Genomic DNA, 53,835 nt, shown 5'->3' on the forward strand with positions numbered 1-53,835 from the left:
TCCTTTGGGCCGAAACCGGGTTCCCGGCACAGACCGGGCGCCCGGCCGCGCTTTGGCGGGGCTGGGCCGACCACGTCCACGACAGCTCGTGCCGGTCGGGCCATTTCGCGATGGAAGAGGCACCGCAGGCGGTACTTGACGCGTTCGTCCCATTCTTTTCCCACCCGGCATGACGGCCCCCGCCCGGGGCCGCCCGTTAACCATGGCACGCGAAAGTTGAGCCCCAAAAATCCGCATTGATTCAGGATGTTGACTGACAGTGGGGGCGACGATCGGGCGCCGCTGGGCCGCGCGCCCCGGAAATCCCCGCCGATCCGTTTACCAGTTAACCGCCCCGCCTTATTCCCGCCGCTTTACCAAGACTATTCTCGCACCCGGGTGGCGTCGTCCGTCGGACGGTGAGTGAGAAATTGCGAAGGATCGGACGATGATTACTTTTGCAAGTCTTCTGGGCCTCATGATGGTCGGCTCCAGCGTGGACTTCGGCGATGCGATGGATCGCTTGACCGGCTCGAACGACGACGACACGCCCGAGGACGACGGCGACGCGTTCAACGAGGAGGTCCGCGCGTTCGGATTCGGGCTTGAACAGCTTCTTGACGGGGCCGTCCCCACCGACGCCTTCTCGGAATTCGGCGACGAAATGCAAAGCTATTACGAGGATGAAGCCGCCCTCGACGCATTGGCCGACGGAGCCTTGGGCGAAACCGCGGACCCGGTGGGCGCCACGCTCGACGACTGGCTGGCGATGACCGATGGCGCACCGACCCTGATCGACGAATACGATGAAACCGAGGACGCGCTTTTCGTGGTCTACGACGCCCAGGCCCACCCCGACCCGGTGCTGTCGGTCGGCCCCTCCGACACCGGCGAGGACGACGCGATGCTGCTGCTCGACGGAATGCCGCTGGCCGTGGTCAGCGGCGGCGCCGGCCTCGACCTCGACATGGTCAGCCTGGTTCCCGAGGCGCAATTCCCGATGGCGCTGGCCGCGGGGGCCTGACGGATCGGCCCGCGGGCTTGGCGGGGCGCAGGCGCTTGTCTAGTCTGGCGCCAATCCGCCCCAGACACCGCGAGCCCCGATGCCGGACCACCCCGCCTCCGACACCACGACCGCCAACCGCAACGCCACCGACAGGGCCGAACCCGATCTCGCCCGCGAGATCGCCGCGCTGCGCCGCGAGGTCACACAGCTGAACGCTCAGCGCTTTTTCCAGATCAACGGCTCTGTCTGGCGGGTAGTGGGCGTTCAGTTCCTGCGCGGCCTCGCGATGGGTTTCGGCACCGTGGTCGGCGCCACGGCTCTGGTCTCGATCATTGCCTTTTCCCTCAGCCAGATCGACTTCATCCCCGTGATCGGCGACTGGGCCGCCGAGATCGCGCGCGAGATCCAGGAAAACACCACGCCCTGAGGCGCGGGCCTTTACAACGCGGCGGCGAATCCCCTATACGCGCCCATCCGTTCCGCCCGCGGAACGGTGTTTCTCCACGGGCCCTGCTGGACGACATCCCGGCTTGTGCCATCAACCCCTTGCAAAAGGAGACCCCGATGTCGATCACTGCCGAAGAAAAGACCAAGCTGATCAAGGAATACGGCGCCAAGGACGGCGACACCGGTTCGCCCGAGGTGCAGGTCGCGATCCTGACCAGCCGCATCTCGACCCTGACCGAGCACTTCAAGACCCACAAGAAGGACAACCATTCCCGCCGTGGGCTGCTGAAACTCGTCGCCCAGCGCCGCAAGCTGCTGGACTATCTCAAGGGCAAGGACGAGGCCCGTTACCAGGACCTGATCAAGCGCCTCGGCATCCGCCGCTAAGCGCAGACCGGACCTGGACCGATCGGAAACCGCGCCCCGCCGGGCGCGGTTTTGCTTTGCGCCAAGGTCTCAGGCCGCAACCTTCAACGCCTTGAACGTGCCGTCCAGCGCGAAGGCGGCCGACAGGACCGGCGCACCCGCCTCGGCGCCGTCGATCCCGAAGTCGAGCGTCACGGTCGCGTCCTCGTCTGTCCAGACCGCCTGAAGCGCCAGCGAGGCCCAAAGCGCATCCGCGGTGACCGCCGAGGCACCCGCCATGTGCGGGAACAGCTTGCCGTAAAGTTCGGGCTCGGCATCAAGCCGGTCCATCAACGCGCGCCGCACCGTGTCGAGATGTTTGGGCAGCGCATCGAGAAAGGCCGCCGCGGCCGCCATCGCCTCGCGGTCGCCCACCGTGGCCAGCATGTCGAGCCCCGCCGGGCGCAACAGCCCCGGCCCCACCGGCAGCGTCGCCTGCCCATCTTCAAGCCGGATCGTTCCGAACGTTCTGGTTTCCATCGGGATATCTCCTCGGGTTTCTGGAAAGCATCCAATGCTGCACCGCAGCTACACCAAAAGATGTAACGAATGGCTAACCATGACCCCAGTTATTTGCCCGCATACCCGGATTGCGGAAATCGTGGGGCTGATCCGATGCGCCCTGCCGTTCCGGGCCGTTAACGACTTCCTCCTTTCCAAACGGCCGGTTTTTCCTTATGTGGCGTCCATCTGAGACGTTGCGCCCGGACCCCGGCGCTCGGGAATGGATGGAAGGGGTCGGCGGCAATGGGGCCGCCAATTCAACGGGAGACCCGCAGGGGCGGGAGTGCTCCCTTACAGGATAGACGTATGTTCAACGTAACGACGAAAAGCATGCAGTGGGGGGAAGAGACCCTCACTCTCGAAACGGGCAAGGTCGCCCGTCAGGCCGACGGCTCGGTCATCGCCACCCTGGGCGAGACCTCCGTGATGGCCAACGTGACCTTCGCGAAGGAACCCAAGCCCGGCCAGGACTTTTTCCCGCTGACGGTCCATTACCAGGAAAAATACTACGCGGCCGGCAAGGTGCCCGGCGGCTTCTTCAAGCGCGAGGCGCGCCCGACCGAAAAGGAAACGCTGACCGCCCGCCTGATCGACCGGCCGATCCGGCCGCTCTTCGCCCCGGGCTTCAAGCACGAAGTGCTGGTGATGTGCACGGTGCTGTCGCACGACCTGGTCAACGACCCCGACATCGTGGCGATGATCGCCGCCTCGGCCGCGCTGACGATTTCCGGCGTGCCCTTCATGGGGCCGATCGCGGGCTGCCGCGTGGGCTATGTCGACGGCGAGTATATCCTCAACCCCGATGTCGAGGATATGCAGGACCTGCGCAACAAGCCCGATCAGCGGCTGGACCTCGTGGTTGCGGGCACCCGCGACGCGGTGATGATGGTCGAGTCCGAGGCCTATGAACTGACCGAGGCCGAGATGCTGGGCGCGGTCACCTTCGCGCATGAGCAGATCAAGCCGGTGATCGACCTGATCATCGCGCTGGCAGAGGAATCGGCCAAGGAACCCTTCGACTTCCAGCCGCCGGATTACTCCGCGCTTTACGAGGTGGTGAAGGGCCTGGGCGAGGACAAGATGCGCGCCGCCTACGCGATCACCGACAAGCAGGAGCGCACCGCCGCCGTGGCCGCCGCCAAGGAGGCGATCAAGGCGTCCCTGTCCGAGGACCAGCTCGCCGACCCGAACCTCGGTTCGGCCATCAAGAAGCTGGAATCGGTGGTTCTGCGCGGCGACGTGGTCAAGAACGGCAAGCGGATCGACGGTCGCGCGCTGGACAAGGTGCGCCCGATCGAATGCGAAGTGGGCCTGCTGCCCCGGACCCATGGTTCGGCGCTGTTCACGCGCGGCGAAACGCAGGGCCTTGTGGTGACCACGCTGGGCACCGGCGATGACGAACAGATCATCGACGCGCTGCACGGCAATTTCCGCTCCAACTTCCTGCTGCACTACAACTTCCCGCCCTACTCGGTCGGCGAAGCGGGCCGCGTCGGCCCTCCGGGCCGGCGTGAAATCGGCCATGGGAAACTGGCCTGGCGCGCGCTGCAGGCGGTTCTGCCGGCACCGACCGACTTCCCCTACACGATCCGCGTGGTCTCCGAGATCACGGAATCGAACGGCTCGTCCTCGATGGCCTCGGTCTGTGGCGGGTCGCTGTCGATGATGGACGCGGGCGTGCCGCTCAAGGCGCCGGTTGCGGGTGTGGCCATGGGCCTGGTGCTGGAAGAGGACGGATCCTATGCCGTTCTGACCGACATCCTGGGCGACGAGGATCACCTCGGCGACATGGACTTCAAGGTCGCGGGCACCGAGAACGGCATCACCTCGCTGCAGATGGACATCAAGGTCGCGGGCATCACGCCCGAGATCATGGAAAAGGCGCTGGCCCAGGCGAAAGAAGGCCGGCTGCACATCCTCGGCGAGATGTCCAAGGCGCTGACCTCGGCCGGTGAGTTCTCGATCCACGCGCCGCGCATCGAGACGATGCAGATCCCCACCGACAAGATCCGCGAAGTGATCGGATCGGGCGGCAAGGTGATCCGCGAGATCGTCGAGGTCTCGGGCGCCAAGGTCGACATCAACGACGACGGCGTGATCAAGATCGCCTCGGCCAATGCCGACGCCATCCAGAAGGCCTACGACATGATCTATTCGATCGTGGCCGAACCCGAGGAAGGCAAGGTCTACAAGGGCACCGTGGTCAAGATCGTCGATTTCGGCGCCTTCGTGAACTTCTTCGGCAAGCGCGACGGGCTGGTCCATGTCAGCCAGATCGAGAACCGCCGCCTGAACCACCCCTCGGACGTGCTGAAAGAGGGTCAAGAGGTCTGGGTCAAGCTTCTGGGCTTTGACGACCGCGGCAAGGTTCGCCTGTCGATGAAGGTCGTCGACCAGGAGACCGGCGAAGAGGTCAAGAAAGAAGAGGAAGTGGAAGAGTAAGCCTTCCCCTTGTTTCCGAATGGAAAAGGCCCCGGAGTTCCGGGGCCTTTTTTGCTGTTCGGAGGATCAGGCCGCGGGCGACTTGACCTTGCGCAGATAGGAGAAGATTTCCTCGACCTCGCCGAACCTGGCCTTCGCGTCCTCGGTGCTGACATCGAGGCGCACGATCACGTCCTCGCCCGGGCGCCAGTCGGCCGGCGTGGCGACGGGGGCCTTGGCGTTGTTCTGGATCGCATCCAGCGCGCGCAGGATCTCGTCGAAATTCCGGCCCACCGTCATCGGATAGATCAGCATCAGTTCGATCTTCTTGTCGGGATTGATGATGAACGTCGTGCGCACCGTCGCGGTGTCGGCACGGGCCTCGCCATCGGTGCCATAGGCTTCGGCGGGCAGCATGTCATAAAGCCTGGCGATCTCCAGCTTGTCATCGGCGATGATCGGGAAGGTCATGTCGGTGCCTGCATAGGTCTCGACATCGGCCTTCCATTTCAGGTGCTCTTCAACCGGGTCGACCGAGATGCCGATCACCTTGGCATTGCGCTTGGCGAACTGGTCGGCCAGCCGCGCGGCGGCTGCGAATTCGGTGGTGCAGACCGGCGTGAAATCCGCCGGGTGCGAGAACAGAACCGCATAGCTGTCGCCGATCCACTCGTGGAAATCGATCTTGCCTTCGGTGGTGTCGGCGGTGAAGTTCGGGGCGATGTCGTTGATGCGCAGGGTCAAGGGAGCGATCCTCTTGGTGGCTGTTTGAAGGATGTTGTTTAGATACATTCTAAATACATCTTTGCCAGCCCAAAATGCGCGCGCGCGACAAAAACCGGCATCAAAATGCCGAGGGAGGACCGAATGATCGAAAGAACGGCATTCTACATTGGCGGTGCATGGGTTTCGCCCAAGGACGCAACACGGGTCGAGGTGATCGACCCCTCGACCGAGGAACCCTTCGCGGTGATCTCGCTGGGCGGACAGGCCGACACCGATGCGGCCGTCGCCGCCGCCCGCGCGGCCCAACCCGGCTGGGCCGCGACGTCCAAGGCAGAACGGATGGACCTGCTGACCCGCATTCTGCAACTCTACAAAGCCCGCGCCGAGGACCTGGCCAAGGCCATGAGCCGCGAGATGGGCGCGCCCATCGACCTGGCCCGCACCGCGCAGGTCGGCGCGGGCGCCTGGCACATCAAGGGCTTCCTCCACGCGCTGGAAATGTTCGAGTTCGACCGCCCGCTGGGCAGCCACGCCCCCGACGATCGCATCCTGATGGACCCGGTGGGCGTCGTGGCGATGATCACGCCGTGGAACTGGCCGATGAACCAGATCACGCTCAAGGTGATCCCGGCGCTGGCCACCGGCTGCACGATGGTGCTGAAACCTTCGGAAATCGCGCCCCTTTCCGCGATGGTCTTCGCCGAGATCCTGCACGAGGCAGGCGTGCCGCCGGGCGTCTTCAACCTCGTGAACGGTGACGGGCCGGGCGTGGGCACGCAGCTGTCGGGTCACCCGGATATCGACATGGTGTCGTTCACCGGGTCCACCCGCGCCGGCATCGCGATTTCCAAGACGGCGGCGGATACACTGAAACGGGTCCACCTGGAGCTGGGTGGCAAGGGCGCGAACCTGGTCTTCGCCGATGCCGACGACAAGGCGGTCAAGCGCGGCGTTCTGCATTGCTTCCAGAACACCGGCCAATCCTGTAACGCGCCCACCCGGATGCTGGTGGAACGCTCGGTCTACGACGCGGCCGTGGAAACCGCCCGCGCCGTCGCCGAGAAGATGGAAGTCGGCCCTTCCGACAAGGAGGGCCGCCATATCGGCCCCGTGGTCAGCGCGGCGCAGTTCGACAAGGTTCAGGCGCTGATCCAGACGGGCATCGACGAGGGCGCGCGGCTGATCGCCGGCGGCCCGGGCCGCCCCGAGGGTTTCAACCGCGGGTATTTCGTCCGGCCCACGGTCTTTGCCGACGTGAAGAACGACATGACCATCGCGCGCGAGGAAATCTTCGGCCCGGTCCTGTCGATCATCCCCTTCGACACCGAGGACGAGGCCGTCGCGATCGCCAACGACACCGAGTACGGCCTGACCAATTACGTCCAGTCCGCCGACGGGGCGCGGCGCAACCGGCTGGCCCGGCGCCTGCGCTCGGGCATTGTCGAGATGAACGGCGCCTCGCGCGCAGCCGGCAGCCCCTTCGGCGGGGTCAAACGCTCGGGCAACGGACGCGAAGGCGGCATCTGGGGGCTGGAAGAGTTCTGCGAGGTCAAGGCCGTCAGCGGCTGGCACGCCGAGGAACCCTGCCAGCACCACGGCCACGGCGCCTGCGACTGCTGCTGAACGATTGCGTCCGCCACTTCTTCTTGGTCCAAATACCCGACCGCCGCAGGCGGATCCGGCCCGCAGGGCCGGACCCCGTCAAAACGGGCAGGGTACGCGGAACGCCATGCCGCGCCCGCCGTCCGGGTGGCGCAGGCGCAATTCCTCGGCATGCAGCATCAGCCGCGGCGCATCGCGTGCCGGCCCCTCCGCATAGAAGGGGTCGCCGAGAATCGGGTGGCCGATCTCTTTCATGTGCACCCGCAATTGGTGGCTGCGCCCGGTCTTGGGGAACAGCCGCACACGGGTCGTGTCGCCCTCGTGGCGCAGCACGCGCCAGTCGGTGATCGCCGGTTTGCCATTGGCGTGGTCCACCATCTGGCGCGGACGGTTCGGCCAGTCGACGATCAGCGGCAGGTCGACCGTGCCGGTCTTTGGCTCGAGCCGGCCCCAAAGCCGCGCGACATAGGTCTTCCTGGTTTGCCGCTTCTCGAATTGGAGGCCCAGATGACGCTGTGCCTGCGGGGTCAGCGCGAACACCATCACCCCCGACGTGTCCCGGTCCAGCCGATGCACCAGCAGCGCCTCGGGGAATGCGGCCTGCACCCGCGCCAGCAGGCAGTCGGCCAGATGCGCGCCCTTGCCGGGTACCGACAAAAGGCCCGGCGGCTTGTTCGCCACCAGAAGTTCGTGGTCCTGGTGCACGATCTCCAGCGGCGTGTCGGGGGGCGCGTAGGTTTCGCTCATGGCGTTGGCCGGTAGCGGGTTCGCGCCCGGTGCGCAAGGTCAGCTCAGCGCCGACAGTCCCAGCAGCACACCGTAAAGGACGAAGCACAGCGCCAGCCCCTGCCGGAGCCGCCGGTTCAGGATCGCGCCCATCGCCCGCCCGCCAAGCCAGGCCCCAAGCGCGGTATAGCCGGCATAGGACAGCGTGGTCAGGGTCAAGGCGGTGGGCACGATCACCCACATCTGCCGGCCGATGGACACGCCCGGCTCGACGAATTGCGAAAAGGCGGCAAGGTAGCCGGCGAGGCTCTTGGCATTCACCGTGGCGATCAGGAAGGCGCGGCCATACAGTCCCCCCATCCCCGTCCCCGGCGCCACCGCGACCGCCGCGTTCCGCCAGCCCCGCACGCCCAGCCAGACCAGCACCGCCGCCCCCGCGAGCTTGGCCCAGGCAAAGAGCATGGGACTTGCCGCGATCAACGCCGTGATCCCCGCCGCCGAAAGTGCCAGGAACAGCGTCGCCTGCGTCAGGATGCCCAGCACGCCCCAGAATGCGCGTGGCAGCCCGTGCGTCATGCCATTGGCGATGCAGTTGACCGCATTGGGGCCCGGCGTGGTGACGAACAACGCCCAGAAGGTGGCGAAAACGGCCCAGCCGTGCAGGCTCATCGCGCGAAGGTCTGCGCCAGCAGTGCCGCCAATCCCTCGGCATCGGCCGCGTCGAACGCGTCCGGCAGGTCGCTGTCGATGTCCAGCACGCCCAGCAGCGCGCCGGTGCCGTTCCACACCGGCAGCACGATTTCCGACCGCGTGCTGGACGAACAAGCGATATGCCCCGGAAAGGCCTCGACATCGGGCACGATCTGCACCTCGCCGCTGCGCGCCGCCGCCCCGCAGACGCCGCGCGCGAACGGGATCGTCAGGCAGCCATGCCCGCCCTGGTACGGCCCGATCTTCAAAAGGCCCGGTTCAGTGACGCGGTAGAACCCGGTCCAGTCGAAACGGTCGTCCGCGTGGTGCAACTCGCAGGCCATGGTCGCCATAAGGGCGACCGTATCCGTTTCGCCCTCGGTCAGCGCGGCCAGGGACTTCGCCATCGCGCCATAGTCGATCCGTTTCATGGCCGCTCGATCGCGATCGCGGTACCCTCGCCCCCGCCGATGCAGATTGCCGCGACGCCGCGTTTCAACCCCCGCTTTTCCAAGGCGTTCAGCAAGGTCACGATGATCCGCGCACCCGACGCGCCGATCGGGTGGCCCAGCGCGCAGGCCCCGCCGTTCACGTTCACCTTGTCCCGCGGCAGCCCCATTTCACGCATGAACGCCATGGGCACCACGGCAAAGGCCTCATTGACCTCCCACAGGTCGACATCATCCTTGTCCCAGCCGATCCGCGCCAACAGCTTCTGCGCTGCCGGAACCGGGGCGGTGGTGAACCAGCCCGGCGCCTGGGCGTGGCTGGCATGGGCCAGGATACGGGCGCGCAGGGGCAGGCCGCGGGGTTCGGCCACGCTGCGGGTGGCCAACACCAACGCCGCCGCCCCGTCCGAGATCGACGAGGCATTGGCGGGCGTCACCGTGCCGTCCTTGCGGAAGGCGGGCTTCAGCTGCGGGATCTTCTCGGGGCGCGCATTGCCGGGCTGCTCGTCCTCGGCCACGACCGTCTCGCCCTTGCGCGAGGGGACGGTCACGGCAACGATCTCGCCGTCAAAGGCACCCGATTTCTGCGCCACCAGCGCGTTCGACAGCGAGCCCAGCGCATACGCGTCCTGCGCCTCGCGGGTGAACTGGAACGCCTCGGCGCAGTCCTCGGCAAAGGTGCCCATCAGACGACCCTTGTCATAGGCGTCCTCCAGCCCGTCAAGGAACATGTGGTCGATCACCTGGCCATGGCCGATGCGCGCACCGCCGCGCATCGCCGGCAACAGGTAGGGGGCATTCGTCATGCTCTCCATGCCGCCGGCACAGATCACCTGCGCGCCGCCCAGCGCCAGCTGGTCATGCGCCATCATCACCGTCTTCATGCCCGAGCCGCACATCTTGTTCAGCGTGGTCGCGGGCACCTCCTCGCCCAGCCCCGCCTTGAACCCCGCCTGCCGCGCGGGCGCCTGGCCCTGGCCCGCGGGCAGCACGCAGCCCATCAACAACTCGTCCACCGTCTCCACGCCCGCGCCGTCCAGCGCGGCGCGAATCGCCGCTCCGCCCAACGTCGGCGCATCAACGCCGGCGAATACCCCCTGGAACCCGCCCATCGGCGTGCGGGCCGCGCCGCAGATCACAACCTCTTCCATGCCATCCTCCCGGAATTGCCCGCCAACACTTACCGAATGGTAACGATTGGCGTCTAGCCTCCATCCCGGATCACAGGAGAGAGGCCGTATGGAACTCAAGACCGAAGAGCGCGACGACGCAATCCACGTGATCGTCGCCGAACCGCGCATCGACTCCGCCGTGGCGATCCGGTTCAAGGACCGGATGCGCGAGGTGGCCGGCGACGGCCCGGCCCGCGTCGTCCTGGACCTCGGGTCCGTGGATTTCCTCGACAGCAGCGGCCTGGGCGCCGTGGTCGCGGTGATGAAACTTCTGGGCCCGGACCGGACCCTGGAATTGTGCAACCTGACCCCGAACGTGGAAAAGGTATTCCGGCTGACGCGGATGGACCGGGTGTTCACCATCCATCCCGACGCCGAGGCGGCCTTTGCGGATAAACGGTCGATCGCATGAAGCTCTCGAACCCCTGCAGGGGCGGGATCGACCCGCCCGATGACGCGGCCTGCGAGGGCGTGACCGTGACCGCGGGCGGAATCGATCCTATCGTGGTCGAGGCCACCCCCTTGGGGGTGCGCAACGCGCTGGCCGAAATGCGGCGCAAGTTCGCGCCCGCCGCGGCCGGCCCCGACACGCTGGGAATGGCCGAAACCGTCTTGGCCGAGGTTCTGAACAACGTGGTCGAACACGCCTATCGGCGCGGTGGCGACGGGCCGATCGAACTTCGCCTCGAACGCGGCGGAAACCGTCTTCTGGTCGACGTGCGCGACTATGGCGCCCCGATGCCGGACGGGACCATGCCCGGTGGAAGCCTGCCGGTCAGTAACGGCCTGGACGACGATCCGCCCGAGGGTGGCTTTGGCTGGTTCCTGATTCGCGCCCTTGCCCGCGATCTTTCCTACGCGCGGAACAACGGCCAGAATCGCCTTACCTTCTTCGTACCCCTCGGCGAGGCCTGAGTCAGCGCGCCGGGCCGCCGCCCACGCCCCGAAACGGTCACAAAGGGCCCCAAATCAGGCCGCATTGCCCGGCTATGGGAAAAGAGTAGCTGGTAAAAGCTTCCCTCGGCGCCGCGCTTTCAGCCCCCACCCAGCATGCGGCGCCGAGGTTCTTTTGCCGCCCCCTCTTCGAAACCGAAAAACGCGTTGGCTTCCCCCGTCGCCCGGCCTAGTTTCCCGACGACTGACCAGGAGGAAAGAATGCGCGATTTCCAGCTGCCGGGCCGCTCGGCCGTGTTCGCGACCAACGGGTTGTGCGCCACGTCGCACCCGCTGGCCGCCAAGGTCGCGGTGCAGACGCTCGAGGCCGGCGGTAACGCCGTCGACGCCGCCATCGCCGGGGCGGTCCTGCTGGGCATCTGCGAACCGCACATGACCGGGATCGGCGGCGACTGTTTCGTGCTGCTGAAACCCGCGGGCGAAGAGCGGATCATCGCGCTGAACGGGTCGGGCCGGGCGCCCGCCGGGCTGAACGCCGCGGCGCTGCGCGATCGCGGGCTGTCGGCCATGCCCATCAACACCGCAGATGCGGTCACCGTGCCCGGCGCGATCGACGCCTTCTGCCGGCTGTCGGCGGATTGGGGCCGGTCGGGCCTTGCGGCCAGCCTCGCCCCCGCGATCCACTATGCCGAAGAGGGCGTGCCGGTCGGCCCCCGCAGCGCCTGGGACTGGGGATGTACCCAGGGCAACCTGCAGGGCGACGCACGCCGTTTCTACCTGCTGGACGGCAAGCCGCCACGCCCGGGCCAGGTGTTCCGTGCGCCGGGCCAGGCCGAGGTGCTGCGCCGCGTCGCGCGCGAGGGCCGTGCGGGCTATTACGAGGGCGAGGTGGCCGAGGACATGGTGACCTCGCTGCGCGCGCTTGGCGGCACCCACACGCTCGACGATTTCGCCGCCACCGCCTGCGACTGGTCGGACCCGGTCAGCGGCACCTACAAGGGCATCGAACTGGTCGAGCATCCGCCCAACGGCCAGGGCGCGACCGCCATCCTGATGGCCAACATCCTGTCGCATTTCGACCTCCCCAACATGGACCCGCTGGGTGCCCAGCGCGCCCATATCGAGGCCGAGGCCTCGAAACTGGCCTATGACGCGCGCAACCGCTTCATCGCCGATCCCGCGCACATGACCCGGCTGGACCACATGCTGTCGGCCGAAACGGCCGAACGGCTGGCCGGGCTGATCGACCCGGGCCGCGCGATGGCAAGCCCCGCCGAACTGTCGGAAGCGGTCCACAAGGACACGATCTACCTGACCGTCGTGGACCGCGACCGCATGGTGGTCTCGCTGATCTACTCGGTGTTCCACGCCTTCGGCTCGGGCCTCGCTTCGGCGAAATTCGGGATCAACTTCCAGAACCGCGGCGCGGGCTTCAGCCTGGTCGAGGGCCACCCGAACGAGGCCGGCGGCGGCAAGCGCCCGATGCACACGATCATCCCGGCGATGCTGCGCAAGAACGACAAGGTGATCATGCCCTTCGGCGTGATGGGCGGGGCCTACCAGGCGAACGGCCATGCCCGCTTCCTGACCAACGTGGTCGATTACGGCATGCACCCGCAACAGGCGATCGACACGGCCCGCAGTTTCACCGATGCCGGCCAGATGCAGGTCGAGCGCGGCTATTCCGACGCCGTCCGCGCCGAACTGGCCGAAATGGGGCATGACGTGGTGATCCCCGACGTGCCGATCGGCGGCGCCCAGGCGATCCTGATCGACGAGGAAACCGGTGTGCTGCAGGGCGCGTCGGACCCGCGCAAGGACGGCTGCGCGCTGGGCTACTAGGTGCCGGCACGCGGGTCAGTTCAGCTGGAACTGCAGCGGGTAATGGCCATCCTCGAACTCGCCGAACAGATCGGCGAGGTCGGGGTGGTCCACCGGCTCGCCGGTGTCGTCCGGCACCAGGTTCTGTTCCGAGACATAGGCCACGTAATAGCTGTGGTCGTTTTCGGCCAGCAGGTGATAGAACGGCTGGTCCTTCGAGGGACGGCTTTCCTCCGGGATGGCATCGTACCATTCCTCGGTGTTCGAGAACATCGCATCGACATCGAACACGACACCCCGAAACGGGTGCTTCCGATGCCGGACCACCTGACCGAGATGATATTTCGCGCGCGCTGTCCGCATCATGTTGCAACCCCCATAGCGCCACACTAAGGCCGCAACTGGGGCGATGTCCATGCGACAGGCGGCTTTCGCGGGAAACAGATTGTGAACCTTGTCCTCACAGTGCTGGAGATCGTGGCACCGGCATTTCTGCTTGCGGGGGTGGGGTTTGCCTGGGTCAAGCTCGGCAACGAATACCGCGTCCAGTTCGTCACCCAGCTGGCGATGACGCTGTCGGTACCCTGCCTGATCTTCACCGCGCTGATGCAGACCGAGATCGCGCCCCAGACGCTGACCACGCTCTCGCTGGCATCGCTGGCGGCCTATGGCGTGGTGACGGTGCTGTGTTTCGCGGTGGTGGCGCTGGCGCGGCTGGACCGACGGACCTATCTCGCTCCGATCATCTTCGGCAATACCGGCAACATGGGCCTGCCGCTTGCCTTTTTCGCCTTCGGGCAAGAGGGGCTGGGCTATGCCGTCGTCGTGTTCGCGGTGATGGCGGTCTATTCCTTCACCTTCGGGATCTGGCTGGTCTCGGGCGGGGGCTCGCCGCTCAAGGTGGTCAAGGAACCGCTGGTCGCGGGCACGCTTCTGGGCGGGCTGTTCCTTTGGCGGGGCTGGGAAACGCCCGCCTTCCTGACCAACACGCTGGACCTGATCGGCCAGATGGCGATTCCCTTGATGCTGATCACCCTGGGCGTGGCCATCGCGTGGCTGCACCCGGGCCACCTGCCCCGCGCGGTCTGGCTGTCGGTGGTCAAGCTGGCGCTGTGCCTGGCCGCCGCGATCGCCGTTGGACGATGGTTCGACCTGCCCCCCGTCGCCTTTGCCGTGCTGGTCTTGCAGATCGCGACCCCGGTCGCGGTCACCTCCTACCTGCTGGCCGAAAAATACGGCGCCGAATCCGAGGCGGTGGCCGGCCTTGTCGTGGTCTCGACGCTGTTTTCGGTGCTCGCCCTTCCGGTCACTCTCGCTTTTCTGATCTGAACCGGCAGCTTGGGCATTTTCCCAAGGGGCGTTTTCGCCTATCGTGATCCCAACAACAAATAAACGAACGAGGCCGGGGCAGATGAGCAGGGTCCTTCTCGTGGCGGTCATTCTTGCGCTTGCAGGCTGCGGCGGTGGTTATTCACCCCCGCGCGATCTTGACAATGCCTGCAGCATCACGCGCGAGCGCCCGAAATACCTTCGCGCGATGGAGCGTGTCGAACGCCGCTGGGGCGTGCCGGTGCATGTGCAGATGGCGATGATCCACCAGGAAAGCAAATTCGTGGGCAACGCGCGCACGCCGCATCGCTATGTGCTGGGGATCATCCCGATGGGCCGGCAAAGTTCTGCCTATGGCTATGCCCAGGCGATCGACGGGACATGGGACGATTACCGCCGCGCCACCGGCAACCGGGGCGCGCGACGCGACGATATCCGCGACGCGACCGATTTCATGGGCTGGTACATGACCCAGACACGCGAAAAGCTGGGCATTCCGCTGACCGACGCGCGCAACCAGTACCTCGCCTATCACGAGGGGCACGCGGGCTTTGCCCGGCGCAGCTACAACAGCAAGGGCTGGCTTCTGGCGGTGGCGGACCGGGTGGACCAGCGCGCCGCCACCTATCGCGGCCAGTTGATGAGCTGCCGCCGCTAGGCGCGCGGCCGGGCGGCCAGCCTAACCGATCCGGCCGCGGTTTTCGCCGATCTGACCGCGGTGCAGCAGCAGGTGATCCAGCAGGACACAGGCCATCATCGCCTCGCCCACCGGCACCGCCCGGATGCCGACGCAGGGATCGTGGCGGCCCTTGGTGACGATCTCGGTCGCCGCACCCGACCGGGTGATCGTCCGCCGCGGCGTCAGGATCGACGAGGTCGGCTTGACCGCGAAACGCACCACGACGTCCTGCCCGGTGGAAATCCCGCCCAGGATCCCGCCCGCGTGGTTCGAGGAAAACACCGGCTGGCCGTCATTGCCCATGAAGATCTCGTCGGCATTCTCGGTGCCGGTCAGCGCCGCCGCCGCCATGCCCTCGCCGATCTCGACGCCCTTGACGGCGTTGATGCTCATCATCGCGGCGGCCAGGTCGGTGTCCAGCTTGCCATAGATCGGGGCGCCCAACCCGGCGGGCACGCCGCGGGCGACCACCTCGACCACCGCGCCCACGGAATTCCCGTCCTTGCGCAGCCCGTCCAGGTAGCTGGCCCAGTCTTCGGCGGCCTGCGCGTCGGGCACCCAGAACGGGTTCTGTTCGATCTGGTCCCAGTCGAACCGGCCCCGGTCGATGGCGTGCGGGCCCATCTGCACCATGTAACCGGTGATCCTGAGCCCCGGCGCCAGCGTGGCCAGCGCCGCCCGCGCCACGCCCCCCGCCGCGACCCGCGCCGCGGTTTCCCGCGCCGAGGACCGCCCGCCGCCGCGGTAATCGCGGATGCCGTATTTCTGCCAATAGGTGATATCGGCGTGCCCCGGGCGGAACTTCTCGACGATGTCGCCGTAATCCTTCGACCGCTGGTCGGTGTTTCGGATCATCAGCTGGATCGGCGTGCCCGTCGTCTGGCCCTCGAACACGCCGGACAGGATTTCCACCTCGTCCGGTTCGCGCCGCTGGGTGGTGAATTTCGATTGCCCGGGCTTGCGCCGGTCCAGCCAGTGCTGGATCGCGGCCGCGTCGATCTCGACCCCCGGGGGGCAACCATCCACGGTGGCGCCCAGCGCCGGCCCGTGGCTTTCGCCCCAGGTGGTGACGCGGAACAGGTGGCCGAAACTGTTCAGGCTCATGGGCAGGCTCTCCTTTGCGCCCGGCATAGCCGCGCCGCCCGCCCCTCTCAAGCGCTTTCCCTTGCGGGCAGCGGTCGCGGGGATTACCTTCGGCCTACCTCGGGGTGCCCCGCACAGGGGCTGAGATGCGCGGATTGCGCGAACCCGTCGAACCTGACCCGGTTAGAACCGGCGGAGGAAAGGTGCCTGGACAGCCTCCACCCTTGCCCCACCGCCCCGCAGATGGAGGATGACCCATGCGACTGCCGATCATCGCCGCGGGGATCTTGTGCGCCACCAGTGCCGTGGCCCAGACCCCCGTGCTGACCGTCTATACCTATGACAGCTTCATCTCGGAATGGGGCCCCGGCCCCCAGGTCGAGGCCGCCTTCGAAAAGGTCTGCGGCTGTGATCTGCGGTTCGTGGCCGCCGGCGATGGCGCCTCGCTGCTGGCCCGGCTGCGGCTGGAAGGCGACCGGACCGAGGCCGACGTGGTCCTTGGGCTCGACACCAACCTGACGGCCGCTGCCGCGGAAACCGGGCTTTTCGCGCCCCACGGCATCGAGGCCCCCGCGCTCGACCTGCCCGTCGCCTGGGACGACCCGACCTTCCTGCCCTATGACTGGGGCTATTTCGCCTTCGTCTACGACAAGACGCGCCTCGCCACCCCACCCGACAGTTTCGACGCGTTGATCGCGGCCCCCGACGATCTGAAGATCGTGATCCAGGACCCGCGCAGTTCCACGCCGGGGCTGGGCCTGCTGATGTGGGTCAAGGCCGCCCATGGCGAGCGCGCGCCCGACATCTGGGCCGGCCTTGCACCGCATGTCCTGACCGTCACCAAGGGCTGGTCCGAGGCCTATGGCATGTTCATGGACGGCGAGGCCGACATGGTTCTCAGCTACACGACCTCGCCGGCCTACCACCTGATCGCAGAAGAGGACGACACCAAGGCCGCCGCGCAGTTCGACGAAGGCCATTACCTGCAGGTCGAGGTCGCCGGCCGCGTGGCCGCGTCTGACCAGCCCGAACTGGCACGGGCGTTCCTCGACTTCATGCTGACCGACGCGTTCCAGTCGGTGATCCCGACCACGAACTGGATGTATCCCGCCGCCACCCCCACCGCCGGGCTTCCAGACGGGTTTTCGACCCTGATCCAGCCCGATACGGCGCTGCTGCTGCCCGCAGAGGAAGCCGCGGCGATGCGCGACGGGGCCATCGCCGAATGGCGCGACGCACTCAGCCGCTAGGGGCCGCGCTGCCCGCGGGACTGTTCGCGGGCGGCGTGATGCTGGCGCTGTCGCTGGGCACGCTAGCCGCCGTGGCCTGGCGCGCCGAGGGCGCCGCGGCGCTGGGACCGGCCGACTGGGCCGCGGTGCGCTTCACCCTGACACAGGCCCTGCTGTCGGCGGTGTTCAGCACCGCGCTCGCCATCCCGGTGGCCCGCGCACTGGCCCGGCGCCGTTTTCCTGGCCGCGGCCTTCTGGTCACGCTGCTGGGCGCGCCGTTCATCCTGCCGGTGATCGTCGCGGTTCTGGGCCTTTTGGCGGTGTTCGGGCGGGGCGGGCTGGTCAGCCAGGCGCTGTCACCCTTCGGGCTTGGGCCGCTCGATATCTACGGGCTTCAGGGGGTCTTGCTGGCCCATGTCTTCTTCAACCTGCCGCTGGCCACGCGGCTGATCCTGCAGGGCTGGCTGGCGATTCCCGCCGAACGCTTCCGCCTTGCCGCTTCGCTGGGCTTCTCGTCACGCGATATCGCCCGGCGGCTGGAATGGCCAATGTTGCGGGCGGTTCTGCCGGGCGCGTTCCTGGTGATCTTCCTGATCTGCATGACCAGCTTTGCCGTCGCGCTGACGCTGGGCGGCGGGCCGCGGGCGACCACCGTGGAACTGGCAATCTACCAGGCCTTCCGGTTCGACTTCGACCTCGGGCGCGCGGCGCTGTTGTCCGTGATCCAGTTCGGGCTTTGCGCGGGCGCGGCGGCGCTCGCCTTCGCGGTGGCGGTGCCCGGGGCGTTGGGCACCGGGCTGGACCGGCCCGTGCTGCGCTGGGATTCGGGCGCGGCGGCGCTTCGGCTGCAAGACGCCACCTGGATCGGCCTCGCCACGCTGTTCCTCGTTCTGCCGCTGGGCATGATCGTGGTGCGGGGGCTGGCGGGCCTTGTCGACCTGCCGCTGTCGGTGTGGCAAGCGGCCCTGCGGTCGCTGGCCGTGGCGCTGGGGTCGGCGGCACTGACGCTGGCGCTGGCCTTGCCGATGGCCGTCGCGGCGACACGGTTGGGCGGCGCGCGCGGCGCGGCATTGCAGGCCGCCGGGACACTGGCCATTGCAGCGTCGCCGCTGGTAATGGGCACCGGCCTGTTCATCCTTCTGTTTCCGGTCGCCGACCCGGTGGCGCTGGCGCTGCCGGTAACGGCGCTGGTCAACGCCGCGATGAGCCTGCCCTTCGCGCTCCGCACCCTCACCCCCGCCGTCGCCGAGACCGAGGCGGCGTTCGGCCGGCTGGCCGACAGCCTTGGGATGACCGGGCGCGCGCGGATCCGCCACTTGCTGTTGCCGCGCCTGCGGCGCCCCATCGGCTTCACGCTCGGGCTGTCCGCGGCGCTGTCGATGGGGGACCTCGGCGTGATCGCGCTTTTCGCGGATCCCGGGCAGGCCACCCTGCCCCTGCAGCTTTATCGCCTGATGGCCGCCTACCGGATGGACGCCGCCGCCGGGGCGGCGCTGCTGCTTCTGGGGCTCAGCCTTGGTCTTTTCTGGGTTTTCGACCGTGGGGGGCGGCTGCGTGCTGACACTTGACCGGCTGGTGATCGAACAGGGCGACTTCCGTCTCACGGCCGACCTGCGGGTCGAAAAAGGGCGGATCGTGGCCGTTCTGGGGCCCTCGGGCGCGGGCAAATCCACGCTGCTCGACGTGATCGCGGGATTTCTGCCGCCCAGCGCGGGGCGTGTCCTGTGGCAGGGCAAGGACCTTGGGCCGCTCGCCCCCGGCGACCGGCCCCTGTCGATGCTGTTCCAGGACAACAACCTTTTCCCGCACCTGACGGCGGCGCAAAACGTCGGGCTTGGCCTACGGCCCGACCTGCGGCTGTCGCCAAAGGACTGGCAGGCGGTCGAGGCGGCGCTGGCACGGGTCGGGCTGGCCGGTCTCGGCGACCGCGTTCCCGCCGCGCTGTCGGGCGGGCAACGGGGGCGGGTGGCGCTGGCCCGGATGCTGTTGCGCGGCCGGCCGCTGATGCTTCTGGACGAACCCTTCGCGGCGCTGGGGCCGGCGCTGAAATCGGAAATGCTGGCGCTTGTGGCAAACCTGGCCCGGGAAACCGGCGCGACCGTGCTTTTGGTGACCCACGACCCCCAGGACGCACGCGCCATCGCCGAGGAAACCGTGATCGTGGCCGATGGCAGGACGCACCCACCACGCCCGACCGCCGCACTACTGGCCGATCCGCCCCCGGCGCTGCGCGCCTATCTGGGCTAGGCCCGGATCGCCAAAAGAAAACGCGCCCCGAAGGGCGCGTTCCCGAAGATCAGTTGATCCGGTATGGGATCAGATTTCCTTCTTGGGCTTGTAAGGCGCCCAAAGCCGCTTGTTGGTCAGGTACAGCAGCACCGTCAGCACGGTCAGGAACATGACCGAGATGAAGCCGGCCTCCTTGCGCGCCATCAGCTTGGGCTCGGCGGTCCACATCAGGAAAGCGGCCACGTCCTTGGCGGCCTGTTCCGCAGTCGCCGGGGTGCCGTCCGCATATTCCACGTCGTCACCGTACAGCTGCGGCGGCATCGCGCTCCACCCCGTCGAGAAGACCGGGTTGCGGTAGTAGATCGTGCCCGCCTCGTCCTTCGTCTCGTCCGTGAAGGCCAAGAGATAGGACGTGATGTACTCGGGTCCGCCGATGCCCTTGAACAGCTGGTTCAGACCCGTGCCCGCCGGCCCGTGGAAACCCGCCCGCGACTTGGCCATCAGGCTAAGGTCGGGCGCGCCGGGATAGGTGCCGGCCGGGTAATGGTCGGTCGGCTTGGCCGGGCGGAAATCGTCGATCTCTTCGTCGAACACCTCGAAGGACGCGGCGTATTCCCGCATGGCGTCATCGCTGAGGCTGGGCCCGCCGGGCTCGGACAGTGCACGGAAGGGCACGTAGATCAGGCCGTGGCAGGCGGCGCAGATCTCGGTGTAGACCTGCAGACCGCGCTGAAGCTGGGCCTGGTCGTATTTCCCGAACACGCCTTCGAACGGGAACTTGTAGTCCGTGACATGCCCTTCGCTCTCGGCGGCGAGGGCGCCACCCGCCCCGATGGTCAGGGCGGTCAGCGCGGCGATCGTGCGTTTCATCAACATCGTTACGATCCCTTCTCTCACTCGGCGGGGCTGGTGGCGGTGCCGGTCGCAGCGCCGTCGCCATAGTGGGCGTTGAAGTCTTCCTCGATGGTCTCGGGCTGGGGCAACGGCTTTTCGATGACACCCAGAACCGGCAGGACGATCAGGAAATAGGCGAACCAGACAGCCGAACCGATCAGGGCGATGGTCGGATAGATGCCCTCGGCCGGCATGGCCCCCGCCCACATCAGGACGAAGAAGTCCACGACGAAGATCCAGAAGGCCACCTTGAACATCGGCCGGTACCGGCCCGACCGGACGTTCGAGGTGTCAAGCCACGGCACCAGCGCCATCACGATGATCGAACCGAACATCGCGATCACGCCGAAGAACTTGGCGTCGACCACACCGAAGGTCAGCCAGTCGGTCAGGATCACCAGCCAGACGTCGCCGTCAAAGGCCCGCAGGATCGCGTAGAAGGGCAGGAAGTACCATTCGGGCACGATATGCGTCGGCGTCACCAGCGGGTCGGCCATGACATAGTTGTCCGGGTGGCCCAGATAGTTCGGCATGAAGCCGACCACCGCGAAGAACGCGATCAGCACGACGCCCAGCGCGAACAGGTCCTTGATTACGAAGTAGGGCCAGAACGGCAGGGTGTCCTTCTCGGCCTCTTCCTTGGACGCGCGGCGCACCTCGACCCCGGTGGGGTTGTTGTTGCCGGTGCTGTGGAACGCCCAGACATGGACGATCGACAGGCCCAGGATCACGAAGGGCAGCAGGTAGTGCAGCGAGAAGAAGCGCGTCAGCGTCGGGTTGCCAACCGCCGGGCCGCCCTGCAGCCAGGTCAGAAGGGCGTCGCCGACCCACGGAATCGCGCCGAACAGCCCGGTGATCACGGTCGCGCCCCAGAAGGACATCTGGCCCCAGGGCAGAACGTAGCCCATGAACGCCGTGGCCATCATCGCCAGGTAGATCAGGATACCGATGATCCAGGTCACCTCGCGCGGCGACTTGTACGAACCGTAGTAAAGCCCGCGGAAGATGTGCAGGTACACCGCGATGAAGAACAGCGAGGCGCCGTTCGCATGCAGGTAGCGCAGGAAGTGGCCGCCGTTCACGTTGCGCATGATGTGCTCGACCGAGGCAAAGGCCATGTCGGCATGCGGCACGTAGTGCATCGCCAGCACGATACCGGTGACGATCTGCAGCACCAGCGCGAAGAACAGCACGACGCCCCAGATCCACATCCAGTTGAGGTTCTTGGGGGTCGGGATCATGATCGTGTCGTAGATCAGGCCGACGATCGGCAGGCGCCGATGCAGCCACTTCTCGGAGCCCGACTTCGGCTCGTAGTGATCGTGAGGAATACCGGACATCGGGTGCTCCCTTAACCGAGTTGGATGGTCGTCTCGTCCACGAAGGACGCGACCGGGATGTACATGTTCTCGGGCGCGGGGCCCTTGCGAATGCGGCCGGCAGAATCATAGTGCGAGCCGTGGCAGGGGCAGAACCACCCGCCGTAGTCGCCCGACTGGTTGCCGATCGGCACACAGCCAAGGTGCGTGCAGACACCGATCATCACCAGCCACTTGCCGTCTTCGTCCATGGTGCGGTTCTGGTCGGTGGCTTCGCCCGGCTTGTTCGGGTTGCGCGAGTCGTTGTCGCGCAGGTCACCCAGCGGGATGCTGCGTGCCAGTTCGATGTCCTCCTGCGTCCGCAGGCGGATGAACACCGGCTTGCCCAGGAACTTGACGGTGATCTGCTGGCCTTCGGCGACAGAGGACACATCCACACGGATCGAGCTCAGCGCCTGCACGTCGGCAGAGGGGTTCATCTGGTCGACGAGCGGCCAGACCGCCGCCCCGGCGGTCACAACACCGGCGCCCGCCGTGGCGTAGTAAAGGAAGTCGCGGCGGGTGCCGTCGTGATCTTCTGCGTGCGACACGAGAATTTCTCCTTTCCATGACCGGCGTCCCGGTCGATTCGAAAAACCGGCCATGGGGAAAGCCCCGGCCTTTTCCCAGAGTTACCTAGCCCCCGTAAACACTTGCGTCCAGCGGACATAGCCGCGCAGCAAGGGGGGTGGGCCGGCGCGATTTCCGGTCGACTGTCGTATACTCGCCGCGTTAACGGGCAGCCAGAGAAAATTGCCGTTCTTGCGCCGCTCTGAGACGTTCGACCGCACTCTGCCCCGGATTCCCGCCCGTTTTCTCGGCGCCGAATCTCACGCAGTTTTGAGGTCGCTCACACCCCGGGCGCGGTCTGCTCCATAGCCGGGCGGCGGGCGAATCCCGCCTCCCACTCGGCCAGCCCGGCGCGCCCGGCCCGCCAGTCGCGGGCGCCATGGCGGAAATCGAGATAGCCCAGCGCACAGCCGAGCGCGATCTGCGCCATTGTCAGCGGCCCGGCCAGCTGGGTCATCCAGCGCGACTCGATGGTGTCCAGGGCGCGGGCGATCTTTCCCCACTGGGCATCCACCCAGGCGGGGCTGCGCTCGCCCTCGGGACGGCAGCGCGTCTCGTAGACCATCAGGACGGCGGCATCCATGATCCCGTCGGCGGTGGCCTCCAGCGTCAGCACCTCCCAGATGCGGCTTTCGGGATAAAGTCGTGCACCCGCGCGCGCATCCAGATACCGGCAGATCACCCGGCTGTCGTAAAGCGCGGGGCCCTCGGGGCGGGTCAGCACCGGGATCTTGCCCAGCGGGTTCTCGGCCAGCGGCATCTGCTCGGTCGCCAGCGCGTGGCCGACGGCAGGCAGGATCTTCACCGCGTCCACCTGGCCGGTCTCGATCAGCGCCACCCGGACCTTGCGACAGAAGGGCGAAGCCGGGTTGTCGTACAGCTGCATCATACGCGGCGGAACCGGACGCGGCCCAGGGCGCTTGCGTCGATCTCCACCCCGGGGCCCGACTCGCCCACCCGGATCGTGCGTTTCAGCCGGGCACCGCCATTCACCTGTTCGGCATCCCGGCGAAAGGCCAGCCCCTCGCCCAATTCGTCCATCGCGTCCTCGGCCCGCTGGTCGCGGTGCAGCGGTTCACGCAGGCTGCGGATGGCATAGACCACAACCGCAACGGCACCCATCCTGAGCGCGGTCGCGGCGATCGGGGCAAGCGGCAGGGGCATCGTCGGTCACTCCGTTGCGGTGACCTTCAAGATAGTCAGCCGGGGGACCTCTGTCCATTCGGGCGTAACCCGGCTGGCCGCGTTCCCGGAACAGACCCTATTCCGCCTGAAGACGCCCATTCGCATGACCAGTGATCCGGGCCTCGACGATCTGCCCCTCAGGGCGCGGGCCGGCGAAAGCGACCTCGGTGAATTGCTCGGTCCGGCCCATCTCGGGGCTTTCCATCAGGATTCGGTGGGAGCGGCCCACCTGCGCGGCAAGGTGGCGGTCCACCTGCGCCGCGCCGGCGTCCCGCAGGCGCGCGGCGCGGTCCTTGATGGCGGTGCCGTTCACCTGCGGCATCCGTGCAGCCGGGGTGCCGGGCCGCGGCGAATAGGGAAAGACGTGCAGCCATGTCAGGTCGCACTCCCCGACCAGCCGCAGCGAGTTTTCGAACATTTCCTCGGTCTCGGTCGGGAAACCGGCGATGATGTCGGCGCCGAACGTCATGTCGGGGCGCAGCCGGCGGGCCTCGGCGCAGAACCGGATCGCGTCGGCGCGGGAATGGCGGCGCTTCATCCGCTTCAGGATCAGGTCGTCGCCCGCCTGCAGCGACAGGTGCAGATGCGGCATCAGCCGGCCTTCCTCGGCGATCGCGGCCATCAGCGCCGGGTCGGCCTCGATGGAATCGATGGAAGATATGCGCAGGCGCGGCAACTCGGGCACCAGTTTCAGGATGCGCCGCACCAGGTCGCCCAGCCGCGGTTCCCCCGGCAGGTCGGCGCCCCAGCTGGTCAGGTCCACCCCGGTCAGCACCACCTCGTTATAGCCGCGCGCGACCAGGCGGGCGATCTGGTCCACCACGACCCCCGCGGGCACCGACCGGGAATTGCCCCGGCCAAAGGGAATGATGCAAAAGGTGCAGCGGTGGTCACAGCCGTTCTGGATCTGGACATAGGCGCGCGAACGGGTGCCGAACCCGTCGATCAGGTGCCCGGCGGTCTCGCGCACCGACATGATGTCATCGACCATCACCTTCTCGGTCGGGCCGATGAAATCGGGCTCGGCCAGCCTGGCCCAGGTCTCGGCGCGCATCTTCTCGGCATTGCCCAGGACCAGGTCCACCTCCTCCATCGCGGCAAAGCGGTCGGGCTCGGTCTGGGCGGCACAGCCGGTCACCACGATCTTGCCGCGCGGATTCTCACGCCGCAGGCGGCGAATCTCCTGCCGGGCCTTGCGCACCGCCTCGGCGGTGACGGCGCAGGTGTTCACGACATGGACATTGTCCAGACCCGCGGCCGAGACCAGGTCCTTCATCGCCTCGGTCTCATAGGCGTTCAGCCGGCAACCCAGCGTGGTGAATCGGGGTGCTGCGCGGTCCATCACGCGCCCCGCAGGAAATCGGGCGTGAACACCCCGTCGAACACATGCGCCGTGGGCCCGGTCATCCAGACCCCGTCCTCGCGCCAGTCGATGCGCAGTTGCCCGCCATCCAGTTCGATCACCACGCTGCGCCCGGTCAGACCGCGACGCGCGGCGGCCACCGCAGTCGCGCAAGACGACGACCCCGAGGCCAGCGTGATTCCCGTGCCGCGTTCCCAGACCCGCATCCGCAGCCGGTCGGGACCGGCCAGGTGCGCCACCTGGACGTTGGTGCGCTGGGGAAACAGCGGGTGATGCTCATGCACGGGACCAAAGGCGGCCAGGTCCACCGCCTCGGCGTCGTCCACGAAAAAGGTGCAATGCGGGTTGCCCATGCCGGTCGCAACCGGATCGCCCGGAATCGGCAGGTGCAGCGTGTCCATCGCCTCGGCCAGCGGAATCGATGCCCAATCCAGCATCGGCGCCCCCATGTTCACCGAGGTCAGCCGCCCGCCGGCGTCCCGCGCCGAAAGTCGCCCGCGTTCGGTGACAAGCGTCAATTCGGCCTTGCCGGTGTCGTCCATCAGGTGCCGCGCGATGCAGCGCGTGGCATTGCCGCAGGTCGCCGAGGCCGACCCGTCGGCGTTGTAGAAAACCAGCCGCGCATCCGCGTCCTCTGCGGGTTCGATCACCGCCAGCTGGTCGAACCCCACGCCCCGGTGCCGGTCGGCGATGGCCGCGACAAGACCCGGCGAAAGCGATACGTCGCCAGCGCGCGCGTCGATAACGACGAAATCATTGCCCAGCCCGTGCATTTTCATGAAGGGCAGGCCGTTTATGGGTGCCGTCTGGGCCATGGCCGCGGGATATAACGCCGCGCCCGGTACGAATCCAGCGGCACGAAGCGAAAGGCGCGGTTTTTGCCCTTGACCCCCCCGCGCGGTTTTTCTAGGGAACAGGCCTCAAGTGGGCCGTTAGCTCAGTTGGTAGAGCAACTGACTTTTAATCAGTGGGTCGCAGGTTCGAATCCTGCACGGCTCACCACTTGTCACAATTTATCCTTTCGTATCCGGCGGTTATCGGCGGATTTGGCGAACCTTTTCGGAAGGTTCACCACGTTCTGTTCGCCGTTCGGTCTCGCGATCAATTTCTCGAAGGCAGAATCGGCCAGCCCTTCCCGGCCAGCCGCTTCGGTGTAGAGCTGCACCAAGGCGAGGGTCTTGTGCCCGGTCACGGCGCCGATCTCGTGGGGCGTGGCGCCCGCCTCGGCCAGCCGACGCGCGCAAGCCTTCCGCAGCCCGTGCGAAGTGCACGCGGAAAGCTCCGCCTTGTCGCACCATTTCCGCACCGCGTTCCCCAGCCCCTCGGCCGAGCGTGGTTTGCCGCTCGCGGTCGCGAGGAACGGGCGGTCATCGGGCAGAGGCGCCAGAACATTGCGCAAGTCGTCGTGCATCGGAATGCTGATCAGGATGCCGCCCGAGCGGGCCGTCTTCTGCCGTCGGTATTCGATTCGGTCGCCCTTGATGTTCCACGGGCCGAGCTTCACCGCGTCCACGCGGGCGGCGCCGGTGTAGAGCATCAACGTCACCGCCCGGTGCGCCAGCGTGCCCGGCTTGTGAACCTCGAAGAACCGCGCGATCTCGCCCTCGTCCCAGCTATGGAAGCCCTCGCTTTCGACGCGATAGGGCTTCGTCGTGCGGGCCGGGTTGTCCGGTCGCCAGTCGAGCGAAACGGCATGGTCCAGGAGCTGGATCAACCGCTTGCGAAGATTGTTTGCGGCGGCCGGCGTCTCGGCCTTCTTGGCGAGGATCGCGGCGACGTGGCGGCGCTGCATCTGGTGCACAGGCTGGTTGCCGTAGTCCTGGCGGAAGGGCTCGATAATGCCGCGATAAACGCGTTTCGTGCTGTCCGCGAGGTTCAGGAAGTCAGGCGAGGTGTAGAAGCTCGCCACCAGCGCCGAGACGGAACCGGGCGCGGTTCGCTCTGCGCCGATCAGGCCGCGGGTCCGGTGCCCTTCAAGCGCGGCCTCATAGCGGCGCACGAAGTCGTCGGAACCGTAGTCGGTCCCCAGCTCGGCCGAGAAACCGCCTTTTCGGAACCGCCACCGGCGTTTGCCGTGGCGGTCGCGATAGGGCGTTGCGCCGGGATATTGCTTCCGGTGCTTCATGCGGTGGCCGCGTCCCATGGGTTGCCGCCTTCATCGGGGGCGACCGTCGAAAAGACCACTATCTTTCCCGTGCGCGGGTCGATCTCGCAGCGAACCACGGGCAGGCCCGCGTCGCGATAGGCTTTGAGAACCTTCGTCACGTCGCTTTGGGTGAAGATCGCGCGCCTGGCCGCCATGCCCTCACAGCCCCCTCAGAATGTCGCGGAGCTTGCCCTGCACCGCATCGTAGTCGAAGGCGTTGGGCTTGTCGGGCAGCGGGCGAAGCCCTCGCTCGATGCAGAACCGCCAGAAGGCGTGGTTGGCGCCGCGATAGCCGAGCGTCCGGGCGAGGTCTTTGGCATACCAGTAGCGCGTCATGCTTCGGCCTCCGCATCCATTGCTCGCCTCACCTTGTCCATTATGTCGTCAGCGATCAGGCCAGCACCCAAGACGATATGCGTCACCCGAAGAAGGGCCCTCGTTGCTTTGTCGAGTTCGGTCTGGTCGCGCGAAAAGACGAGTTGGTCGCCATCCCAGTAGGCGTAGTGGATTTTCACACCCTTCTCTCCGATCAGCGCCACTGCGACATAATTCTCAAGGGCAACCTCAAGCGGTGAGTAGCCGTCCCAATCCGGGTCTGCATGATTCTTGGCGGATTGCTCGCAGTGCCACTCGACAAGCTTCACAGGCGTTTCAGCCAATTGCGCAGCGGTGGAGGGCAGCATGCCGATTTCTTCCACCAGGTCGATCATCGCAGAGATTCGCATCATATCGGCCGGAGAGAAGACCCACCGGCCGAGCTTGTGCTTGGCGCCAATTTCAGGCGTTCCGCGTTTGAGCCAGTTCCGCAGCGTGAATTTGTCCACGCCGGTCATCTGGATCAGTTCTTCCGAACTGAATGCGCGCTCATGCAAGAGTTCGCGCAGCTCTTGTGGTGCCATCTCAAACATGCAGCCACTATGTCGAGTATCGCCCGATTGGTCAATAGTCGCGTGACTAACGCTGCTACGCAATCCCGTGCCGTTTCATCCTTCCGTCCGGCGGCAGGCCAGTCTCGCCGGACGCCGAGCGCCAGATCGCGCGGACAAGCTTGTTTTCCGTCCTTTCGCATTGCTCGGCATATTCGGGGTGCTCAGGCACAACGGAAGGGCCGTCCAAATCCCAAAGGACATGAGCTAGTGCCGCGATCCCCTCCATGCTGCAAGGCGTCAGTTCAAGCATTGCATAGAAAGCGCGGTCTTCTCGGTCGGCGGCTTCGATGCTCTCCGGCATGTTCCAGTGTTCGTTTCCTGGCAGGTCCGCATACTTGTGCCAGTCCTTCCGCGCCTGCACCCACTGGCGATAGAGGGGTAAGATGGGGTCTTCGGGCGCTGATGCCGAAGCTCCGGCCCACAGGGCCGCGCCCGCCGCGGCGGTCGATGCCAGAGCCGTGCGGCGGGTGACGGGCAAAGCGAGGTCGTTCGCGCGGGCGCGGTCATTGGTCATTGTCAGGGCCTCAGGTTGTGGTAATGTTCCATAACAGAACATAAGGGATGTTCTAATTTGGAACAAGAGGGAATTTCACCCGCGCAACTCAGGGCTGGACGGGCCTTGCTCGGCTGGTCGCAGGCGCGGCTTGCGGAAGCCATGGACGTTTCGTCCATGACCATCAAGCGGGCCGAGGGCTCGGGGAAGCCCACGCCTTCAGCCGAGACGCTGGCCGCGATCCGCGCCGCCCTCGAGGCCGCAGGCGTTGAGTTCATCCAGGAGAACGGCGGCGGGCCGGGGGTTCGGCTGCGCAAGTGACTGTCTCCACTGAGTGGAGACGGAAAGGGCCGGACAGCGCCTCGCATGTCCGGCCCGCGCCGCGCCCGCAATCGGAGAAGTCGGGCCGCGCCCTGACGGGGTTCTGACGTGACTCGCCGTCTATACCGGGTCGCTTCGACATGAACACCCGCGCGCGACCAGCGCAGCACATTCGGCGGCCCTTCAGGAAGCCGCCGGGCCGTGCCCGCCCTAGTCCTTTGTCCAGTCCACCAGTTTCAGCGCCTGGCCGGGGTCGATCCCGGCCTCTTTCGCCTGCGCCAGCGCGCCGATGATCGCGGACATGGCCCGCGCCCGGCCGCCCGCGTCGAACGCTTGAAGCGGGCGCATCACGTCGAGCTGGACGGTCGCGCCGAGCTTTTCGGTCGCTTCCTCGGCCAAGAGTTGGGCCACGGGCTGCAACTGCCATTGCGCAAGGTGCCGCTGCGCCTCGCGGACCATCGGGCCAGTTGTCGCGCGGTTCAGCAAGCCGGGCAGCACGCCGAAGGCCGCGCCGATCGCATCGCGGGCCGCCTGCATAGCCTCGATCGCCATGGCGTCCTTGAGGTTCGGGGTCAGGTCTTCGCGGCGCTGGCCAAGCTGGGGGTTCATCCCCGCGGCCGTCGCCTGCGCCACGCCCTCGACCACCAGGACAGAGCCACGGCGCCCACGGAAGGCGGCGCGCATCTTCTCCATGTCGTCGGGTGCGCTGTCGGGCAGGGGCACGATCTGCGAACCGATGGGCGCGGTCTCGAAGGTCTCGGCCAGCGCGGTTTCCACCGCGGTCAACAGTCCGGCCGTGAGCTGGGCGCGCTTGAGGGGCGCGGTCCCGTAGTAGGGCGCCGCCGGGTCGCAGCCGATCCGCAAGTGCAGCACCTCGGCCGCCAGCGCCGTGAAGCTCCGCCCGCCGCCCGATTCCGCGACGGAGAGGCGATAGGCGCGGGGGCGGCCGTTCCGCGTGGTCAGATCCCAGTCGGAACAGGGCACAAGGCCCTCGTCGGTGATGTGAAAGACTGCCTCGCCCCGCAGCGCGGCGGCACGGCCCGCCAGCGCCAGCGTGCGCCGGTCCAGCAGGTCGGTGCCCTCCACATCGGCCAGCGCCAGCCCGTTTTCCCAGAGCGAGACGCAGGTTTGGGCCGTGGCGGTCAGCTCCGCGATCCCGCGGGCGCCGCTTATCCATGCCTCGCGCGCCGCCATGATCTCGGCCGTGAAGCCCGAGGCCGCGGCGCGGGTTTCGCGCTTGGGTCGGAAGAAATCGAAAAGCCCCATCAAGGCCTCCATCTGTTGATCGCACGCACCAGGCCCGCGTCTGGCCCCTCGAGGCCGGGCGACCAGGCGCGCGCTTCGACCTGCGCCTCGGGGTATGCGGGCCGGGTCACGACGCTCAGTTCATAGAGAAGGGCCTCGTTGACCGTCCGAATGATCGCCATACCCTCGGCCGGGTCCTCCTCTTCAACGGTTTCCGCGTTGGGCGCGACGCGCTCCGGCGGGATTCGGAAGCCCGGGGAAAGCCCCATGATCAGCCCGGCCGAGAACCCGGCGAGGAAGTCCCGCACATAGGAAACCTCCTGCATGTCCGCCGAGAGGAAGGCTTCGAACGCCAGCGACTCGTCGCTGTCATGCAGGCGCAACGTGCCCGCGCCACGGCTGGCGAGCGGCCGGTCGTAGGAATGGCCCACCAAGAGGTGAATATCCTCGTCCTCCCGCTCCACTCGATAGCGGAAGGCACGCGGGCCGATCCTTTCCTTGCGGGGGCGTCCCGTGCGGCCACCGTCCGAAAGGACGGCGGCCTTGCCATAGGGGAACCGGCCGCGCAGCGCGACCGATCCACCGCTTTCGCGGCGCAGCTCGAGCCCGCCGCTGTGACCGCCCCAGAGCATCACGCGGCCTGGTGCTGGAGGCCGGTCAGAACCTCGAGCTGCGCCGGGCGCGACACGGTGAGGTCAACGGTCGTCAGCGCCGTGAGGCGCAACCCGCCCGAGGTCGCATCGGAATAGGGGTCGCGGATCAGATCAACCGCGCCCCAGGTGCCCACGAAAACCGGGGCCACGCCACCCGCCGAGGTCGTGAGAAGCGCCGAGGATGCCACAGGCGAGCCGGTCGGAGCGGCCAGCGCATTGCCGGAAAGCATGATGTTCGCAGCCGGAAGGGTGCGCAACAGCCGGTCCCATTCCGTCAGGTCGGGCAGGATGGATTGTTGCTCGTCCATGAAGGCCCAGAGTTCGGGCCGTGCCAGCAGGCGCACATCCCCGCCGCCCGTCGCGGCGTTCGCCGTCAGGAATCGGGCGACGGCGTTGCGGAACGCGGCCGAGGTCGCTTCAGCATCTACGGCCGTCGCTGTGATGCCATAGGTGGCCGCGCCCGTGATCACGCCCAGAGGTTGCCCATTCGCCCCGGTGCCGAGGAAAACAGCCTTGTCCATCGCCTCGGAAATCGCGCCGTTCATGTCGCGGCGGACGGCCTGTTCCAGCGCGTCCCCGGTCTGCTTCAGCGCCTTGCGGGTGATCTTCATCGTGATCCCGAGCGTGTGGTCGGGCTTCAGCGGCCGGTCGGTCGTCGCGTAGACGCTCGGCCCGGCAACGCTGGCGGTCTCGCCATCGGCCCAGCCTGCGGCAACGCTCGAGGTCGTGACGGGATATTCCAGCTCGCCCACACCGATGTTGATCATCTGGGCACCCATCCGCGCAGCGGCCGATTGTGCGAACAGCCGGTCGATGATCGGCGCCGTGCGGATCGGGTTCGGGGTGCCGCTGGCGACAGTCTCGCCCGCGCGGAGTTCCAGGGCTTCCCACGGCACGGGCACGCCCCGATAACCGCCCTTCTCGCGCAGTTCGGACACGATCTCGGCCGTCGCGCCGTCGAGCTGGCGGCCTTCGTCCAGGGCCAGCGCCACCTGGCGCATCTGGAAGCGGCCCATGATCTCGGCCCATTCCTGCGCCGAGCGGGTTTCCAGCTCGTTGCCCGCCTCTCGGCGTTCCTCGTCTTCCGCGATAAGGGCCGCGCGATAGCGGGTTTCGTTGGCCCGATATTCCGCGTCAAGCGTCTCCATCGAACGGGTTTCGTCCTCGGTGGGCTTATCCTTGCCCACCAACTCGGCCAGCGCCTGCCGGATTTCCGACTGGCGGCGGGCGATCTTCACAGAATCAAGCATTTCTTGTCCTTTCGTGGTGCTCGATTGGTGCCTCGTGCCTCGAGGGCCGAGACGGCTTCGCCCCACGCCTTGCGGCGCGGGTCGGGTTCGGGGTGCCCGCACTCAATGCGGGTCTTCCGGGTGTGGCAGGCCGGGCAGAGGGCTTGCAGGTTCGCAGGGTCATAGGCGAGCTCGGGATGGGTGCGCACCGGCTTGACGTGATCCACCTCGAGGCGCCCGCGGGCACCGCAGGCACGGCACCGGAAGCCGTCGCGCTCGAGGATCGCCATGCGCAAGGTGCGCCAGCGCGGGCCGCGGGTGATGTGCCGGGAGTAACGGTTATGTTCCTTCCTCATGCCCAAGCGATCCTCGCTGTCTTGCGCGGCCGGGCGGCGATCCGGGCGCCCTCGGCCACGGCCAGAACGGTGGCCGAGGCGGCGTCGATCCGGCCCTTGCTGCGGGCCTTGGCGATCTTGATGTTGTTCGCCGGGTCGCGCAGGCAGACCGCATCCGCGAAGGCCGAGCGCAGCAGGAGCGAGGGAAGCGCCTTCACCTGGCCATCGAAGCACGCGCGGCGGAACCGTTCGGCGTCTTCGTTGCCGTCCCTGAACCCCATGCCGCGCCAGAGCATCGGCGCCCGGATGCCCGCACGCGTCAGTGCCTCGCCAAGCTGCGCCTGGCGGAACCTGTCCGCGACCACGGCCGCGACGGGCTGATCCACGACGCGGCGCATAACCTCGACCAGCCACGGCGCGACGGGCACGGTCTTGTCGCCCATGGTGAACAGCTCGCCCCGTTCCTCCATCTCGACATACCGCCGGGCCACGCCGTCCGCCTGGCCGCGATCCAGCAAAGAGGGCATGGACGGGAACGCGCCCACGGCCTCGAGGCGCCCGGTCGCAGGCCAGTAGAACGCGGCGGCCGTCATGCTGGCCGAGTCGCCCAGGTCGATGCCGATCACCACCTCGCCCTCGCGCGGTGGCAGGTCTTCGGCCTCGCAGGCCAGCCATTCGTCTACGGTCAACAGAAGGTCGCGGGTCTCGCCCGAGACACGTTCGTTGCGGTTGTAGAGCCGGAAGGTCGTCAGCGCCGAACCGCCGCGGGCGATTGCGCGCCGCGCCTGCTCCTCGAGCCAGTCGAGCGAGGAACCGATTCCATGCTCGGCGCCGGGGTTGGCGATGATCAGCGAGTCGCGATCATCGGCGGGCAGGCCGGGTGCGGGGCGATGCTCTTGGACGTAGGAACCGGGCAGCGGCTCGTCGATCCACTTGGAAAACGGGTGCGTGTCGTCGGACGCCGAGGTGCTGATCAGGAACGCGCGCCCGCCCCGCTTGCCAAGGCCGGACAGAAGCGCGTGCTCGAGCTCGTCGCCACGGTCCAGCGCCCAATGGCCGCGTTCGTCCAGGATCGCCATGGTGGGGGCGCCGCCGAGGGCCGATTTCCCATCGGCGGCGATCACGCGCAGAACGTGACCGCCGCCGTCGCCCGCGAATTCGATCTCCAGGCGCGGGGCGCGGCGATAGATCAGCCGGCGCTGGATTTCGAGGGGCAGAGAGGCCGCGAAACCCGCCACGAAGTCCCAGATGATCCGCCCTTGGTCGCGGGTCCGCGCCGCGGCGATAATCTCGCGCCGGGGCTGGCGGTCCCAGATCCCGACCAGGCCGCCAAGCGCCAGCCCGGCCGTGATCGCGGACTTGCCGTTGCCGCGCCCTATGCTGAGAATCGCCGCGGTCACGTCCGGGGCAAGTGCGCCCTCGATGAATTGGCGCTGGAAGGGGGCGAGCTGCACCGGCTTGCCCGCGTTCGGCCCTTCGGGAATGGCGAGGCCATGCATGAAGTGCATAGCTCTTTCGGCGGGGGCCGCGTTTTCCAGTTCCCCGCCGGGCGCGAAAATTGAAAGGTTGGACCGCGGTCTCCCAGCAGGGGCAAAAGTCGCGGCATTGGGACCAGATGCAGAGAACAGGTCGGGCTGTCCGATGATCGCGGGCGCGCTCGGCTTCGGCGCAGGCGGCGGCAAGGGCGAACCGTCCGCCTTCCTCCATTGCCTCTTTGCCTTCGTCGTGTCGCTCATCTTGTCCGCGTCTCTCTCTCGTCTCAACCGTTGCACCCTGCCCACCTGCTCAATGGTGAGGTTCGGAGCGAAGGGCATAGGACGACTGCCCACAGCGCGCGGCCGTGGCAGTCCCCATGCCCTCTGCGTGTGTTCCTGCTCAACGGAGCCGGTCCATCGCTTTGGGCCCGTCCGGTCATGCGTTCCTGCCGGTCGGTCGGTTGCTGCTTGCGACGCTCGAACGCTGCGCCGGGGATCGGGCCTCAACCTTTCGGACTGCCCTTTGCCTTTGATCCCGCCCGTGGTAGGCTTGCCGACATGTGGGCCACCGTTGCTGACCCGAACCCCACATCTCGGCCCTGCGTATGGTGGCGCGCAGGGTCGCCGCTTCATTCACCTCTCCAAAACCTCGAGTTCCGCCGCCGTGCTCTGGCGCACCTCTGCCACCAGGCGGCACATGATGGACGCCTGCCGTGCACTCGGTCGCCAGCCGGGCCGCTTGCCATGCTTGGCGATGGACTTGGCAAAGCCCTTGATCCATTCGTCGCTTCCATCGGCCATCACGCTGCGCAGGACGTGCGGCCAGTGGACGGTCATGATCTCGTCGAGCTCGCGGTCGGTCATAGCCGCACCCCGCGATATCGAGCCGCGATCCGCGCAGCGTGCGGCGACAGGGCGAGGGTCTTGGGGTTGCCCGGGCCGCGGGCGTCGTAGAGTGCCGATGTCTGATCCATGACGGCTAGGCGCAGATCGTCAGGAACATTCTCAAGGCCGCCGAACCCGGCGGGATATTCGATCACCAGCTCGGCCGCGGCGAGGTCTGTGCTAAGGTCGTCCGTCAGGATGAGGCGGGCGCGTTGTCCTGGCCAAAGGTCGAAACCTGCGAAGGTCTCGCCGTCCGCCGTCACCGCTACGCTGGCGCCGTCCTGCACCGGCCCGATGGGCAGATGGATCACGCGCGTTAAGGGCCAGCCGTCCAGGATGCGGACGCGGATCGTCTGGGTCAGAAGTGCTATCCCTGCGAATTCCTCAAGGTCGCGGGTCGCCGCGGAGAGCATCGCTGAAATTGCTGCATCGTCGTCCGAAAAGTCGATCCGCGCATGAAGCTTGGTCTCGGCCAGAGAAGCGCCTGCGCCGCCGAAGGTGAGCCGTTGAGCGTGCATCATGCCGCGGCCCTCTGCGTCTGGACGTAGCGCAGGAACGCCACCTGATTCTCCGGGCTCATGGCCTCGAAGGCAGCAAGCGCGACGGCCTTCCGGTATTGCTCGTGTGCGCCCTCGGCCCAGCGGCGGGCCTCGTCCATCGTCCCGCACCAGCCGGAATTCGGGACCAGCGACCAGGCCGGGCCAAGGAATTCGCAGGGGCAGAAGCTGCGCCCTAGGGCTTCATCACGGTTCGCCAGACCGGAAAAATTGCCTTTCCTTTCAGGGCGCTGCGAAAGACGGTTCGCCTTCGTAGAACCTTGATCTGGCGAAGAAATTTCACTCCTGCACGGCTCACCACTTGATCCCCAGCCAGCCGCACCCCTTGGGTGGGGCACACCACGTTGCCAGCGGGCCTCGTCACGGGATCCTGTTTCCGCAGACCTGCCACCACCACCAACGCGCCGGTCGGCCCCTGCCGCCGAGTCGCGATCGTCGCAAAGGGCGGGGGGATTCGGCGGCGCGGTCGGTCTGCCCATGGGACGTGCCATGGAAAGCCCACCCCCATCGGCCGCCAAGGCCCCGGCTTTGGAAAAGTTCCTTTACCAATTTGAACGCATGCGCCTAGTATGCCCGCGGGGCCCTTCGGGGCCTGACAGACTTGGGAGGATACCATGACCAACAGACCGACAACGCGGCGCCACGCGCTGCGCACCCTTGCCGGCGCCGGTGCGGCGACGCTGGCCGCGCCGCATATCGCCGGCGCCCAGGCGAACGGCACCACCTGGAAGATCCAGACGTCCTGGCCCGGCGGCGCCGGCCTTCAGATCTTCAAGGACTGGTGCGCCACCATTGTCGAGAAGACCGGCGGCGAGCTGGCCTTCCAGCCCTTCGGCGCGAACGATGTCGTCGGCGATTTTCAACTGTACGACGCGGTGAAGAACGGCGTGCTGGACGCGGTGAATCCGTTCACCATCTACGCCCAGGGCATCATCCCGGCGGCGACCTTCCTGACGTCGATCCCGCTTGGCCTGCGCCAGCCGTCGGAATTCGACACCTTCTACTACGGTCTCGGCGGCCTGGAAATCGCGCGTGAACTGTATGCCGCGCAGGGCATGCATTTCGTGGGGCCGGTGCACCACGACGCCAACATCATCCATTCCAAGGTTCCGATCCGCTCGATCGACGATTTCGCCGGCCGCAAGATGCGCCTGCCGGGCGGCATGGTGGCCGAAGTCTTCACCGAGATCGGGGCGGAAACCACGGTTCTGCCGGGTTCGGAAATCTTCCCCGCGCTGGAAAAGGGCACCATCGACGTGGCCGACTACGTGGGCCCGGCGGTGAACTACGCGCTCGGCTTCAGCCAGGTGACCAACTACATCGTGATGGGCCCGCCGGGCTTCATGTCGCTGTACCAGCCCGTCGACATCATGGACATCACCGTGGGGCAGGCCTCGTGGGACGCGCTGTCGCCGCAGATGAAGAAGTTCGTCGAGATGGAAACGCATGTCTACTCCGACATGCACTATGCCGCGATCCAGAAGGCCGACCAGGAGGCCTGGGCCAAGTTCGAGGCCGACGGCACCGAGGTCACGCGCCTGTCCCAGGACGACGTGGACCTGATGACCGAGGTCGCCGTGCCGATCTGGTTCAAATACGCCAACCGCGACAAGAACGCGGCCCGCGTGTTCAAGATCCAGCTCGACTACATGATGTCCGGCTCGCTGGGCTACGTCACGCCCGACCAGGTCGAAGGGCTGGAACTCGACCTCTGATCGCGGTCTGATCCCGCGATACCCAGGACCGCCCGGAGCGCGCGCGACGTCGCGTTCCGGGCGGCGTTTTCCACCTCTGGACAAGCAGGACTGAAAGATGCCTGGTCTCAGCTTCACGCTGCCGCACTGGCTCTATTGGGTCGGGCTGATCGGCTTTCCGATCATCGCCATGGTGCTGGCGCGCCGCCCGCGGGCCCAAGAGCAGCGCTATTCCACCGCGCTGGGGTACCTGATCCTCGTCACCGGCGGGATCATCGGGTTGCACCGCTTCTATCTCAAGAACCTCGTCGGCCTGGTCTATTTGCCGATCTTCGTCTTCATCCTGTTCGCCAACGTGCAGGAACAACAGGCCCGGTCGGTCCTGTCGGACATGGCCAACCAGCTGCGCGTGGCCGAACGCACCGTCGAACGCGAGGAACCGCGCGTGGCCGAGGCCCTTGCCAGCCTCGCCGATTTGCAGGCCGAACTGGCCGCGACCGAAGAGGGCAGCTTCGCCCGGCGCAGCGCCGAGCGGCGCCTGGACCGGGCACAGGAAACCATCGCCAAGGGCGAAGAGCGCCTGAACGAGGCCCGCGCCGCGGTGGCCGAGTTCGGACCGGCCCGCGCCGAGGCCGCCGAGATGCGCGAAGCGTGGTCCAGCCGGGCGGGCTATGCCCTTTACGCGATCCTCGTCTTCCTCGCCATCGACGCGCTGCTCTTGCCGTTCATGGTGCGCAAGGCCAACGCCAAGCTGCCGCCCCATATCGCCAAGACCGAGGCCGAGCTGGCGCTCGAGGCCGCCGAGGCCGAGGAAGGCCCCAAGCATGACCGCGAATACGCCACCAACTGGATCGACCGGCTGTCGCTGTTCTGCGGCGAGTTCGTCGCTTACTGGGCCGTGATCGCGGTGTTCGTCTACTATTACGAGGTCATCGCCCGCTACGTGTTCAACAGCCCCACCAACTGGGCGCACGAAGCGATGTACCTGATGTTCGGCATGCAATACCTGATCGCCGGCGCCTACGCGATGCTGACCGAAAGCCACGTGCGGGTCGACATCTTCTATGCGCCGCTGTCGCGCCCGAAAAAGGCCTGGGCGGACCTTGTGACCTCGATCTTCTTCTTCATCTTCGCGGGCACCCTTCTGGTGACCTCGTGGATCTTCGCCATGGACGCGATCGCGGTGCCCTCGGGCAACTCGATCATCTCGGACTGGGCGCGCAGCGAAATGACGCTGTTCGAAATGCTGGGCAGCCTGACGCTGGACCAGTGGACCGATCCGGCGATCCGCTGGGGCGAGATCAGCTTCAACGAATGGGAGGTGCCCTTGTGGCCCATGAAATGGGTGATGGTGATGGGCGGTCTTCTGCTGGTGCTTCAGGGTATCTCGAAGCTTGGCAAGGACATCCAGGCCATCCGGCAGGGAGCGTAAGACATGGGTCTTGAAATCGGTATCGAGTGGCTGACGCTGATCATGTTCGGCAGCCTTCTGGCCCTGCTGATGGCCGGGTTGCCGCTGGCCTTCGTCACCGGGGGTCTGGCCTGCGTGTTCCTGTTCATCCTGGGCGATGCGCAGGCGCTCAACATCGTGCCCAGCCGAATATTCCCGCTGATGACCAACTATCAGCTATCGGCCATCCCCTTGTTCATCTTCATGGCGGCGATGCTGGAAAGGGCCGGCATCATCAACGACATGTTCGACGTGATCTACAAGGTGCTGGGGGGCGTCAAGGGCGGCCTGGCCGCGGCGACGATCCTGGCGTCGACGATCCTGGCGGCCATGGTCGGCGTGATCGGCGCGGCGGTAGTGACGATGGGCATCATCGCCCTGCCCGCCATGCTGAAACGCGGCTACGACCCCAAGATCGCGATGGGCTCGATCATGGCCGGCGGCACGCTGGGCATCCTGATCCCGCCCTCGATCCTGGCGATCATCTACGCGGTCGTCGCCGAACAGTCGGTGGGGGAACTCTTCATCGGCGCGGTGATCCCGGGTCTGATGCTGTCGGGCCTCTACATCCTGTACGTTGTGGTCCGCAGCTATATCAACCCGCGGCTCGGCCCGCCGATCCCGGTCGAGGAACGCATCTCGACGGGCGAAAAGCTGCGCCTGCTGGGCAACATGTCGGCCCCCATCGTCCTGATCATCGTGGTGCTGGGGGTGATCTTCACCGGCATCGCGACCCCGGTAGAGGCCGCCGGCATCGGCACCTTCGGGGCCTTCATCGTGGCCGCCATCCACCGCAAGCTGGACTGGTACACCATAAGCGAGGCCTGCGTGACCACGCTCAAGGCCAGCGCCATGGTGATCTGGATCATGTTCGGCGCGACGATCTTCGTCGGGCTCTACGTGCTCGAGGGCGGGCAGCAATTCGTGCAGGACAGCCTGGCCGCGACGGGCCTCGGCCCCTGGGGCATCCTGATCCTGATGCAGATCCTGCTGGTGATCCTGGGGATGTTCCTCGACTGGGTCGGTATCCTGCTGCTCTGCGTGCCGATCTTCGTGCCGATCATCAAGGCGCTGGGCGCGCAGGCCTTCGGCCTGTCCGACCCCAACGACCTGGTGCTGTGGTTCGGGGTGCTCTACCTCGTGAACATGCAGATGAGCTTCCTGTCGCCGCCCTTCGGCTATGCGCTGTTCTACCTGCGCGGCGTGGCACCTGCTGAAATCCCGATGAGCGACATCTTCAAGTCGGCGCTGCCCTTCCTGTTCCTGCAACTGGTCGGGCTGGTGATCTGCATGCTGTTCCCGCAGGTCATCACGTGGCTGCCACGGCTGGTCTACGGCTGACGGCCCGCGCCTTCAGCGGCGATGGAGGGGCGGCGGGGCGACCTGCCGCCCCTTACCGTTTCACCCGCCAGCAATCGGCGGGCACTTCGAAAACGCCGACCTGCGTGCCGCGATAGGCGCCGCTTTCCGGCGCGATCACCGCAAGGGGCACAGCGCCCGCATCGCAGGCCGGGGCACGGTTCCGCCCGACATACAGCACCGTCCCCTCCAGCCCCTCGGGCACCGGATAGTTCAGCGCATAGTGATGGGGTGCGCGGCCCACGGGCGGCACCGCCAGAAAGGCCAGCCCCGACTCGCGGCCGGTATAGAACAGGTCGGCCAGGATATCGCGGTCATCGGCCACCACGACCGCGTGGCCGGTCTCGCGGGCCAGGGCGATGATCTGGCCGCTCATCTCGTCCAGGCCCAGATACCGCTCCAGCAGGGGCCGACCGCCGGGCGCGGCCTGTTCCGCGAACACGCCCAGGACCGGCAGCGCCAGGCTCGCCGCACCGTTCACCGCAAAGGACGCCGCCCGCCAGCCCGGGCGCAGCCAGGGCAGCACCGCCAGCGCGCCCGCCAGGTAGGCCGCCGCCGCCCAGTTGGCATAGGCCCCCGACAGCAGCGCCTGCCCCGACACGATCAAGACGATCGGCAGCGAAAAGACCAGCATCACCCGCGCCATGTCGCAGGCCCGCGCCCCCCGCAGCGCCCGCCAAAGCAGCGCACCGAACAGCACCGGCCCGAAAACCGCGAACTGGCTGGCCAGGAATTCCGCAAGCCCGCCCAGGTTCAGCCCCGCGCGGCTGCCCGGGTCGCGCACCCAATCGGCATTGTCCAGCGTGTGCTGCAGCGTGGTTAGCCCGTTCAGCAGGTTCCAGACCACGTTGGGTGAAATCGTCAACGCGAAAACCCCCACCACCGTCAACGCCGCGCGTAACCGGGGCCGCGCCGCGCGGATCAGCAACGCGGCCAGCGGCGCACACAGCAGGTAATAGACCGCGGCGTATTTCGACAGGAAGGCCAGGCCCAGCGCGAGGCCCGTGCCAATCGCCCAGCCCCGCCCGCCACCGCGCAGCACCTTGATCCAGCCGCCCAGGGCCAGCGCGAGGAAGGGAAACATGACCGTATCGGTCGAAACCAGGATCGAGCCCACCGCCACCATCGGCAACGTCACGTAACCCAGCGCCACCCAGAACGCCGCGCGCGCGCCCCACAGGCCATGCGCGATCCAGCCCAGCACCAGCGCCGTCACCCCATGGAACAGCGGCGCGGGCAGCCGCACCCAGAACGGCGCATCGCTGCCGGCCAGCTCGGTCGCCGCGCGGATCACCCAGCCGATCATCGGCGGCTTGGAGTAGTAGCCCAGCGCCAGTTCCTGCCCCCACAGCCAGTACTGCGCCTCGTCCACGAACAGGTCCATGCGGTTGAACCACAACAACGCCACGCGCGCCGAGGTGATCGCGATAACCGCGGCCAGCGTGGCGATCAGCCAGCCCGCGCGCTCAGGCGCTGCGCCGCTTGGCATGGATCAACCAGAGGTTCCGGGAATAGATGAACAGGCCCATCGACTGGCCCAGGATGAAGACCGGGTCCTTGCGATAGACCGCATAGGCGAACAGGATCGCCCCGCCGGCGAGCGAGAAATACCAGAACGCCAGCGGCACCACCGAATCCCGCGCCCGTTCCGAGGCGATCCACTGCACCAGGAACCGCGCGGTGAACATCAGCTGCCCGCCAAGGCCGATCATCACCCACCAGAACTCGACCCAGTTGGCGACATGCAGCCAGGCGAACAGGGTCTCAATCGACATGCGCCGGTTCCTCGGTCGCCCGCGCCTTCTTGCGCCGCTTGATCAGCCAGGCCACGCCCACCAGGTCGTGCAGGCCCACCAGCGCACGCTGCAGGTTGTTGTATTTCGAAGTGCCGGCATGGCGCCCGCGATGGGCGACATCGACCAGCGCGACCTCCCAGCCGTCGCGCTTGAACAGCGCGGGCAGATAGCGGTGCATATGGTCGAAATAGGGCAGTTGCAGGAAGGCATCGCGCCGGAACCCCTTCAGCCCGCAGCCGGTGTCGCGCGTGCCGTCGTGCAGAATGCGCGCCCGCAGCCCGTTGGCAAAGCGCGAGGCCCAGCGCTTCGAGGCGGTATCCTGCCGCCCCACACGCTGCCCGGCCACCAGGGCCAGCCGCCCGGTCGTGTCGGCCAGCAGCGGCGCCCACAGTTTCGGCAGTTCCGCCGGCGGGTTCTGCCCGTCACCGTCCAGCGTACAGACGACCGGCGCGCGGGCGACCGTCACGCCGCTGTGAACGGCGGCGCTTTGCCCGCCCGAGGCCGGGTGGCGCAACAGGCGCAGCGACGGGTCGCCCGCCATTCGCGCGCGCACCGTTTCGGCTGTGGCATCGGTCGACCCGTCGTCGACCACGATCACCTCGTGGCTGTCCAGCTTGGCGCAGGCTTCGGCGATCTCGTCGAGCAGGAACGTGACGTTCTCCGCTTCGTTCTTCATGGGGATCACGATCGAAACGGCGGGCATGGGGGGCCTCATCGATAGCCGCCGGGGCGGGACGTGCGGTGGGCGGGGTTAAACATGATCGTCCCGACCTTGTCCACCGCCCACCGGACCCGCCGCGCGCAGGGTGTCGCCCGGGTCGATCCGGGGACTCAGCGCGACGCGTTCTCCCGCACCCGGCAGGCCACGCTCGACGCAATCGGCGATGATCCGCGCCGCGCGGCGGCCGATCTCGCGGCGCTGGATGTCCATCGTGGCGGGCCTCAGCGGCAGCCCGTCCAGGAGTTCGATCCCGTTGAACCCCGCCAGCCCCATCTTGCCCGGCACGTCCAGCCCCTTTTCCAGGCAATACAACAGACCGCCCGACGCGATCATGTCGTTGGAGTAGTACAGGAAATCCAGGTCCGGGCTGCGGTCCAGCAGGGCGCGCGTCATCTCGCGCCCGACCTTCAACGCGGACCCCCCAGAATAGAATTCGTGGGCGGCGACCTCGATGCCCGCCCGCGCCAACGCGCCGGTGAACCCCTCGAAGCGTTTCCGCGCGCGGTGGTCCATCGGCATCTTGGTGCCCAGGAACCCGATCCGCCGATAGCCCGCCGCCGCGATCGCGCGCGCCATCTCGGCGCCCGCGCGGCGGTGCGAGATACCCACCACCGAATCCACCGGCTCGCCGTCCAGGTCCATGATCTCGACCACCGGGATGCCCGCGGCCTTGAGCATCGCGCGCGAGGCATCCGAATGCTCCAGCCCCGTCACGATCAGCCCCGAGGGCCGCCAGGACAGCATCTCGAACACCACCTTTTCCTCGTGCGGCGGGTCATAGCGCGACAGCCCGAACACCGGCTGCAGCGGCGTGTCCTCCAGCACCTCGTTGATGCCCGACAGCACCTCGGGAAAGACCATGTTCGACAGCGACGGAATGATGACGCCGACCAGGTTCACCCGCTGGCTGGCCAGCCCGCCCGCGATTCGATTCGGCACGTAACCCAGCCGTTTCGCCGCCTCCAGCACGCGGGCGCGGGTCTTGGCCGACACGTCGCCGCTGTCGCGCAGCACACGGCTGACCGTCATCTCGCTGACGCCCGAGGCCTCGGACACGTCGCGCAGCGTCAGCGGACGGCGCGGGCGGGGCGGGTCGGAGATGGTCACGGGCGCGCATGCTCCTGTCGGGGCGGATCGGCCTAGTTAAACGCCGACCGTGGAAAAGTCCAAGCGCATGCGGGCTTGCAAGCGCGCGGCTTTCCGGGGACAAAGACGCCGCGCGGCCCCGTGGCTCAACAGGATAGAGCAATCCCCTCCTAAGGGATAGGTTGCAGGTTCGAGTCCTGCCGGGGCCGCCAACCGAAGCGGACGCTTGCCCGATGCATGTCCTCCCGGGCGTCGTCATCGGCCAGCGCCTGCACTTCCGACCGTCTCGCCCCCATCGCGCTGCACATCGCCGTCGAAACGACGAACTGCGGAATTGTCGCGAGAAGGGGCGCATATCGTTTCGCGTCGAAGGTTCTGCAGACGAGTGGCCGGTCGTCTTCCACGGCAATTGCCCCCGCCCTCCGGCAGGATCGGCACCAGCCCGGGTGCCGCCACCGATCTTGCGCGCGGCGGCAAGGGCGGGATGCAGACGCCGCTCCGGTTGAGGTTGCCCAAGGACGACCTCGCCCGCCGGGGACAGGCCCGATGTCAAGGACCCGCCCACGCAGCAGGTCGCGGAACGGACCGAAGGCCGGGTCGTCGCCATCGTCCCAGCGGGCGCCGAGGCGCCGCGGTTCCATCCCGAGAGGGCAGCAGAAGGTCGTCGCAGCCCGGAGCGACGGACCGGCCAGCCAGGTGTCGTCATGGCCGTCATCCGTGATGATCGCCGGCGAAATCGACACTTGATCTCACCTTGGCAAAGCTGCACCCTCTGGCCGGCTATCCGCACCCTTTTTCGATGAAACGCGATCGCAGGAACGACGGCGAGCTGCAGTTTAACGCGGGAACGCGGCTGTTATTGCAGGGGACTAGAAAGTCTTGACGTGGCCTCTCCGCCTGTGCCTGCCCTGTCCGGATCCGCGACCGGGCAAGATCTGGGGGGACTGGTATTTTGGCCAGTCGCTTGCGAAAGCGTTGACCGCAATGGGCCTGACCGTGGAAATCGCCACGGCCAAACGCCGAACGGGCGGGGTCGTGCGCCGTGTGGTGCCGCAACGGCTGTTCTGGCGGAAAGAAATCGATCTGGTGCTTCGGGGCTCAAAACCGTGGAGGCGCCTGGGGAACCGCCCTCTTTTCATATGGCTCATTTCTCAGCCCGACAAACTGACAGACCAGGAGATCGAAGAAGCAGAACACATCTTCGTCGCCTCTGAACCCTATGCGCAAAAGCTCAAGGCCCGCGGCGCTTCAGTGTCATGGCTTCCGCAATGCACCGATGCTTCGCTCTTCTCCCCCGACCGCTTCGATGCTGCGCGGAAGGCAGAAGTGCTTTTCGTCGGCAACCGGAGGAAAGACTTCGAACGGCCGGTCGTGGAATTGGCCCTGAAGACGGGGCATTCCTTGTGCGTCTGGGGGCGAAACTGGGAGGGTCGGCTTCCTGACGGGGTCTTTTGCGGCAGGGAACTCCCATATTCGGTTCTGGGCGCGCATTACGCATCCGCGCGCGTTGTCCTGAACGACCACCATCCATCCATGCTTGCCCATGGATTCGTTTCCAATCGTCTGTACGATGTTCTGGCCTGCGGACGGCCCGTCTTGAACGAGGACATGCCCGGCATTCCCGAAGACCTGCGGGACGCCGTTTTCCGGTACACACCCGACACTTTCGCGCGTCGGCTTGAGCAGGCGTTGGATTTCTGTCGGCAAGAGCGAAACGCATTATCCGAGCATGTAAGGCACAACCACAGCTTCGATAATCGGGCCCGGGAAATCGCCAGGGTCATCGGGAAAATCCGCTGACGCCGCGCACGCCCCTCGGTTCGCCAGAAAACAGGCCGCGCCTTACCTTACCCTGCCAAACCACGAGCGCTTTCCGTATTCGCGAACCCTGCGGCCGACGGTTCGTCCACTCGACTGGAAAATCTGCCGGATTTCCGGCGTGATCGTCACCGGGAACCCGAAAGAGTTCAGGATGTCGGCGAAGATGCCCGCCTCTGTTGCCGGAGTATGGGCCTTCACCCCCGACGGCGTGACAGAACTCCAGTAGTGAAAATCCGTTCCCGGCGAGAACATCGTAAAGCCGGTGACCGACATGGCCGCAGGCTTAAGCAGCTTGGCCATCAGAACAAGGCCATAGGTTCCGGTCGTGAGAGAGATTTTCCGCCTGTCGCCGCAGTCGATCTGAATATCGGGCGCGTAGGAAAAGAGCACCGGATAGTCTCCAATCCAGCGTTCGAAATCGGCCTTCACGCCCCGCCGGGTCATCGGGGTGATGACGACCACCATCCGCGGTGACACCGCGTCTCCGACACGCCGATCGGGTCGCGTCTCCGCGTAGGGGTTGCAGACGAGGATCTCGGTGCGTGCACCGACATCCTTCTCGTACCCGGTCACACGGCAATCGTTGAATCTGACCACGATATCATGGGAATCGATCCACGCGCCCAGACCACTCCCTTCGAGGGTCGGCGCATTGCCGATCACCGCCACCTTTTTTCCGTCCGCGAACTCCGCGACGAAATCGAAAGGCGTTACGATATCCATGACGTCACCCTTTCCGGGAGTTCCCTGGACTTCTCGACCAGCCTCGAAAACCCGTATTCCGAGGCTTCGCCAAGTGGAATTCGTTCCGCGTAGGCGCTATCGATCGCAGCCTTCAGGTTCTTCGGGGAGGAGACGACCGAAACCGGATAGTCAGCCATCTGCAAGGTCGCTTCTATCTTCCAAGTGTTCGATGGCAGCGGCACGATCGGGACGCCGCAGAACATGGAAAAGATATTGACGTGATGGCGCCCAGAGATCACCAGGGCGGACTTGGCGATTTCTTCCATGAGATCTTCGAGGCCAATCTCGCCGGCATGAAGAACCGCCAAATTCATCCTTGGCGCAAGGCGCGACACCATCTCTGTCTCTTGGCCGTCTCCGATCGACAGATAGGTTGGATCGAAGCCGCATTTTCGAACCACGTTGATCGTCTCGCGCACCGTTTTCTCATTCGCGAGCACCCCATGCGAGACGATGCATCGCCGACCCTCCATCGCGGCCCGGGCGCGCTGTGGCGGCGACATTGCACGCAATGCGAAAACGGCGATGTCTGGAGAGGTGAAAGCGCTTGCCAAAAAGGGGGAAACCTCACGAAGGGAATGGTCTTCACGAAGCTGACACAGGCCGATGCCCGGCATCACCCTTCGCATGAGCGAGCGGTCCATCCCCTGGATCGTCGCATTCATGAGGGCGACCGGCAACCCGGCCTCCTTCGCTATGTCTATCATCGCGGCCAGGGCCAGCGCACGCGGCAGATTGTGATGAATGGATCCCTCGGCATTCACGACCAGCCCTTCGACCTCGCGCAGCTGCGCGGCGAACCACGTCTCGCGGGCGCTGAGTGCGTCGCGTATCGCACGCCACCGGTCGAAATCCAGACGGGCTGGCTGGTCGCTGCCGCGGGGATAGGCGCCTCTCTCCTTGATCAGATAGTCCCGCGACGAGGGAGCGAGTTCCTTGAAATGTTCTGCCCAGAGACCGAGCGGAAGCGTGATCTTGCGATCAAGTCCGGTCATCGCACAAAGGTCTTCGTAGCCCCGACTGACCGCTCGGCATCCAGGATTCGAGGTATGGCCTGTTTCGTTCGCAAGCATTATTGTCGGTTGCGCTCGCATCGCGTCCCCATCACTGCCAAAGAACCTTACAGAAGCCACTGTATCTCCCGCTTTGCCAGCATAAATCGCTCAGCCTTCGAGAATTCTGACACATGGCCTACCTTGCGCACACCGGCACGTTTGATGTCGAGAACTACGGGGATCTGCTGTTCCCGCTCCTGCTCGCGAAACGACTGCCCGGATACGAGGTTCGCCCGGTCAGCCCCTGCGGCGGAAACCCGGTCTGGTCGGATTGCGTGTCCTCCGCACCACTCGAGGGCCTTCTTGGCTCCAAATGTCGCGGGATTATCGTGGGCGGGGGAAACATCATCCATCCCAACCCCTCGTCGCTGGCAAGATACCGGAAGTGCGGCGCCGATATTCGTGGCTACGCCGACCTGTGGATCGGTGCGGCGCTTGCGGCAGGAAAGGACGTGCCCGTGCTCTGGAATGCCTGCGGCGTACCCAGACCCATCGGGACAGAATTCGCCGAAATTGCGCGTGAGGCGCTTCTGCGTACCGACTATCTAAGCGTGCGCGATGAGCTAAGCCGAAAATACCTGCAGAACATTTGCCCCGATCTCGAGATCGCCGTCGTGCCGGACTCCGCCTGGGATTTGCCCTCGCTCTGGACCGCGGATGAACTTGACAGCACGTTCGCCGCCCTGACGGGCGGAACGCCGGGGGATTGCGGGCGGCATGTCGCGATCCACCTCAACCGGCGCTATACGAAAGACGTGGGGGATATCGCGCTTGGGGCCATAATCGACGGGTTGTGCGACGCGCTCGACGCACGGCCCATTCTTGTGGCCATCGGCCCATGCCACGAGGACGATGTTTTCGCCCGGGCCATCACGCCATACCTGTCGCGTGAACCAATCATCTTGGACCGGCCGCAGAGCCTCAGGCAGGTTTGCGCGGCGATTTCCCGCTCGGATTTCTATGTCGGTTCGTCGATGCATGGCTACATAACGGCTGCCGCCTTTGGCGTGCCGGCAGTCGTGGTGGCAAGAAAGATGATCAAGTTCAGCGGCGCCGTGCATCGCGCGGGCGCCCCCGAAACGCTGGTCCGAAGCTGGAAAAAGGTCCCGGGGGCAGTCCGCCGGATCGACCGCGACGCCCTGTCTGCGACGTTTTTGCAAAGCCAGAAGGCAGCATCCGCCGAGCTGACAGCGCACTGGTCTGCCATCGCGTCACAAATCGACCGCGGCTCGCAAATGGAAGCAACCCTGTGGGACCCATCGGCCCTTCACGCGTATCGTGCACGCTTTCAGGATATCTGCACCCGCCAGAAAACAGCGGGGAAATTGCCAACGCGCAAACGAATAGGACAAGGTTTGAAAGGCCTCTTCGGCGTGAAATACTAGCTGGGATGAATTGGTTTAAGATTTTGAACAGGCATGGGAAACCCGCTCCGCGGTGAAGTGCGCCCGCCCGGGCGGACCAGATCGGGTAAGCTGAATTGAAAGGGAGCGATCTTTCAGAGGGGCTCTGGTGATGTGACCGCCCGCGACGGTATGCGGCATCACTCCACGACGTGGCGCAGCACCGGCTGCGCGGGGTCGGTGCGGTCGATTCGGTAGGCCGGCGGCGCATCGCTGTCCGGGGCCGCCGCGCCATTTGGCGGGACCGCAAGGCTCCGGCCATCGCTCAGGGTCCGGTCCCATCCCGCCAGGGCGCCCGATGCGTCATGGCGCGCCCGGTCGGCCCACGGCGCCGACCAGAACAGCACGGGATCGTAATAGGCGCCTCGCGCCCGGGCATCGTAATCGACCGAGACAAGACGCATTTCGCCGGCGATCTCGGCATAGCGCCGCTTCTGGTGGGCCGGAAAGCTGACCGAGACAAAGGCCGGCGCACTGTCCTGCACGCCATTCTCCGCGAAAACGCCGATGTCCACGCGCGAGCTTACCCGCCGGTCATAGTCCTCGCCGCCCTCGGGTGCGGGGGTCTCGAAGGGGTCGTGCCAGGCGACGGTGATGCGCGCGGTCCGGCCGTCCGGCGCAATGGGCTCGATCCGCACCCGCGCGGGATCGCCCCGCAGCAGGCGCCACTCGAACCGCAGCGGGCGCCCGTTCGGATCCTGGGTTTGCCCGGCACTCACGACCATCTCGCGCTGCCACTCGAACCCGCGCCAGATGCGTGCGATCGCCGACGGCGTATCGAACAGCCGCTCGTCCAGCCCGGCCAGCCCCGCCTGCGGGCGAAACCCCTCCTCCATGACCCGCAGCCGCACCATGGGCGGGATCGCATCGGCCGCAAGGTCGGCCGCCTGCGCCACCATGCGCCCGATCCGAACCTGCGTGGGGTTGAACACGGTCGGGTGCGCCTGCCCGGTCAGGTAGTCCTCGCGCGACGACACCGTGGCCAGGTTGCGCCGCAGGATCATCTGCACCGTCGGCGCGACAAGCCCCTTGTCGCGCATCGCGGCAAAGGTATCGGCGGGAAAGGCCGCCAACGTCATCGCGATGGCGATCAGCAACCGGCGATCCGACCCGGACGACCCCTGGCTGGTCAGCGTGTAAGGCCAGTTCGCGGGGAAAAGGTCCTCGGCATCGTGGTCGCGGTGTTCGGGATAGACATAGATGGCGTTGCGCTCGTACAGGCGCGCCGAAAGTGCCTGGCCCAGCGCGCTGGTCATCGCAAGCCGGCTTTGGCTGCGCGGCACCGGGCCACTGGTGATCGCGGTCGAGGAATTGCCGAACACCACACCCGGCAACAGGATCCGCCCCGCCAACCCGTAATCCAGGCCCTCCGCCACCAGGTCGGGACCATAGGCCAGGCGGGCGAGCCGCGGAAACAGGTCGGGCGCCAGTGTCGAATGCCCCCGGTCACGATTGTCGTAAAGGATGCCAGCAAAGCCGTTGATGTCGGACCGACCCGCCAGGTGACGCAAAAGGCGCGCACCATCCGCGGTATTGCCGGCCCCGACGATGGGCAGCGACCGGTCCTCCTCGGGTGGCGCGATACCCGAAGCGGCCCACAGCGAGGGCCCGACGGGCACCAGCGCATCCCGGGTCAGCCGCACCTCGTCCGCCACCGCGACCGCGGGAAGCAGAAGGAACGGGATCACCCCAAGGAACAGTCTGGCAATGCGGCGCATGGGCCGATCTTGGTGCGCCCGGGCGCCCGCGTCCAGCCCCGCAACACCGAACCGTCAGGTCATCCGGATCACGTCCTTGTCGATGGCCAGCATATAGCCTCGCCGCGCGACGTTCTTGATCAACAGTTCGCTGACCATCTGGTTGCCCAGCGCGTCGCGCAGCCGCTTGATCCGGGTGGCGCCCGCGGCCTCGTCGCAGTCTTCGGCGCGGCGGCCCGAGATCACCGCCTCGATCTCGGCGCCCGACAGCATGTCGTCATCCATCCGCGCCTCGGCCAGCACCGACAGCGTCTCGATCGCGGCCCCCGTCAGCTTGAACGCCATACCGTTCAGGATCACCGTGTTCTCGGCGCGGTTCACCGTCAGCGACGAGACACGAATCCCCGCCCGCTCGATCTCGGACATGCGCCGGTTCAGGGTGATGATCGTCACCAGGAACACCAGCGCCGCGATCAGCAGCGCCGCGGAAAACACCAGCAGCACGAAAATCACCATACGGTACGAGGCCAGAACATCGGAAAACGCCGTGCCCGATTGCGCAAGGATCTCCAGCAACTTGATCTCGGCCCCCGAGGTCAGGTCGTCGTTCTGGATAAAGATGCGTTCCACCCGCGCGTTGAAGGCGTTGGCGTCGGGCAGGTTCACGAACAACAGAACCGCCGCGCCCAACAGGATCGCGACGATGGCCACCATCCCCGCGACGACGACGCGGCCGGCCTGCAGCGGGCGCGCGGGCGTGGCGGGATCGCGGGCCGGGGCCATCCGCCGGGCCTCAGTAGCGCAGGAAATAGGGTCCGGCGCTGGCCTTCCGCTCGGCCAGACCGTCGGCGCCGAAGATCGACATGACGTTCAGCAACTGCCAGCCGTCGCGCGCGATGCGCCGGTCGATCTCGCGCCCCGCGTCGCCGCGGCTGCCGCAGGCCGCGGCGGGCAGTTCGATCACGCCGTAATGCAGCCGCAGCGGGTTGTCCTGCTTGGCCTTGTAATCGGCATAGCACTGGGCCTGGGCGGCCCCGGCAAGCGCGGCGACGGCAAGTACCGCCGCAAGGAAAAGACGCGGTTTCATGGGGCGAGCATGTGCCACGGCGCGCGGCTATTCAATAACAAGCGTCACCCAAAGACCCGATGCGCGGCCGGTTATCCGATAGCAAGACGGCGATATTGCCTGTCAGACCGGCCTGCCCGGATCGTGATCCCATCGCTTCGACCGGGTGGACAGGTGCCGCCCGCCACCCCGATCACGAAAGGACCGACGACATGACCCTGACACGCACCCTTATCGCGCCGATTCTCGCCGCCGCCATCGCGCTGACGCCGATGACCGCCACGCCCGCCCGCGCCGATGATGACATCGCCAAGGCCCTGCTTGGGGCGCTCGTGCTGTATGGCATCGCCGAGAGCATCGACACCGACAAGCGTGACAACGACCGCCGGGCGGATCGCGGGCGCGACGACCGGCAGGGCTGGCAAGGCGCCGCGCGCAGCCGGGCGATCCCGGCCCAGTGCGTGCGCACCGTCGAAACCCGCGAGGGGCCGCGGCGGGTTGCGGTCGAACGCTGCCTGCGCCGCGAGGGCGTCCATCGGCTGCCCGACCGGTGCGAAATGCCGCTGCGCGGCCGCAATGGCGGGCGCGACGCCTATTCCCTGCGCTGCCTTGAACGCGCGGGCTTCCGGGTCGAGGGCTGGCGCCGCTGACCGGCGCCGGCGAGCAGTGGGCGGGGCGCACCGGCAAACGGGTGCCCCGTCCGGGGGCGGGGGGATTGGTTTGCGTTCTGTGCCCTCCGCCCCCACCCTTTCCGCTTGTGAGGCGGGCCGAATGCGGGTTTCTCTGGCCCCATGCCGAACCAGCCCCCCGATTTCACCCTGGAAACCGAGGCCCGCGCCGCGGGTGCCCGCGTGATCGTCGGTGTCGACGAGGTCGGGCGCGGGCCGCTGGCCGGGCCCGTGACGGCGGCCGCCGTGCGTCTCGACCCCGCCGCGATCCCACCCGGCCTGGCCGACTCCAAGCGTCTGACCGCGGCCCGTCGCGCGGCGCTGGCCGAGGCGTTGATCGCCGGGGCCGAGGTCTCGGTCGCCCATGCCAGCGTCGCCGAGATCGACGAGTTCAACATCCTGCGCGCCAGCCACCTGGCCATGTGCCGGGCCATCGCGGGGCTGCCCACGCCCCCCGACCTGGCGCTGATCGACGGCAACATGCTGCCCCGCGACCTGCCCTGCCCGGGCCGCGCCGTGGTCAAGGGCGATGCGCGCTGTTTGTCGATCGCGGCGGCCTCGATCGTGGCCAAGGTGGCCCGCGATGCGATCATGGTGGAACTTGCGCAACAGTTTCCCGGCTACGGCTGGGACCGGAACGCGGGCTATGGCACCAAAGCGCATCTGGCCGCGCTTCGAGATATTGGGGTCAGCCCACATCATAGACGTTCGTTCCGCCCGGTGCACAATATCTTGTATCAAGAGAAAACAGTAAGTGACTGATTCAAAAAAGAAATTGACGCCGAATCGGCTTTGACTCAGATTAACTGCGTCAAGAACGACGTCCGAAAACGGGCGCGGCATCGAGAGGCAGTGAGACAGATGACCAAGGCGAAAGGGGCGAATGCGCTCCCGCTCAACACGATATTGCCCGGCGATTGCATCGAGGTGATGAACGGCCTTCCCGAGGCCAGCGTCGACCTGATCTTCGCCGACCCGCCCTATAACCTGCAGCTCAAGGGCGAGTTGCACCGCCCCGACAATTCCAAGGTCGACGCGGTCGATGACGACTGGGACCAGTTCGACACCTTCGCCGCCTATGACCGGTTCACCCGCGACTGGCTGAAAGCGGCGCGCCGGGTGCTGAAACCCAATGGCGCGATCTGGGTGATCGGCAGCTATCACAACATCTTCCGGCTGGGCGCCGAGTTGCAGAACCAGGGCTACTGGCTCTTGAACGACGTGGTCTGGCGCAAGTCGAACCCGATGCCGAATTTCCGCGGCAAGCGGCTGACCAATGCCCATGAAACGCTGATCTGGGCCTCGCGGTCAGAGGGGGCGAAATACACCTTCAACTACGAGGCGCTGAAATCGCTGAACGAGGGCGTGCAGATGCGCAGCGACTGGGTGCTGCCGATCTGCACCGGGCATGAACGGCTGAAGGACGAGAACGGCGACAAGGCGCACCCGACGCAGAAACCCGAAAGCCTGCTGCACAGGGTGCTGGTCGCCACGACGAACCCCGGCGACGTGGTGCTGGACCCGTTCTTCGGCACCGGCACGACCGGGGCGGTGGCCAAGATGCTGGGCCGCGACTTCATCGGGATCGAGCGCGAGGAAAGCTATCGCAAGGTCGCCGAGAAACGGCTGTCGCGCGTGCGCAAGTACGACCGCGATGCGCTGATGGTGTCGGCCTCGAAACGCGCCGAGCCGCGGGTGCCCTTCGGCCAGCTGGTCGAACGCGGCATGCTGCGCCCGGGCGAGGTGCTGGTCTCGCCCCGCGGCAAGACCGCCAAGGTGCGCGCCGACGGAACGCTGGTGGGCGACGCGATGACCGGCTCGATCCACCAGGTGGGCGCCGCGCTGGAGGGCGCGCCGTCCTGCAACGGCTGGACCTACTGGCATTTCAAGCGTGACGGCAAGACCGTGCCCATCGACCTCCTGCGCCAGCAGGTCCGCGCCGAGATGGCCGAGCGCCCGAACTAGGTTTCGACCCTTACCGCCTGTGCCCGCGGTTCCCCAGCCGCGGCGCACACCTTGCCCCGCCATCCCCATGGCGGGGCTTTTTTGGTTGCCGCGCCGCCCCGTCGCGCACAACGGCAAGGCGGTGTTTCGCGCCGCGCCCTCGGAATCCGGGAAACCGGCCCTATCTTTGGCGCAACCAAGGAGGTGAGACATGCGACTTCTGGTGATCGGGGCAAGCAAGGGGATCGGCCTTGAGACCGTGCGTTACGCGCTGGAGCGGGGCCACGAGGTGCGCGCCTTCG

The 53,835-nt window shown here is 66.7% G+C and carries 61 protein-coding genes, 2 tRNA genes and 1 riboswitch (2 of these 64 only partly in view); of the genes, 26 read left to right on the top strand and 37 right to left on the bottom strand.

Annotation, left to right across the window (positions count from 1 at the left end; translation table 11 throughout):
• From EV662_RS14680 to rpsO, 4 genes are all read left to right on the top strand, one after another.
• A protein-coding gene (locus tag EV662_RS14680; RefSeq protein ID WP_132464107.1) for an alpha/beta hydrolase crosses the window boundary here: on the top strand, positions 1–173 show its final stretch. 727 nt of this gene lie to the left of the window's left edge; only the last 173 of its 900 coding nucleotides appear in the window; its start codon lies off the left edge, out of view; the stop codon is at positions 171–173.
• A 254-nt stretch (positions 174–427) separates the two neighbouring features.
• Positions 428–1,003 (top strand): hypothetical protein, encoded by a 576-nt coding sequence (locus EV662_RS14685; protein WP_132464109.1) that lies wholly within the window; start codon positions 428–430, stop codon positions 1,001–1,003.
• A 79-nt stretch (positions 1,004–1,082) separates the two neighbouring features.
• The gene (locus tag EV662_RS14690; protein ID WP_243695865.1) at positions 1,083–1,412 is read left to right on the top strand and encodes a DUF5665 domain-containing protein; all 330 of its coding nucleotides are present in this window, start codon (positions 1,083–1,085) and stop codon (positions 1,410–1,412) included.
• Positions 1,413–1,549: 137 nt separating this feature from the next.
• Entirely contained in the window at positions 1,550–1,819 is a 270-nt protein-coding gene (rpsO, locus tag EV662_RS14695) for a 30S ribosomal protein S15 (protein WP_132464112.1), read from the top strand.
• A 69-nt stretch (positions 1,820–1,888) separates the two neighbouring features.
• Here the strand turns inward: rpsO and EV662_RS14700 are convergent, their stop codons facing one another.
• The gene (locus EV662_RS14700) at positions 1,889–2,317 is read right to left on the bottom strand and encodes a hypothetical protein (RefSeq protein WP_132464114.1); all 429 of its coding nucleotides are present in this window, start codon (positions 2,315–2,317) and stop codon (positions 1,889–1,891) included.
• 330 nt (positions 2,318–2,647) lie between these two features.
• On the opposite strand from EV662_RS14700, the gene pnp reads away from it, so the two are divergent.
• Entirely contained in the window at positions 2,648–4,783 is a 2,136-nt protein-coding gene (gene pnp / locus EV662_RS14705; protein WP_132464116.1) for a polyribonucleotide nucleotidyltransferase, read from the top strand.
• 66 nt (positions 4,784–4,849) lie between these two features.
• Here pnp and EV662_RS14710 read toward each other — a convergent pair whose 3' ends face one another.
• On the bottom strand, positions 4,850–5,506 hold the full coding sequence (locus EV662_RS14710; protein ID WP_132464119.1) for a peroxiredoxin: 657 nt from the start codon (positions 5,504–5,506) through the stop codon (positions 4,850–4,852).
• Between the two features lie 123 nt (positions 5,507–5,629).
• Between EV662_RS14710 and EV662_RS14715 the strand changes: the two genes are divergently transcribed.
• Positions 5,630–7,111 carry an aldehyde dehydrogenase family protein gene (locus tag EV662_RS14715; protein WP_132464122.1) on the top strand — a complete coding sequence of 494 codons (1,482 nt, stop codon included), beginning with the start codon at positions 5,630–5,632 and terminating at the stop codon, positions 7,109–7,111.
• Between the two features lie 78 nt (positions 7,112–7,189).
• Here the strand turns inward: EV662_RS14715 and EV662_RS14720 are convergent, their stop codons facing one another.
• From EV662_RS14720 to EV662_RS14735, 4 genes are read right to left on the bottom strand one after another with little or no spacing between them, the layout of a single operon-like run.
• Positions 7,190–7,837, bottom strand: coding sequence for an RluA family pseudouridine synthase (locus EV662_RS14720; protein ID WP_132464125.1), 648 nt, complete (start codon positions 7,835–7,837; stop codon positions 7,190–7,192).
• A 39-nt stretch (positions 7,838–7,876) separates the two neighbouring features.
• The gene (locus EV662_RS14725) at positions 7,877–8,485 is read right to left on the bottom strand and encodes a LysE family translocator (RefSeq protein ID WP_132464127.1); all 609 of its coding nucleotides are present in this window, start codon (positions 8,483–8,485) and stop codon (positions 7,877–7,879) included.
• Positions 8,482–8,937, bottom strand: coding sequence for a GAF domain-containing protein (locus EV662_RS14730; protein WP_132464130.1), 456 nt, complete (start codon positions 8,935–8,937; stop codon positions 8,482–8,484). The genes EV662_RS14725 and EV662_RS14730 overlap by 4 nt, the downstream gene beginning before the upstream one ends.
• Complete coding sequence (locus EV662_RS14735; protein ID WP_132464132.1) at positions 8,934–10,106, bottom strand: thiolase family protein; 1,173 nt, start codon at positions 10,104–10,106, stop codon at positions 8,934–8,936. Before EV662_RS14735 ends, EV662_RS14730 begins: the two co-directional genes overlap by 4 nt.
• 88 nt (positions 10,107–10,194) lie before the next feature.
• Here EV662_RS14735 and EV662_RS14740 point away from each other — a divergent pair, with 88 nt between their 5' ends.
• The 3 genes from EV662_RS14740 to EV662_RS14750 all read left to right on the top strand — a co-directional run bounded on the left by EV662_RS14740 (position 10,195) and on the right by EV662_RS14750 (position 12,863).
• On the top strand, positions 10,195–10,539 hold the full coding sequence (locus EV662_RS14740) for an STAS domain-containing protein (RefSeq protein WP_132464135.1): 345 nt from the start codon (positions 10,195–10,197) through the stop codon (positions 10,537–10,539).
• Complete coding sequence (locus EV662_RS14745) at positions 10,536–11,042, top strand: ATP-binding protein (RefSeq protein ID WP_132464138.1); 507 nt, start codon at positions 10,536–10,538, stop codon at positions 11,040–11,042. Before EV662_RS14740 ends, EV662_RS14745 begins: the two co-directional genes overlap by 4 nt.
• A gap of 240 nt (positions 11,043–11,282) precedes the next feature.
• A complete protein-coding gene (locus EV662_RS14750; protein ID WP_132464141.1) occupies positions 11,283–12,863 on the top strand; it encodes a gamma-glutamyltransferase family protein in 1,581 nt (526 codons plus the stop codon).
• Between the two features lie 15 nt (positions 12,864–12,878).
• On the opposite strand, the gene hspQ is transcribed toward EV662_RS14750, so the two are convergent.
• A complete protein-coding gene (gene hspQ / locus EV662_RS14755; RefSeq protein WP_425057041.1) occupies positions 12,879–13,205 on the bottom strand; it encodes a heat shock protein HspQ in 327 nt (108 codons plus the stop codon).
• A gap of 84 nt (positions 13,206–13,289) precedes the next feature.
• Between hspQ and EV662_RS14760 the strand changes: the two genes are divergently transcribed.
• Both EV662_RS14760 and EV662_RS14765 read left to right on the top strand, forming a co-directional pair.
• Positions 13,290–14,171 carry an AEC family transporter gene (locus EV662_RS14760; protein WP_132464146.1) on the top strand — a complete coding sequence of 294 codons (882 nt, stop codon included), beginning with the start codon at positions 13,290–13,292 and terminating at the stop codon, positions 14,169–14,171.
• 82 nt (positions 14,172–14,253) lie between these two features.
• The gene (locus tag EV662_RS14765) at positions 14,254–14,829 is read left to right on the top strand and encodes a transglycosylase SLT domain-containing protein (RefSeq protein ID WP_132464149.1); all 576 of its coding nucleotides are present in this window, start codon (positions 14,254–14,256) and stop codon (positions 14,827–14,829) included.
• Between the two features lie 21 nt (positions 14,830–14,850).
• Here EV662_RS14765 and aroC read toward each other — a convergent pair whose 3' ends face one another.
• Positions 14,851–15,954 carry a chorismate synthase gene (gene aroC / locus EV662_RS14770; RefSeq protein ID WP_132464152.1) on the bottom strand — a complete coding sequence of 368 codons (1,104 nt, stop codon included), beginning with the start codon at positions 15,952–15,954 and terminating at the stop codon, positions 14,851–14,853.
• 90 nt (positions 15,955–16,044) lie between these two features.
• Positions 16,045–16,151: riboswitch (TPP riboswitch) on the top strand.
• Between the two features lie 39 nt (positions 16,152–16,190).
• Between aroC and thiB the strand changes: the two genes are divergently transcribed.
• From thiB to thiQ, 3 genes are read left to right on the top strand one after another with little or no spacing between them, the layout of a single operon-like run.
• Entirely contained in the window at positions 16,191–17,183 is a 993-nt protein-coding gene (gene thiB, locus EV662_RS14775) for a thiamine ABC transporter substrate binding subunit (RefSeq protein WP_132464155.1), read from the top strand.
• Positions 17,159–18,730 (top strand): thiamine/thiamine pyrophosphate ABC transporter permease ThiP, encoded by a 1,572-nt coding sequence (locus tag EV662_RS14780; RefSeq protein WP_132464158.1) that lies wholly within the window; start codon positions 17,159–17,161, stop codon positions 18,728–18,730. The genes thiB and EV662_RS14780 overlap by 25 nt, the downstream gene beginning before the upstream one ends.
• Positions 18,717–19,409, top strand: a complete 693-nt coding sequence (gene thiQ / locus EV662_RS14785) for a thiamine ABC transporter ATP-binding protein (protein ID WP_132464161.1) — start codon at positions 18,717–18,719, stop codon at positions 19,407–19,409. The genes EV662_RS14780 and thiQ overlap by 14 nt, the downstream gene beginning before the upstream one ends.
• Before the next feature lie 69 nt (positions 19,410–19,478).
• On the opposite strand, the gene EV662_RS14790 is transcribed toward thiQ, so the two are convergent.
• The 7 genes from EV662_RS14790 to dapF form a co-directional block, all read right to left on the bottom strand.
• Entirely contained in the window at positions 19,479–20,267 is a 789-nt protein-coding gene (locus tag EV662_RS14790) for a cytochrome c1 (protein WP_132464163.1), read from the bottom strand.
• Between the two features lie 17 nt (positions 20,268–20,284).
• Positions 20,285–21,625 (bottom strand): cytochrome b, encoded by a 1,341-nt coding sequence (locus tag EV662_RS14795; protein WP_132464166.1) that lies wholly within the window; start codon positions 21,623–21,625, stop codon positions 20,285–20,287.
• Between the two features lie 11 nt (positions 21,626–21,636).
• The gene (gene petA / locus EV662_RS14800; protein ID WP_132464169.1) at positions 21,637–22,194 is read right to left on the bottom strand and encodes a ubiquinol-cytochrome c reductase iron-sulfur subunit; all 558 of its coding nucleotides are present in this window, start codon (positions 22,192–22,194) and stop codon (positions 21,637–21,639) included.
• 299 nt (positions 22,195–22,493) lie between these two features.
• Complete coding sequence (locus tag EV662_RS14805; protein WP_132464289.1) at positions 22,494–23,099, bottom strand: glutathione S-transferase family protein; 606 nt, start codon at positions 23,097–23,099, stop codon at positions 22,494–22,496.
• Complete coding sequence (locus EV662_RS14810) at positions 23,099–23,377, bottom strand: hypothetical protein (RefSeq protein WP_132464172.1); 279 nt, start codon at positions 23,375–23,377, stop codon at positions 23,099–23,101. Before EV662_RS14810 ends, EV662_RS14805 begins: the two co-directional genes overlap by 1 nt.
• Positions 23,378–23,474: 97 nt before the next feature.
• Positions 23,475–24,740, bottom strand: coding sequence for a tRNA (N(6)-L-threonylcarbamoyladenosine(37)-C(2))-methylthiotransferase MtaB (gene mtaB / locus EV662_RS14815; RefSeq protein WP_132464175.1), 1,266 nt, complete (start codon positions 24,738–24,740; stop codon positions 23,475–23,477).
• Complete coding sequence (gene dapF, locus EV662_RS14820) at positions 24,740–25,576, bottom strand: diaminopimelate epimerase (protein WP_132464178.1); 837 nt, start codon at positions 25,574–25,576, stop codon at positions 24,740–24,742. The genes mtaB and dapF overlap by 1 nt, the downstream gene beginning before the upstream one ends.
• Positions 25,577–25,687: 111 nt before the next feature.
• On the opposite strand from dapF, the gene EV662_RS14825 reads away from it, so the two are divergent.
• Positions 25,688–25,763: transfer RNA gene (locus EV662_RS14825), tRNA-Lys, on the top strand.
• 4 nt (positions 25,764–25,767) lie between these two features.
• Here EV662_RS14825 and EV662_RS14830 read toward each other — a convergent pair.
• Genes EV662_RS14830 through EV662_RS14845 form a run of 5 tightly spaced genes read right to left on the bottom strand, consistent with a single transcriptional unit; the run spans position 25,768 to position 28,350 of the window.
• Positions 25,768–26,904 carry a tyrosine-type recombinase/integrase gene (locus tag EV662_RS14830; RefSeq protein WP_132464181.1) on the bottom strand — a complete coding sequence of 379 codons (1,137 nt, stop codon included), beginning with the start codon at positions 26,902–26,904 and terminating at the stop codon, positions 25,768–25,770.
• Complete coding sequence (locus tag EV662_RS14835; protein ID WP_132464184.1) at positions 26,883–27,062, bottom strand: hypothetical protein; 180 nt, start codon at positions 27,060–27,062, stop codon at positions 26,883–26,885. Before EV662_RS14835 ends, EV662_RS14830 begins: the two co-directional genes overlap by 22 nt.
• Before the next feature lie 4 nt (positions 27,063–27,066).
• Positions 27,067–27,243, bottom strand: a complete 177-nt coding sequence (locus tag EV662_RS19590; RefSeq protein ID WP_165915605.1) for a hypothetical protein — start codon at positions 27,241–27,243, stop codon at positions 27,067–27,069.
• A complete protein-coding gene (locus EV662_RS14840; RefSeq protein ID WP_132464187.1) occupies positions 27,240–27,815 on the bottom strand; it encodes a MerR family transcriptional regulator in 576 nt (191 codons plus the stop codon). Before EV662_RS14840 ends, EV662_RS19590 begins: the two co-directional genes overlap by 4 nt.
• Before the next feature lie 55 nt (positions 27,816–27,870).
• Positions 27,871–28,350, bottom strand: coding sequence for a hypothetical protein (locus EV662_RS14845; protein ID WP_132464190.1), 480 nt, complete (start codon positions 28,348–28,350; stop codon positions 27,871–27,873).
• Between the two features lie 57 nt (positions 28,351–28,407).
• Between EV662_RS14845 and EV662_RS14850 the strand changes: the two genes are divergently transcribed.
• Positions 28,408–28,650: a helix-turn-helix domain-containing protein gene (locus tag EV662_RS14850; protein WP_132464193.1), complete on the top strand. Its 243-nt coding sequence runs from the start codon at positions 28,408–28,410 to the stop codon at positions 28,648–28,650.
• A 210-nt stretch (positions 28,651–28,860) separates the two neighbouring features.
• Here EV662_RS14850 and EV662_RS14855 read toward each other — a convergent pair whose 3' ends face one another.
• From EV662_RS14855 to EV662_RS19930, 8 genes are all read right to left on the bottom strand, one after another.
• Positions 28,861–29,916, bottom strand: coding sequence for a phage portal protein (locus tag EV662_RS14855; protein ID WP_132464196.1), 1,056 nt, complete (start codon positions 29,914–29,916; stop codon positions 28,861–28,863).
• Positions 29,916–30,527: an HK97 family phage prohead protease gene (locus EV662_RS14860; protein WP_132464199.1), complete on the bottom strand. Its 612-nt coding sequence runs from the start codon at positions 30,525–30,527 to the stop codon at positions 29,916–29,918. Before EV662_RS14860 ends, EV662_RS14855 begins: the two co-directional genes overlap by 1 nt.
• The gene (locus EV662_RS14865; RefSeq protein WP_132464202.1) at positions 30,527–31,798 is read right to left on the bottom strand and encodes a phage major capsid protein; all 1,272 of its coding nucleotides are present in this window, start codon (positions 31,796–31,798) and stop codon (positions 30,527–30,529) included. Before EV662_RS14865 ends, EV662_RS14860 begins: the two co-directional genes overlap by 1 nt.
• Entirely contained in the window at positions 31,783–32,133 is a 351-nt protein-coding gene (locus tag EV662_RS14870; protein WP_132464206.1) for an HNH endonuclease, read from the bottom strand. Before EV662_RS14870 ends, EV662_RS14865 begins: the two co-directional genes overlap by 16 nt.
• The gene (locus EV662_RS14875) at positions 32,130–33,620 is read right to left on the bottom strand and encodes a terminase large subunit domain-containing protein (protein WP_243695867.1); all 1,491 of its coding nucleotides are present in this window, start codon (positions 33,618–33,620) and stop codon (positions 32,130–32,132) included. Before EV662_RS14875 ends, EV662_RS14870 begins: the two co-directional genes overlap by 4 nt.
• 600 nt (positions 33,621–34,220) lie before the next feature.
• Positions 34,221–34,451: a hypothetical protein gene (locus EV662_RS14880; protein WP_132464211.1), complete on the bottom strand. Its 231-nt coding sequence runs from the start codon at positions 34,449–34,451 to the stop codon at positions 34,221–34,223.
• A complete protein-coding gene (locus EV662_RS14885; RefSeq protein WP_132464214.1) occupies positions 34,448–34,993 on the bottom strand; it encodes a head-tail connector protein in 546 nt (181 codons plus the stop codon). Before EV662_RS14885 ends, EV662_RS14880 begins: the two co-directional genes overlap by 4 nt.
• A complete protein-coding gene (locus EV662_RS19930; RefSeq protein ID WP_243695868.1) occupies positions 34,990–35,130 on the bottom strand; it encodes a hypothetical protein in 141 nt (46 codons plus the stop codon). The genes EV662_RS14885 and EV662_RS19930 overlap by 4 nt, the downstream gene beginning before the upstream one ends.
• A 513-nt stretch (positions 35,131–35,643) precedes the next feature.
• On the opposite strand from EV662_RS19930, the gene dctP reads away from it, so the two are divergent.
• From dctP to EV662_RS14905, 3 genes are all read left to right on the top strand, one after another.
• Complete coding sequence (dctP, locus tag EV662_RS14895; protein WP_132464217.1) at positions 35,644–36,744, top strand: TRAP transporter substrate-binding protein DctP; 1,101 nt, start codon at positions 35,644–35,646, stop codon at positions 36,742–36,744.
• A 97-nt stretch (positions 36,745–36,841) separates the two neighbouring features.
• Entirely contained in the window at positions 36,842–38,155 is a 1,314-nt protein-coding gene (locus EV662_RS14900) for a TRAP transporter small permease subunit (protein WP_132464220.1), read from the top strand.
• A gap of 3 nt (positions 38,156–38,158) precedes the next feature.
• A complete protein-coding gene (locus EV662_RS14905; protein ID WP_132464223.1) occupies positions 38,159–39,514 on the top strand; it encodes a TRAP transporter large permease in 1,356 nt (451 codons plus the stop codon).
• A gap of 52 nt (positions 39,515–39,566) precedes the next feature.
• Here the strand turns inward: EV662_RS14905 and EV662_RS14910 are convergent, their stop codons facing one another.
• The 4 genes from EV662_RS14910 to EV662_RS14925 are packed head-to-tail and all read right to left on the bottom strand — an operon-like array spanning position 39,567 to position 43,156.
• Positions 39,567–41,021, bottom strand: a complete 1,455-nt coding sequence (locus tag EV662_RS14910) for an ArnT family glycosyltransferase (protein ID WP_132464226.1) — start codon at positions 41,019–41,021, stop codon at positions 39,567–39,569.
• Positions 40,999–41,307: a lipid-A-disaccharide synthase N-terminal domain-containing protein gene (locus EV662_RS14915; protein WP_132464229.1), complete on the bottom strand. Its 309-nt coding sequence runs from the start codon at positions 41,305–41,307 to the stop codon at positions 40,999–41,001. Before EV662_RS14915 ends, EV662_RS14910 begins: the two co-directional genes overlap by 23 nt.
• Entirely contained in the window at positions 41,297–42,031 is a 735-nt protein-coding gene (locus EV662_RS14920; RefSeq protein ID WP_207903624.1) for a glycosyltransferase family 2 protein, read from the bottom strand. Before EV662_RS14920 ends, EV662_RS14915 begins: the two co-directional genes overlap by 11 nt.
• 48 nt (positions 42,032–42,079) lie before the next feature.
• Positions 42,080–43,156 (bottom strand): LacI family DNA-binding transcriptional regulator, encoded by a 1,077-nt coding sequence (locus tag EV662_RS14925; protein ID WP_243695869.1) that lies wholly within the window; start codon positions 43,154–43,156, stop codon positions 42,080–42,082.
• A 114-nt stretch (positions 43,157–43,270) separates the two neighbouring features.
• Between EV662_RS14925 and EV662_RS14930 the strand changes: the two genes are divergently transcribed.
• Together EV662_RS14930 and EV662_RS14935 are read left to right on the top strand one after the other, a co-directional pair.
• Positions 43,271–43,347 (top strand) — tRNA-Arg (locus tag EV662_RS14930).
• 772 nt (positions 43,348–44,119) lie between these two features.
• Positions 44,120–44,935: a glycosyltransferase family protein gene (locus EV662_RS14935; RefSeq protein ID WP_132464235.1), complete on the top strand. Its 816-nt coding sequence runs from the start codon at positions 44,120–44,122 to the stop codon at positions 44,933–44,935.
• A 42-nt stretch (positions 44,936–44,977) separates the two neighbouring features.
• Here the strand turns inward: EV662_RS14935 and EV662_RS14940 are convergent, their stop codons facing one another.
• Together EV662_RS14940 and EV662_RS14945 are read right to left on the bottom strand one after the other, a co-directional pair.
• Positions 44,978–45,679, bottom strand: coding sequence for a glycosyltransferase family 29 protein (locus EV662_RS14940; protein ID WP_132464238.1), 702 nt, complete (start codon positions 45,677–45,679; stop codon positions 44,978–44,980).
• On the bottom strand, positions 45,667–46,695 hold the full coding sequence (locus EV662_RS14945) for a polysaccharide pyruvyl transferase family protein (RefSeq protein WP_165915607.1): 1,029 nt from the start codon (positions 46,693–46,695) through the stop codon (positions 45,667–45,669). Before EV662_RS14945 ends, EV662_RS14940 begins: the two co-directional genes overlap by 13 nt.
• Positions 46,696–46,886: 191 nt before the next feature.
• On the opposite strand from EV662_RS14945, the gene EV662_RS14950 reads away from it, so the two are divergent.
• Entirely contained in the window at positions 46,887–48,140 is a 1,254-nt protein-coding gene (locus EV662_RS14950; protein ID WP_132464244.1) for a polysaccharide pyruvyl transferase family protein, read from the top strand.
• Positions 48,141–48,298: 158 nt separating this feature from the next.
• On the opposite strand, the gene EV662_RS14955 is transcribed toward EV662_RS14950, so the two are convergent.
• Genes EV662_RS14955 through EV662_RS14965 form a run of 3 tightly spaced genes read right to left on the bottom strand, consistent with a single transcriptional unit; the run spans position 48,299 to position 50,942 of the window.
• A complete protein-coding gene (locus tag EV662_RS14955) occupies positions 48,299–49,876 on the bottom strand; it encodes a hypothetical protein (RefSeq protein ID WP_132464247.1) in 1,578 nt (525 codons plus the stop codon).
• A 54-nt stretch (positions 49,877–49,930) separates the two neighbouring features.
• Positions 49,931–50,638, bottom strand: a complete 708-nt coding sequence (locus tag EV662_RS14960; RefSeq protein ID WP_132464250.1) for a winged helix-turn-helix domain-containing protein — start codon at positions 50,636–50,638, stop codon at positions 49,931–49,933.
• 10 nt (positions 50,639–50,648) lie between these two features.
• The gene (locus tag EV662_RS14965; RefSeq protein WP_132464253.1) at positions 50,649–50,942 is read right to left on the bottom strand and encodes a hypothetical protein; all 294 of its coding nucleotides are present in this window, start codon (positions 50,940–50,942) and stop codon (positions 50,649–50,651) included.
• Positions 50,943–51,133: 191 nt separating this feature from the next.
• Here EV662_RS14965 and EV662_RS14970 point away from each other — a divergent pair, with 191 nt between their 5' ends.
• The 4 genes from EV662_RS14970 to EV662_RS14985 all read left to right on the top strand — a co-directional run.
• On the top strand, positions 51,134–51,571 hold the full coding sequence (locus EV662_RS14970; protein ID WP_132464256.1) for a hypothetical protein: 438 nt from the start codon (positions 51,134–51,136) through the stop codon (positions 51,569–51,571).
• Between the two features lie 141 nt (positions 51,572–51,712).
• On the top strand, positions 51,713–52,351 hold the full coding sequence (locus tag EV662_RS14975; protein ID WP_132464259.1) for a ribonuclease HII: 639 nt from the start codon (positions 51,713–51,715) through the stop codon (positions 52,349–52,351).
• A 99-nt stretch (positions 52,352–52,450) separates the two neighbouring features.
• Positions 52,451–53,554, top strand: coding sequence for a site-specific DNA-methyltransferase (locus tag EV662_RS14980; protein WP_132464262.1), 1,104 nt, complete (start codon positions 52,451–52,453; stop codon positions 53,552–53,554).
• Between the two features lie 190 nt (positions 53,555–53,744).
• On the top strand, positions 53,745–53,835 hold the start of the coding sequence (locus EV662_RS14985; protein WP_132464265.1) for an NAD(P)-dependent oxidoreductase. The gene runs 545 nt beyond the window's last position; 91 of the gene's 636 nt are visible here — the first part of the coding sequence; its start codon is at positions 53,745–53,747; its stop codon lies off the right edge, out of view.

The sequence above is a fragment of the Rhodovulum marinum genome (assembly GCF_004343075.1).
GTDB lineage: Bacteria > Pseudomonadota > Alphaproteobacteria > Rhodobacterales > Rhodobacteraceae > Rhodovulum > Rhodovulum marinum.

Coding starts and splice junctions, on each gene's coding strand:
- EV662_RS14945 (WP_165915607.1), bottom strand. CDS start 46,695: ATGACCGGACTTGATCGCAAGATCACGCTTCCGCTCGGTCTCTGGGCA.
- EV662_RS14975 (WP_132464259.1), top strand. CDS start 51,713: ATGCCGAACCAGCCCCCCGATTTCACCCTGGAAACCGAGGCCCGCGCC.
- EV662_RS14960 (WP_132464250.1), bottom strand. CDS start 50,638: ATGGCCCCGGCCCGCGATCCCGCCACGCCCGCGCGCCCGCTGCAGGCC.
- mtaB (WP_132464175.1), bottom strand. CDS start 24,740: ATGGACCGCGCAGCACCCCGATTCACCACGCTGGGTTGCCGGCTGAAC.
- EV662_RS14745 (WP_132464138.1), top strand. CDS start 10,536: ATGAAGCTCTCGAACCCCTGCAGGGGCGGGATCGACCCGCCCGATGAC.
- EV662_RS14900 (WP_132464220.1), top strand. CDS start 36,842: ATGCCTGGTCTCAGCTTCACGCTGCCGCACTGGCTCTATTGGGTCGGG.
- pnp (WP_132464116.1), top strand. CDS start 2,648: ATGTTCAACGTAACGACGAAAAGCATGCAGTGGGGGGAAGAGACCCTC.
- EV662_RS14840 (WP_132464187.1), bottom strand. CDS start 27,815: ATGTTTGAGATGGCACCACAAGAGCTGCGCGAACTCTTGCATGAGCGC.
- EV662_RS14855 (WP_132464196.1), bottom strand. CDS start 29,916: ATGGGGCTTTTCGATTTCTTCCGACCCAAGCGCGAAACCCGCGCCGCG.
- EV662_RS14730 (WP_132464130.1), bottom strand. CDS start 8,937: ATGAAACGGATCGACTATGGCGCGATGGCGAAGTCCCTGGCCGCGCTG.
- EV662_RS14845 (WP_132464190.1), bottom strand. CDS start 28,350: ATGACCAATGACCGCGCCCGCGCGAACGACCTCGCTTTGCCCGTCACC.
- EV662_RS14970 (WP_132464256.1), top strand. CDS start 51,134: ATGACCCTGACACGCACCCTTATCGCGCCGATTCTCGCCGCCGCCATC.
- EV662_RS14795 (WP_132464166.1), bottom strand. CDS start 21,625: ATGTCCGGTATTCCTCACGATCACTACGAGCCGAAGTCGGGCTCCGAG.
- EV662_RS14780 (WP_132464158.1), top strand. CDS start 17,159: ATGGCGCGACGCACTCAGCCGCTAGGGGCCGCGCTGCCCGCGGGACTG.
- EV662_RS14830 (WP_132464181.1), bottom strand. CDS start 26,904: ATGGGACGCGGCCACCGCATGAAGCACCGGAAGCAATATCCCGGCGCA.
- EV662_RS14720 (WP_132464125.1), bottom strand. CDS start 7,837: ATGAGCGAAACCTACGCGCCCCCCGACACGCCGCTGGAGATCGTGCAC.
- EV662_RS19590 (WP_165915605.1), bottom strand. CDS start 27,243: ATGACGCGCTACTGGTATGCCAAAGACCTCGCCCGGACGCTCGGCTAT.
- EV662_RS14880 (WP_132464211.1), bottom strand. CDS start 34,451: ATGACCGACCGCGAGCTCGACGAGATCATGACCGTCCACTGGCCGCAC.
- EV662_RS14920 (WP_207903624.1), bottom strand. CDS start 42,031: ATGCCCGCCGTTTCGATCGTGATCCCCATGAAGAACGAAGCGGAGAAC.
- EV662_RS14810 (WP_132464172.1), bottom strand. CDS start 23,377: ATGCCCCTGCCGCTTGCCCCGATCGCCGCGACCGCGCTCAGGATGGGT.
- dctP (WP_132464217.1), top strand. CDS start 35,644: ATGACCAACAGACCGACAACGCGGCGCCACGCGCTGCGCACCCTTGCC.
- EV662_RS14690 (WP_243695865.1), top strand. CDS start 1,083: ATGCCGGACCACCCCGCCTCCGACACCACGACCGCCAACCGCAACGCC.
- EV662_RS14875 (WP_243695867.1), bottom strand. CDS start 33,620: ATGCACTTCATGCATGGCCTCGCCATTCCCGAAGGGCCGAACGCGGGC.
- EV662_RS14790 (WP_132464163.1), bottom strand. CDS start 20,267: ATGTTGATGAAACGCACGATCGCCGCGCTGACCGCCCTGACCATCGGG.
- dapF (WP_132464178.1), bottom strand. CDS start 25,576: ATGGCCCAGACGGCACCCATAAACGGCCTGCCCTTCATGAAAATGCAC.
- EV662_RS14870 (WP_132464206.1), bottom strand. CDS start 32,133: ATGAGGAAGGAACATAACCGTTACTCCCGGCACATCACCCGCGGCCCG.
- EV662_RS14860 (WP_132464199.1), bottom strand. CDS start 30,527: ATGCTCTGGGGCGGTCACAGCGGCGGGCTCGAGCTGCGCCGCGAAAGC.
- EV662_RS14700 (WP_132464114.1), bottom strand. CDS start 2,317: ATGGAAACCAGAACGTTCGGAACGATCCGGCTTGAAGATGGGCAGGCG.
- EV662_RS14750 (WP_132464141.1), top strand. CDS start 11,283: ATGCGCGATTTCCAGCTGCCGGGCCGCTCGGCCGTGTTCGCGACCAAC.
- EV662_RS14910 (WP_132464226.1), bottom strand. CDS start 41,021: ATGCCAAGCGGCGCAGCGCCTGAGCGCGCGGGCTGGCTGATCGCCACG.
- EV662_RS14740 (WP_132464135.1), top strand. CDS start 10,195: ATGGAACTCAAGACCGAAGAGCGCGACGACGCAATCCACGTGATCGTC.
- EV662_RS14935 (WP_132464235.1), top strand. CDS start 44,120: ATGGGCCTGACCGTGGAAATCGCCACGGCCAAACGCCGAACGGGCGGG.
- EV662_RS14685 (WP_132464109.1), top strand. CDS start 428: ATGATTACTTTTGCAAGTCTTCTGGGCCTCATGATGGTCGGCTCCAGC.
- EV662_RS14940 (WP_132464238.1), bottom strand. CDS start 45,679: ATGGATATCGTAACGCCTTTCGATTTCGTCGCGGAGTTCGCGGACGGA.
- EV662_RS19930 (WP_243695868.1), bottom strand. CDS start 35,130: ATGGACGAGGCCCGCCGCTGGGCCGAGGGCGCACACGAGCAATACCGG.
- EV662_RS14980 (WP_132464262.1), top strand. CDS start 52,451: ATGACCAAGGCGAAAGGGGCGAATGCGCTCCCGCTCAACACGATATTG.
- EV662_RS14765 (WP_132464149.1), top strand. CDS start 14,254: ATGAGCAGGGTCCTTCTCGTGGCGGTCATTCTTGCGCTTGCAGGCTGC.
- EV662_RS14915 (WP_132464229.1), bottom strand. CDS start 41,307: ATGTCGATTGAGACCCTGTTCGCCTGGCTGCATGTCGCCAACTGGGTC.
- EV662_RS14905 (WP_132464223.1), top strand. CDS start 38,159: ATGGGTCTTGAAATCGGTATCGAGTGGCTGACGCTGATCATGTTCGGC.
- EV662_RS14955 (WP_132464247.1), bottom strand. CDS start 49,876: ATGCGCCGCATTGCCAGACTGTTCCTTGGGGTGATCCCGTTCCTTCTG.
- aroC (WP_132464152.1), bottom strand. CDS start 15,954: ATGAGCCTGAACAGTTTCGGCCACCTGTTCCGCGTCACCACCTGGGGC.
- EV662_RS14805 (WP_132464289.1), bottom strand. CDS start 23,099: ATGCAGCTGTACGACAACCCGGCTTCGCCCTTCTGTCGCAAGGTCCGG.
- hspQ (WP_425057041.1), bottom strand. CDS start 13,205: ATGCGGACAGCGCGCGCGAAATATCATCTCGGTCAGGTGGTCCGGCAT.
- rpsO (WP_132464112.1), top strand. CDS start 1,550: ATGTCGATCACTGCCGAAGAAAAGACCAAGCTGATCAAGGAATACGGC.
- EV662_RS14965 (WP_132464253.1), bottom strand. CDS start 50,942: ATGAAACCGCGTCTTTTCCTTGCGGCGGTACTTGCCGTCGCCGCGCTT.
- EV662_RS14715 (WP_132464122.1), top strand. CDS start 5,630: ATGATCGAAAGAACGGCATTCTACATTGGCGGTGCATGGGTTTCGCCC.
- thiB (WP_132464155.1), top strand. CDS start 16,191: ATGCGACTGCCGATCATCGCCGCGGGGATCTTGTGCGCCACCAGTGCC.
- EV662_RS14865 (WP_132464202.1), bottom strand. CDS start 31,798: ATGCTTGATTCTGTGAAGATCGCCCGCCGCCAGTCGGAAATCCGGCAG.
- EV662_RS14885 (WP_132464214.1), bottom strand. CDS start 34,993: ATGATGCACGCTCAACGGCTCACCTTCGGCGGCGCAGGCGCTTCTCTG.
- EV662_RS14725 (WP_132464127.1), bottom strand. CDS start 8,485: ATGAGCCTGCACGGCTGGGCCGTTTTCGCCACCTTCTGGGCGTTGTTC.
- EV662_RS14835 (WP_132464184.1), bottom strand. CDS start 27,062: ATGGCGGCCAGGCGCGCGATCTTCACCCAAAGCGACGTGACGAAGGTT.
- EV662_RS14735 (WP_132464132.1), bottom strand. CDS start 10,106: ATGGAAGAGGTTGTGATCTGCGGCGCGGCCCGCACGCCGATGGGCGGG.
- EV662_RS14950 (WP_132464244.1), top strand. CDS start 46,887: ATGGCCTACCTTGCGCACACCGGCACGTTTGATGTCGAGAACTACGGG.